The organism is Crocinitomix algicola (genome assembly GCF_001661595.2).
In the GTDB taxonomy this organism is placed as follows: domain Bacteria; phylum Bacteroidota; class Bacteroidia; order Flavobacteriales_D; family Crocinitomicaceae; genus Crocinitomix; species Crocinitomix algicola.
Window position 1 is genome coordinate 115,343 of the sequence record NZ_LYPF02000002.1, and the last position, 57,671, is coordinate 173,013.

Annotated in this window: 44 protein-coding genes (2 of these 44 running past the window's edge); 22 read left to right on the forward strand and 22 right to left on the reverse strand. The window is 35.5% G+C overall.

What is annotated here, in order from left to right:
- The 3 genes from A8143_RS02170 to A8143_RS02180 all read right to left on the reverse strand — a co-directional run.
- A protein-coding gene (locus tag A8143_RS02170; RefSeq protein ID WP_066755590.1) for a DUF1566 domain-containing protein crosses the window boundary here: on the reverse strand, positions 1 to 226 show its beginning. 857 nt of this gene lie to the left of the window's left edge; 226 of the gene's 1,083 nt are visible here — the first part of the coding sequence; its start codon is at positions 224 to 226; its stop codon lies beyond the left edge, outside the window.
- 4 nt (positions 227 to 230) lie between these two features.
- Positions 231 to 707: a T9SS type A sorting domain-containing protein gene (locus A8143_RS02175; RefSeq protein ID WP_066755592.1), complete on the reverse strand. Its 477-nt coding sequence runs from the start codon at positions 705 to 707 to the stop codon at positions 231 to 233.
- An 81-nt stretch (positions 708 to 788) separates the two neighbouring features.
- Positions 789 to 1,658 (reverse strand): pirin family protein, encoded by an 870-nt coding sequence (locus A8143_RS02180; RefSeq protein ID WP_066755595.1) that lies wholly within the window; start codon positions 1,656 to 1,658, stop codon positions 789 to 791.
- 99 nt (positions 1,659 to 1,757) lie between these two features.
- Here A8143_RS02180 and A8143_RS02185 point away from each other — a divergent pair, with 99 nt between their 5' ends.
- The gene (locus A8143_RS02185; RefSeq protein ID WP_217494776.1) at positions 1,758 to 2,492 is read left to right on the forward strand and encodes a zinc metalloprotease; all 735 of its coding nucleotides are present in this window, start codon (positions 1,758 to 1,760) and stop codon (positions 2,490 to 2,492) included.
- Between the two features lie 48 nt (positions 2,493 to 2,540).
- Here A8143_RS02185 and A8143_RS02190 read toward each other — a convergent pair whose 3' ends face one another.
- From A8143_RS02190 to A8143_RS02200, 3 genes are all read right to left on the reverse strand, one after another.
- Positions 2,541 to 3,374, reverse strand: a complete 834-nt coding sequence (locus tag A8143_RS02190; RefSeq protein WP_066755605.1) for a DUF2911 domain-containing protein — start codon at positions 3,372 to 3,374, stop codon at positions 2,541 to 2,543.
- 11 nt (positions 3,375 to 3,385) lie between these two features.
- Positions 3,386 to 5,065, reverse strand: coding sequence for a sodium:solute symporter (locus tag A8143_RS02195; RefSeq protein ID WP_066755608.1), 1,680 nt, complete (start codon positions 5,063 to 5,065; stop codon positions 3,386 to 3,388).
- Positions 5,066 to 5,173: 108 nt separating this feature from the next.
- Complete coding sequence (locus A8143_RS02200) at positions 5,174 to 7,609, reverse strand: PIG-L family deacetylase (protein WP_066755611.1); 2,436 nt, start codon at positions 7,607 to 7,609, stop codon at positions 5,174 to 5,176.
- A gap of 716 nt (positions 7,610 to 8,325) precedes the next feature.
- Here A8143_RS02200 and A8143_RS02205 point away from each other — a divergent pair.
- From A8143_RS02205 to A8143_RS02230, 6 genes are all read left to right on the forward strand, one after another.
- Positions 8,326 to 9,198 (forward strand): Cbp1 family collagen-binding glycoprotein adhesin, encoded by an 873-nt coding sequence (locus A8143_RS02205; RefSeq protein ID WP_066755617.1) that lies wholly within the window; start codon positions 8,326 to 8,328, stop codon positions 9,196 to 9,198.
- A 225-nt stretch (positions 9,199 to 9,423) separates the two neighbouring features.
- Positions 9,424 to 12,570 carry a cytochrome c biogenesis protein gene (ccsA, locus tag A8143_RS02210; RefSeq protein ID WP_066755620.1) on the forward strand — a complete coding sequence of 1,049 codons (3,147 nt, stop codon included), beginning with the start codon at positions 9,424 to 9,426 and terminating at the stop codon, positions 12,568 to 12,570.
- A 68-nt stretch (positions 12,571 to 12,638) separates the two neighbouring features.
- Entirely contained in the window at positions 12,639 to 14,165 is a 1,527-nt protein-coding gene (locus tag A8143_RS02215) for an aldehyde dehydrogenase (NADP(+)) (protein WP_066755622.1), read from the forward strand.
- Between the two features lie 19 nt (positions 14,166 to 14,184).
- A complete protein-coding gene (locus A8143_RS02220; protein ID WP_066755624.1) occupies positions 14,185 to 14,943 on the forward strand; it encodes a hypothetical protein in 759 nt (252 codons plus the stop codon).
- Positions 14,944 to 15,002: 59 nt separating this feature from the next.
- Positions 15,003 to 16,274, forward strand: a complete 1,272-nt coding sequence (locus A8143_RS02225; protein ID WP_083261179.1) for a TCR/Tet family MFS transporter — start codon at positions 15,003 to 15,005, stop codon at positions 16,272 to 16,274.
- Positions 16,252 to 16,716 carry a DUF3465 domain-containing protein gene (locus A8143_RS02230; RefSeq protein ID WP_066755630.1) on the forward strand — a complete coding sequence of 155 codons (465 nt, stop codon included), beginning with the start codon at positions 16,252 to 16,254 and terminating at the stop codon, positions 16,714 to 16,716. Before A8143_RS02225 ends, A8143_RS02230 begins: the two co-directional genes overlap by 23 nt.
- A gap of 23 nt (positions 16,717 to 16,739) precedes the next feature.
- On the opposite strand, the gene A8143_RS02235 is transcribed toward A8143_RS02230, so the two are convergent.
- The 3 genes from A8143_RS02235 to A8143_RS02245 all read right to left on the reverse strand — a co-directional run bounded on the left by A8143_RS02235 (position 16,740) and on the right by A8143_RS02245 (position 21,305).
- Positions 16,740 to 18,878, reverse strand: coding sequence for an SPOR domain-containing protein (locus A8143_RS02235; RefSeq protein ID WP_139134243.1), 2,139 nt, complete (start codon positions 18,876 to 18,878; stop codon positions 16,740 to 16,742).
- 98 nt (positions 18,879 to 18,976) lie between these two features.
- The gene (locus A8143_RS02240) at positions 18,977 to 20,338 is read right to left on the reverse strand and encodes a tetratricopeptide repeat protein (protein WP_066755635.1); all 1,362 of its coding nucleotides are present in this window, start codon (positions 20,336 to 20,338) and stop codon (positions 18,977 to 18,979) included.
- Between the two features lie 49 nt (positions 20,339 to 20,387).
- Entirely contained in the window at positions 20,388 to 21,305 is a 918-nt protein-coding gene (locus tag A8143_RS02245) for an EI24 domain-containing protein (protein WP_066755636.1), read from the reverse strand.
- 111 nt (positions 21,306 to 21,416) lie between these two features.
- On the opposite strand from A8143_RS02245, the gene A8143_RS02250 reads away from it, so the two are divergent.
- Both A8143_RS02250 and A8143_RS02255 read left to right on the forward strand, forming a co-directional pair.
- Positions 21,417 to 23,486 carry a hypothetical protein gene (locus A8143_RS02250; protein ID WP_066755638.1) on the forward strand — a complete coding sequence of 690 codons (2,070 nt, stop codon included), beginning with the start codon at positions 21,417 to 21,419 and terminating at the stop codon, positions 23,484 to 23,486.
- 119 nt (positions 23,487 to 23,605) lie between these two features.
- Positions 23,606 to 26,878, forward strand: a complete 3,273-nt coding sequence (locus A8143_RS02255) for a WD40/YVTN/BNR-like repeat-containing protein (protein ID WP_066755641.1) — start codon at positions 23,606 to 23,608, stop codon at positions 26,876 to 26,878.
- On the opposite strand, the gene A8143_RS02260 is transcribed toward A8143_RS02255, so the two are convergent.
- The 3 genes from A8143_RS02260 to dapB are packed head-to-tail and all read right to left on the reverse strand — an operon-like array spanning position 26,875 to position 30,325.
- A complete protein-coding gene (locus tag A8143_RS02260) occupies positions 26,875 to 27,753 on the reverse strand; it encodes a WbqC family protein (RefSeq protein WP_083261180.1) in 879 nt (292 codons plus the stop codon). The two genes, A8143_RS02255 and A8143_RS02260, sit on opposite strands and share 4 nt — an antisense overlap.
- Positions 27,754 to 27,756: 3 nt before the next feature.
- On the reverse strand, positions 27,757 to 29,604 hold the full coding sequence (gene lepB, locus A8143_RS02265; protein WP_066755647.1) for a signal peptidase I: 1,848 nt from the start codon (positions 29,602 to 29,604) through the stop codon (positions 27,757 to 27,759).
- Position 29,605: 1 nt separating this feature from the next.
- Positions 29,606 to 30,325: a 4-hydroxy-tetrahydrodipicolinate reductase gene (gene dapB, locus A8143_RS02270; RefSeq protein ID WP_066755651.1), complete on the reverse strand. Its 720-nt coding sequence runs from the start codon at positions 30,323 to 30,325 to the stop codon at positions 29,606 to 29,608.
- Positions 30,326 to 30,497: 172 nt separating this feature from the next.
- Between dapB and A8143_RS02275 the strand changes: the two genes are divergently transcribed.
- From A8143_RS02275 to A8143_RS02305, 7 genes are all read left to right on the forward strand, one after another.
- Positions 30,498 to 31,151 (forward strand): hypothetical protein, encoded by a 654-nt coding sequence (locus A8143_RS02275; protein WP_066755653.1) that lies wholly within the window; start codon positions 30,498 to 30,500, stop codon positions 31,149 to 31,151.
- Positions 31,152 to 31,336: 185 nt separating this feature from the next.
- On the forward strand, positions 31,337 to 31,873 hold the full coding sequence (locus tag A8143_RS02280) for a hypothetical protein (RefSeq protein ID WP_066755655.1): 537 nt from the start codon (positions 31,337 to 31,339) through the stop codon (positions 31,871 to 31,873).
- Between the two features lie 3 nt (positions 31,874 to 31,876).
- A complete protein-coding gene (gene ettA / locus A8143_RS02285) occupies positions 31,877 to 33,565 on the forward strand; it encodes an energy-dependent translational throttle protein EttA (protein WP_066755656.1) in 1,689 nt (562 codons plus the stop codon).
- Positions 33,566 to 33,639: 74 nt separating this feature from the next.
- A complete protein-coding gene (locus A8143_RS02290) occupies positions 33,640 to 34,152 on the forward strand; it encodes a hypothetical protein (protein ID WP_066755659.1) in 513 nt (170 codons plus the stop codon).
- A 34-nt stretch (positions 34,153 to 34,186) separates the two neighbouring features.
- Positions 34,187 to 35,068, forward strand: coding sequence for a hypothetical protein (locus A8143_RS02295; protein ID WP_066755662.1), 882 nt, complete (start codon positions 34,187 to 34,189; stop codon positions 35,066 to 35,068).
- A gap of 126 nt (positions 35,069 to 35,194) precedes the next feature.
- Positions 35,195 to 36,556, forward strand: a complete 1,362-nt coding sequence (locus A8143_RS02300) for a pyridoxal-phosphate dependent enzyme (protein WP_066755665.1) — start codon at positions 35,195 to 35,197, stop codon at positions 36,554 to 36,556.
- 21 nt (positions 36,557 to 36,577) lie between these two features.
- Positions 36,578 to 37,339, forward strand: a complete 762-nt coding sequence (locus tag A8143_RS02305) for an ABC transporter substrate-binding protein (protein ID WP_245676453.1) — start codon at positions 36,578 to 36,580, stop codon at positions 37,337 to 37,339.
- Here the strand turns inward: A8143_RS02305 and A8143_RS02310 are convergent.
- Together A8143_RS02310 and A8143_RS02315 are read right to left on the reverse strand one after the other, a co-directional pair.
- Positions 37,323 to 38,723 (reverse strand): hypothetical protein, encoded by a 1,401-nt coding sequence (locus A8143_RS02310; RefSeq protein WP_066755670.1) that lies wholly within the window; start codon positions 38,721 to 38,723, stop codon positions 37,323 to 37,325. The two genes, A8143_RS02305 and A8143_RS02310, sit on opposite strands and share 17 nt — an antisense overlap.
- A 58-nt stretch (positions 38,724 to 38,781) precedes the next feature.
- Positions 38,782 to 40,623: an AAA domain-containing protein gene (locus A8143_RS02315; RefSeq protein ID WP_066755674.1), complete on the reverse strand. Its 1,842-nt coding sequence runs from the start codon at positions 40,621 to 40,623 to the stop codon at positions 38,782 to 38,784.
- Between the two features lie 84 nt (positions 40,624 to 40,707).
- Here A8143_RS02315 and A8143_RS02320 point away from each other — a divergent pair, with 84 nt between their 5' ends.
- The 4 genes from A8143_RS02320 (at position 40,708) to A8143_RS02335 (ending at position 45,026) form a co-directional block, all read left to right on the forward strand.
- On the forward strand, positions 40,708 to 41,199 hold the full coding sequence (locus tag A8143_RS02320; protein ID WP_096348977.1) for a methionine-R-sulfoxide reductase: 492 nt from the start codon (positions 40,708 to 40,710) through the stop codon (positions 41,197 to 41,199).
- Between the two features lie 46 nt (positions 41,200 to 41,245).
- Complete coding sequence (yaaA, locus tag A8143_RS02325; RefSeq protein ID WP_066755677.1) at positions 41,246 to 42,022, forward strand: peroxide stress protein YaaA; 777 nt, start codon at positions 41,246 to 41,248, stop codon at positions 42,020 to 42,022.
- Between the two features lie 156 nt (positions 42,023 to 42,178).
- Positions 42,179 to 43,159, forward strand: a complete 981-nt coding sequence (locus tag A8143_RS02330) for a glycoside hydrolase family 73 protein (protein WP_066755681.1) — start codon at positions 42,179 to 42,181, stop codon at positions 43,157 to 43,159.
- Between the two features lie 328 nt (positions 43,160 to 43,487).
- Entirely contained in the window at positions 43,488 to 45,026 is a 1,539-nt protein-coding gene (locus A8143_RS02335; RefSeq protein WP_066755684.1) for a hypothetical protein, read from the forward strand.
- Here the strand turns inward: A8143_RS02335 and ribB are convergent.
- The 7 genes from ribB to A8143_RS02370 all read right to left on the reverse strand — a co-directional run bounded on the left by ribB (position 45,023) and on the right by A8143_RS02370 (position 54,556).
- Positions 45,023 to 46,141 carry a 3,4-dihydroxy-2-butanone-4-phosphate synthase gene (gene ribB, locus A8143_RS02340; protein ID WP_066755687.1) on the reverse strand — a complete coding sequence of 373 codons (1,119 nt, stop codon included), beginning with the start codon at positions 46,139 to 46,141 and terminating at the stop codon, positions 45,023 to 45,025. The genes A8143_RS02335 and ribB overlap by 4 nt on opposite strands.
- Positions 46,142 to 46,207: 66 nt before the next feature.
- Positions 46,208 to 47,380: a glycosyltransferase gene (locus tag A8143_RS02345; RefSeq protein WP_066755690.1), complete on the reverse strand. Its 1,173-nt coding sequence runs from the start codon at positions 47,378 to 47,380 to the stop codon at positions 46,208 to 46,210.
- 13 nt (positions 47,381 to 47,393) lie between these two features.
- Positions 47,394 to 48,584: a glycosyltransferase family 4 protein gene (locus tag A8143_RS02350; RefSeq protein WP_066755693.1), complete on the reverse strand. Its 1,191-nt coding sequence runs from the start codon at positions 48,582 to 48,584 to the stop codon at positions 47,394 to 47,396.
- Between the two features lie 91 nt (positions 48,585 to 48,675).
- Positions 48,676 to 50,133, reverse strand: a complete 1,458-nt coding sequence (locus A8143_RS02355; protein ID WP_066755696.1) for an LptF/LptG family permease — start codon at positions 50,131 to 50,133, stop codon at positions 48,676 to 48,678.
- 113 nt (positions 50,134 to 50,246) lie between these two features.
- Positions 50,247 to 50,636 (reverse strand): START-like domain-containing protein, encoded by a 390-nt coding sequence (locus A8143_RS02360; RefSeq protein WP_066755698.1) that lies wholly within the window; start codon positions 50,634 to 50,636, stop codon positions 50,247 to 50,249.
- A 123-nt stretch (positions 50,637 to 50,759) separates the two neighbouring features.
- Positions 50,760 to 52,667, reverse strand: coding sequence for a cytochrome-c peroxidase (locus A8143_RS02365; RefSeq protein WP_066755706.1), 1,908 nt, complete (start codon positions 52,665 to 52,667; stop codon positions 50,760 to 50,762).
- A 74-nt stretch (positions 52,668 to 52,741) separates the two neighbouring features.
- Positions 52,742 to 54,556 carry an alkaline phosphatase PhoX gene (locus A8143_RS02370; RefSeq protein ID WP_066755708.1) on the reverse strand — a complete coding sequence of 605 codons (1,815 nt, stop codon included), beginning with the start codon at positions 54,554 to 54,556 and terminating at the stop codon, positions 52,742 to 52,744.
- A gap of 255 nt (positions 54,557 to 54,811) precedes the next feature.
- Between A8143_RS02370 and A8143_RS02375 the strand changes: the two genes are divergently transcribed.
- Positions 54,812 to 56,116, forward strand: a complete 1,305-nt coding sequence (locus tag A8143_RS02375; RefSeq protein WP_066755709.1) for a DEAD/DEAH box helicase — start codon at positions 54,812 to 54,814, stop codon at positions 56,114 to 56,116.
- Between the two features lie 221 nt (positions 56,117 to 56,337).
- The gene (locus A8143_RS02380; protein WP_066755710.1) at positions 56,338 to 56,730 is read left to right on the forward strand and encodes a DUF1987 domain-containing protein; all 393 of its coding nucleotides are present in this window, start codon (positions 56,338 to 56,340) and stop codon (positions 56,728 to 56,730) included.
- Here A8143_RS02380 and A8143_RS02385 read toward each other — a convergent pair.
- Positions 56,727 to 57,671, reverse strand: the 3' portion of a protein-coding gene (locus tag A8143_RS02385) for a lipid A-modifier LpxR family protein (protein WP_139134244.1). The gene runs 78 nt beyond the window's last position; only the last 945 of its 1,023 coding nucleotides appear in the window; its start codon lies off the right edge, out of view; its stop codon occupies positions 56,727 to 56,729. The two genes, A8143_RS02380 and A8143_RS02385, sit on opposite strands and share 4 nt — an antisense overlap.

The window sequence follows — 57,671 nt, forward strand, 5'->3', positions numbered from 1 at the left end:
TTAAACCATTAGGGTTTGTGGTTGGAGAATGCGTTTCTTGGTAAATTATTGTCCCATCTGGTGAACCTTGTATAATACTGATTTGTGTGCCAACAGTCTCATTATTAACCAAGTTGTTGTCTGCGTTACGAATAACCGCTTGATAACTTAACTTGTTTGGACTTTGAGCAAATAACAGTTGCGAAAATGATAGAATAGTTAGTAGTGTATAAAGTATTTTTTTCATTTTTTTAGTTTTTTAAGATTTTGATGGATTCAATGATTTGTTTTTGATTTAAAATGTTGATAAAGTATGGGGCTGGAGGAAATTCGACAAAATTTAATTCTGTAGTAGAGTTTTGAATTTCCTGCTCCACCAAAATTTGCCCTGAGAGCGTTGTGATTTGGTAACTTAAACCCGTTAAGTCGGTATCACCGATTTTGAGCACTACATTTTTCACAGCAGGGTTTGGGTAAACCTCTAGTTTTGCAATTTTAGAAGGTGTGATAGCTAAATCGGAAATGATATAAGCTTGTTGTACACCTTCGGAGCTATTTCCATTGTCACCTGAAAAATAGGAGTAAGCACATTGTCCAATTGTGTAACTAAAAGAACCTGATACACTCTCGACATTTTTACCCGAAGCACTAAAGGCGTCTTGCGCCATTAATGACCCGGCACTGAATAAAAGTCCAGTTGTTAATAAGTAGAAGCGTTTTTTCCGCATAAGTAGTATTTAAAGTTTTGTTTATGTAATTGTTAGGAAACGAATTAAATACGACTAAGGTTGCTTATACGCTACAAATTTTTAACTCGGGTATGGAATATAGGTCGAATCATTTGTCATCATTGGGAATGTTTTGGCCTTCCATGCTTCTTTTGCCCGATTTAGAATATTTTGATCACTCGCAACAAAATTCCAATCGATTATTCGAGGTTCGTTAAAGGGTTGCCCACCTAAAATGAATATTCTACTCCCCGCGTTTATTTGAATAGCACACTGATCGGTTGATTTAGCATACATTAAGTTTCCTGCTTCAATTTTTTCATCACACGCTTCAACGCTGCCTCGACTAACCAAAATTCCAATTTCCCCATGAAGTGCTTCAGCAAGATTAATTTGTTGTTTTGCTTCTGCCACAATTTCTACTAAAAACAATGGAGAATAAACTTTCAAAGGAGATGTTCTGCCAAAAGCTTGGCCAGCCAGGAGACGAAAAGTACTTTTCTCATCGGTCCAAGTAGGAATTTCATTTGATTTAAGGTGGTGAAATTCGGGTTCCATTTGTTCTTTCTCTTTAGGTAATGCAACCCAAATTTGATAACCATTCATTGTGTATGTCTGATTATGTAGATGTTCAGGTGTTCGCTCTGTATGCGTAACTCCACGACCGGCAACCATCCAATTGATGGCTCCTGGTTTAATAATTTGTGATGTTCCAATGCTATCTTCATGATGAACTTCGCCTTCTAATAAATAGGTTAGTGTTGCCAGTCCAATATGAGGGTGTTGATTTACTGACATTTCCTTATCACCTGACAAAGTTGTCGGTCCCATATGGTCTAAGAAGATGAATGGTCCTATCATTCGCTGTTTTCTAAAGGGTAGTAGTCTTCCCACTAAAAAATCTCCAATATCTCTCGTTCTTTCAGGAATTATTAAGGATTCATTTGACATCTTCGCTCATATTATATTCAAGTTAAAGTTATGAATTTCTTGGCTAAATTATCAAACCAAAACTTGTTGAACGACGTTAATCTTGAAAGAACAATTATTATGAGCAATATGCGAATCGTTGGAATTCTAGTCTTAACACTGGTTTTAATTTCTTGTAAAAAGAAGAATATCAAGGAGAACGAAACAATCGTGCCTTTCGACTTTTTATCAGGACAAACCTATAAGTCATTGACCATAGATTTGGTTTTTGTAGAAGGATTTGAACCAAATTCAACCGCTATTGCAAATCTTGAAGTTTTTTTAGAACAACGATTAAATAAGCCGGAGGGAATTTCTATTATTCAACGAGGAATCACATCCCCTGAAGAAGAAACTTATTCAGTTCAGGAAATAGAAGCTATTGAGAAAGACAAGCGAAAAAACTATACGAAAAAAGAAGAGTTGGCTGCGTTTATATTTTATGCTGATGCTGATTATGTGGAGAGTGGGGAGGATAGCAAAGTATTGGGGATAAAGTATGGACCAAGTTCTGTCGCATTATTTAAGTCATCAATTGATCAATTTTCGGGTGGGATAGGTCAGGTTTCTGAGGTTAAATTGGAAACAACCGTTTTAAAACATGAATTTGGACATTTAATGGGGTTAGTCAATATTGGAACGGATTTGGTAAATACTCACGAAGATTCAGATCATTCGGGCCATTGTGATAATCCTGACTGTTTGATGTACTACGCTACGGAAAATAGTAGTTTTGCAGAACTTTTATTGGGAGAGGACATTCCTGATTTGGATGAACAATGTATTCAAGATCTTCAAGCAAATGGTGGGAAATAAAAAACGCCTCTGATTTCTCAAAGGCGCTTCCTATCAACTGTTAACGGCTTATTTTGACCATTTATCTAATGAACCTTGGATATAAGGAATCCATCCACTTTCTTCTTTTTTAGCTAATTCTAAAGCTTTTTCAGCATCTTTAATTGCTTTTGCTTTATCTTCCATTGCCATGTGAATTTGAGCTCTAAGGAATAATAATTTATAACCTTCGCTTACTTTTAATCCTTTATTTACATGAACCATTGCCTGTTTGTTATCTCCCACAGACTTTAAATAATAGTTAGCTGCCTTGTAATAAACTTCATCTAACTTTTCACCTTTTTTAATCGCTTCTTTGATGTTCTTTTCAGCGATTTCAGAGGTAGCAACACTAAAAGGTATATCAACTCTTACATTTTCCCACGCAATTGTAATGGTTGCACCATTAGCACCAACATTAGAGAATCCCATTGTAAACGTTTCTGTTGTTGGGTTTTCTACAGCTTTTGCATCCACAGTAGCCACGTTTTTTGAAGCGTCATAATTACCTGTTCCCCATTGTTCAAGTACAGAGTTAAAAACAACTTTCCAAGCACCAGAAGCTGATGGAGTAGCAAATACAGCATAAGAACCAGCAGGTAAGTTTTGACCACCAATTTTAATGTCAGTTGATACTGTAAATTTTGTTGCAGCATTTGCTCCTAAACGCCATACTTCGTCATAGGCTACTAAATCACCAAAAATGGTTCTTCCTTTCATGCTTGGTCTAGAGTATTCAATACTTGCATTGGTTAATCCAACCACTTGTTCCACTTTAGAAGAAGGACTAGGAGCAGGTAGATCTTGCGCTTGACTCGCACTCACCATAAATCCTGCAGTTAAAAAAAGCAATAATTTTTTCATTTGATTTGTTTTTAATTGTTATTTGATTTTTGAATTGATTGAATCAGGTATGCACTCAGAATGACTAGCGCAGAACCAATCAAGTTGTAGAGTAAATAGCTGATTTCAATGACTTCATATACATTTAGTAAATGTACGATTAATACGACGATTTCGGCAATAATTGCACCGTAAAAAGTGGGTTTTCCTCCAATTTTTTTAAAGAAAAAAGCAATGAGAAAAACGCCCAAAATTGTTCCATAGAAAAGACTTCCTAAAATATTGACCAGTTCAATTAGGTTATCAAAAAGTCCCGCCGTTAGCGCAACGATAATAGCTAATACACCCCATCCAACTGTTAGCAGTTTACTCACCTTAAGATCTTTCTTTTCATCCTCGTCACCTTTGGACCAGAATTTTTTATAATAATCAATGGTTGTCGTTGAGGCAAGAGCATTTAATTCCCCAGCCGTAGAAGACATAGCTGCTGAAAATATCATCGCTAATAATAAACCAATTAGTCCTTTCGGTAAATAATTGAGCACAAAGTTTAGGAAGATATAATCGTGATCGGTTTTTTCGTAAGTTGGTTCAAGGTTTTGAAGTTTTGTTTTATACTCTTTTCTGAGACTGTCTTGCTCTGCCTGTAAGTGTTGCGCTTGCGTATAATCCGACTTTTCACCTTTGGTGATTGCTTGCAATTCAATCTGTTTTAGTTTATGAATAGCATCGTAGTTCGTCTCAATGGCTATCAAGTCTTCATGCTGCACCGCTTTTTCAATCGTTACGGATTCATTGAAAATGATTGGCGGTTTATTAAATTGGTAAGAAACGAAGACCATTATCCCTACAAACAAAATAAAGAACTGCATCGGAATTTTGAGAATCCCATTCATCATTAATCCCATTCGTGAGGCTTTTAAAGATTTGCCCCCCAAGTACCGTTGTACCTGCGATTGGTCTGTTCCAAAATAAGATAAAGAAAGAAAAAGTCCACCAAGTAAACCGTACCAAAGTGTATAATTCTCAGATGATTGTACGGATAAGTCAACGATTTCCATTTTGCCCATCTTTCCTGCAATTTCAACACCTTCTGCAATACCAACTTCATTTGGTAAAGTGTCTAAAACATAATAAAACGCGACGAACATGCCGAGCATAATTACTGCCATTTGCCATTTCTGGGTGATGGAAACAGCTCTTGAACCTCCAGAAACTGTGTAAACAATCACAAGCACCCCAATTACTAAGCAGGTTAACTGTAAATTCCAATCCAAAAGAGTTGACAAAATAATTGCAGGAGCAAAAATTGTAATTCCAGCAGATAATCCTCTTGAAAGTAAAAATAAGAGGGCTGTTAGTGATCGAACTTTAACGTCGAATCGTTGTTCTAAATATTGGTAGGCTGTGTAAACTTTTAATCGGTAGTAGATGGGGAGAAAAAAAACGGAAATTATAATCATTGCAAGAGGTAGTCCAAAATAAATTTGAATGAATCCCATTCCATCTTCATATGCTTGACCTGGTGTAGACAAAAAGGTAATGGCGCTTGCCTGTGTCGCCATTATGGATAAACCTATAGTTGCCCAATTTTCACTATTGTTCCCCTTTAAATATCCTTCAAGGTTACTATTTTTTCTCGTTTTCCAAGTTCCGTATAGTACAATACTAAGGAGAGTTAAAACTAAGATAGCCCAATCTATTCCACTCATATACTATAGGTATTAGAAATTATGATGAAAATGATGATTTGAATGGCAAGAAACATGATTAGTCCCCAATACCAATTTTTCCATTTTGTCGAATCTTGCTCTTCCATCTTAATAACTTAAAAGGTTAGCAAATAAACGATACGCACCTTCAACACCATTTGGTAATTCCCTAAAGAACGAAATTCCAGTGTAGATAAATCGCCCTTTTCCATGCGCAGTAACAATCAACCCTCCTTCTTGTGGTGTCTCACCCTTGTCGTGCCAAGAAATAAGGGGAGTATAATTTTCTTCGTAGTTTGAGGCAAAGTATAAACCTCTTTCTTGAACCCAATTCTTAAAATCTTCTGTGGTAATTTTATTCGGTTGATTAAAAATTGGATGTTCTGGAGCTAAAATATGAACGGCAGCATCTTCCTCTGTAACACGATTACGAGACAATTCAAATGGGGTTGGGCCAAATTTTTCTCCTGTAGGTCGGCGGGAAGCAGTATTGTATTGCATCACAACATTTCCTCCATTCTCAACATACTCAAATAGTTTTTGATCAAAATTGCGCAGTTCAGGATGCACATTATAAATACGAATACCTAAAACAACAGACTGATATTGACTTAAATTTACAGTTGATAAATCGTTGACTTCAAATTGGTCTACTTTAAACCCCAGCTGCTCTATTGCTTGTGCGACACCATCACCGGCGCCATTTATATAGGCTATTTTACCATCTTTAATTTTCGCATTTATAGGCACGCAAGTCAATTCCGCAGGTTTAAAAATAACTTGGGTTGGAATGTGGTCGTATGTAATTTCATTAAAAGTTGACAAAGATTTTCCGTCACTTCCTTTTAATATAAGTTGCCCTTTTTGACTGTTTTGTGTTGGAGTAAGCTTTATTTCTTGCCAAATTTCAGCATGTTTTGATGTTGCGTTAAATGAAAAACTCTGCGGCGAGACATTCCAGCCAGCCGGCGCTTCAAGTTTAATTTCATCGTTTATGCTTTCTTTGAAACTGTGGATCTTAAGTTTTATGGTTTTTGACTGATCTGGCTTTAGAATTATTGATTTTTGATCAAAGTTTACAGTATAATCCGGACTTGAGATTACTGGACGTTTTCGTTCTCCAAATGATGGATCACGCCATTTATAGATGACAGGAATATTCAATTTAAGTTCTTCACCATTTACAAAAATGGAAAGTTCTTCGCAAAAACTTGGGTCATTCTCTGCCTTACCTAAATCTTCTTTATTATCAACCGTAAACAAAGTGTTAAACTCATGTTTTAACCAATATGGTGTTGAAGCGGGTATGGTGTTTTTGATGGTGACTTGTTTTGTGATGACTTGATTCTCTGGCAGGTCAATAAGGATTTCTTGATTTCGAATTCCATTCAGTTTTACATCTAAACTACTGCGATTTAAAAGGTTGTAATTTAACACAATCTCTTCTCCATTTGGGTAAGCATAATCTTCTGTTGTTATGTCAATATACAATCCTAGACAATCGATGATTATTTGATTTAATTCCGCAATTTTACTTTGCTTATGCGCTTCAACTTTAGATGAAGGCAGGTTCAGTAACTCTTTCCTTAGTGCTAATAATTGCGGCACATTATTTTCGGGTTTTACAAAGTCAAAATTTGCCAATAACGCATTGAACCTATTCGCAAAATCATTAGAAACTAGATCTGACCAATTCGCTGTATTATTTTCAAAAAATGATTTTTTTAATTTTTTTCCGCCAAGATGCTCAAAGTACTCAATTAATGAGCCTCTTTCAACAATAGCTCCAAATCCTTGACATTTATGTTGACTTCTCGCTATTGTACCTATTTCATTATAAGATTGTCCTAATAAAGGATTGTATCCTCCTATTTCCTGCACTAAATAATTCGGATTATTCTTCGCCTTCTCACTCAAATCTTGATCCCACCATGTAGAAGAATTCCAGTAAATTGAACCTGTTTTCCAAGCGCCTAATTCAGCAACTTGATTGGGTATAAAATTAGGGTCTGCAGCTTTGTCAAAGGCCTCAATAGCTAACATTGCTGATGCTGTATGGTGCCCGTGTCCACCTCGCTTATCCGGTGGGAATCTTGTGATAATTACATCCGGTTTAAACTGGCGAATGACTAAAACTACATCTGATAAAATTTCATCTTTCCCCCATTTTTCAAAAGATTCTTCCGCCGATTTAGAATAGCCAAAGTCAACTGCACGGGTAAAGTATTGTCTGGCTCCATCCACGGAACGCGCAGCAAGTAGTTCTTGCGTGCGAAGTACTCCAAGGTCTTCGCTTAATTCATCTCCAATAAGGTTTTGACCTCCATCACCGCGAGTTAACGATAAATAGGCTGTTTCGGCCAATTCTCCATTAGACAAATAGGCTAATGCCCTTGTGTTTTCGTCATCTGGATGCGCAGCTATATATAATACCCGTTTTAAAGCGTGTACTTTTTGCAAATGATGATAAATCTCCGCAGTTGTTTTTTGAGCGAATAATGATCCAGTCAGTAAAAGAAAAAAAATAGCTAAACGATAGTTCATAGTTGTGTGTTGGAACACACAAAAATAGGTAGAATAAAATTTTAAAATGTTAAATATTTCTTAATAAGTAGTATGTCCTTAAAATGGTAAGTAGACGATAATAATTCGTTCAAAATGAAATTGAATTTTTCAAAATGAAAATATCATGTAGGTTTGGGAAGGAGCATGTGTTGATTGCAGTAGGTGTTTATGTTGTTGTTTTATAAGGGTTTGAAAGGTTGGTTTTCATCTGTTTCCTAATTGTGGCACAAGATTCGTCATACCCCAATCAGATTATAGTTTAGTAGGTTAGGTTTACAACTTTATAAACAAATAGGCTGAGTAAAGTAAAACTTAAGATGATTATAGTAGTGATTCATCATATAGTAGGTAATAGTTTTACTCCGAAAGCATAGAGTTTATAAAGTGGCAGATGATAGAGCAACTCACTGGTAATTTATCAGGCGATTAATACCGAAGGAAAGCAAACCAATAAATTGCTGGCTGGGTTCCTCTCATCTTCTGCTGAATTAAAAACAAAAATGAATTTTAGTTCTCAGAACGGTAAAAAGATAATTCGATTATTAATTGCCTTTGGACTGGTAATAGCGATACTCGCTTTTTATTGGAAAAAAGAACTGATACTGAATTGGAGCTTGTTGATTTTTGTTTTTCTCTTAACACTAAACTTTATAATTGAATTGAATAAAAACAATAAAAATTAAAATCGTAGAAAAATGAAAAAATTAGGAATAATCGGCGTGTTTGGAATAGCTTTATTCACTTTTAGTTGTGCTGAATCTAATGACGATTTAGCGCAAGAATTAACATCCCTTGAACCACAAGAAGAGTTTGATAAAATGGCTTATCAAGATTCTATTCAACAGTCTTTTTTGGCAGTACTTGATGAAATTGAAACAGATTTGAGTAAAATTCGGTCTAAAGAAGGTGTGATTACAATTGACCCTGATAATCCAGACGAATTAAACGTGACTCAGAAAGATCGGATTGTGAGAGAAATTCAAATGATTAACACCTTATTGGAGAATAACCGAGATAAGGTGGGAGAGCTCGAATCACGATTGAGAAGGTATAAAATTAAGAACAAAGACTTTGAAAAGATGCTCGCTGAAACAAACGAAAAACTGGAGGAGCAATATATGAGCATCGAGTCGCTAAAGGAAGATCTTGCAGCAAAAGAAATCGATATTATGGACTTAAATGTGCGTTTAACAGAATTACAACTTGATACTGCGATGATGACCGATAAAATTATTCAATTGACCGAAGAAAATCATACTGCTTACTATGCGATGGGGTCTTACAAAGAGTTAAAAGAAAATAAAGTGGCTGAACGTGAAGGTGGAATTTTAGGAATTGGTGGAACAAAAAATTTGTCAGATGATGTAAATGAGGATTATTTTACAGCCATCAATATTTTTGAACAAACAACAATCCCTTTACATTCTGATAAAGCAACTATCCTTACGGAGCATGCATCAAATTCGTATCAAATAATTGAAGGTGATGATGAAAATAAATTGCTGTCCATTACAAATCCAGATGAATTTTGGAAAACAAATAAATACCTTGTAGTAGAAACTAGATAGACGCGTTTCATTACAATTTTCAAAGTAATTCGCCCGAATTGATTTTATCAGTTCGGGTGTTTTATTTGCTGTAGTTGGATGCTATTTAATGGTGTTTTTAGTCGATTTTCGTTGAAGTTTCTTCCTTTGTTCATAGAAAAAAAGGGATTCGAACAGTAGAATAGAGAGAAATCATAAAAAAGGGGTTAAATTTGCAGCACAGTATAAATCGCTTAAGAAAACCGCATGTATAAAGTGTTGAATAAAGTATTTTCAATGGCCTTAATGGGGCTATTTTTACTCCTTTTTTTTGGGGCTATAGGTTGGGCAACTTTTGTTGAGAACGATTATGGAACCCCGGTTGCTCAAAAGCTCATCTATAAAGCATGGTGGTTCGAAGGTATTCTATGGTATTTATCACTTTCCTTGATTTTTAATATTTATCGCTATAAACTTTTGCAAAAAGCTAAAATAGGATCGTTAATCTTTCATGTTTCATTTTTGGTAATAATTCTTGGTGCATGGGTAACACGAACGACTGGATTTGAAGGTGCAATGATTATACGAGAGGGTGGTTCTTCAAATGTATTAATTAGTACTGATACTTATTTGCAGATCAAAGTTCATGACCTGGAAAAGCAATACGTTTATGATGCTCCAGTAATTTTAGATGGATATACAAAAAATGAGTTCCATCATGAATTCGAATTCCCCGGTCAAAATGAGGAGGTCTCGCTTGAATTGATTGATTTAAAAGAGTCAATTGTAGATACCCTAGTGCGTGTTGGAAAATCGAAAGGTTCACCATTTTTAGATGTCGTAACTGTTGGGCAAGGTGGGAGACAAGAAAATTACATAAAAGGTGGTGAGTTTATTATCGATAATGGTACTAAAATCGCCTTCAATACAGACGAATACTCAGATGCCGTTTCTATTTTCTCAACAGACTCTGGAATGTACGTAAAAACGCCATTTGAGTTAAACTGGTTTCAAATGAGGGATTCTACAACCGGTATTATTGCCCGAGATTCGGTACAACCGTTTCAGTCAATGCGTCTTTATTCAGTAGGCGCTTCACAGTTTATGTACCGAAGTTTTTATCCGTCTGCCGCTTTTGAGTACGTTGAAAGTCCTTCAGCTTCAAGGGATATGAAGGCAGTAACCATGAAAGTGAAACAAGGCAATAAAGAAAAAGAAGTTGTTTTAGTAGGTAGCAAAGGCATGCGACCAGAACATGTTAAGTTTCAATTGGGTGATTTACATTACGAATTAGCTTATGGCTCTAAATTAATTCAATTGCCATTTTCTGTTTATCTTGAAGATTTTGTGATGGAAAGATACGTAGGAACTGAGAGTCCGTCTTCTTTTTCAAGTCACGTTGTAGTTGTAGATCTCGAGAACAATGTTGAGATGCCCTATCATATCTACATGAATCATGTACTAGATTATGGAGGTTATCGATTCTTCCAATCGAATTATGAAGAAGATGAAAAAGGAACAATTCTTTCTGTCAATCATGATGCTCCTGGAACCTATATTACTTATTTAGGTTATCTACTATTGACAATTGGTTTTATTGTCAACTTATTACAACCTGGTGCTCGATACCGTTTTTTATTAAGAAAAACCGCCGAAGTTAGGCGTAAAAGAGAGGCAATGACTGCCGTGGCGCTTTTGATTGGCTTTTTATTTTCGTCCTCTAGTTTTGCGCAAGAACCTGCCGAGAATATTATGGACAAATCTGTTCTTGCCGATGGGGGAGAAATGCAAGTGATTGATCCAAATCATGCAGAAAAATTTGGAAGATTAGTCGTGCAAGGTGCGAATGGACGATTCCAACCTGTTCACACAATGGCAAATGATTTTTTGAAGAAAATTCATCGTGGTACGAATTATGAAGGTCAGAATGCGCTGCAAGTTTTCTTAGGTTTCCATACTAATCCTTTCTTATGGAATTTTGAACCGATTATTTATGTTTCTGGTCAACCTGTGCGAGATAAGTTAAACTTAAAAGGTAAATATGCTTCGTTTTACGATTGTTTAAGCCTCGATTTTAAGTACTTATTAGCGGATGACGTCTCAATTGCACAGCGAAAAAAGCCGGCCGAAAGAAACCAATACGATAAAGATATTCTTAAAACCGATGAGCGGTTTAATGTATTGTACGGAATGACCTCTGGTCTTTATCTAAAGATTATTCCCCTACCGAATGATGAAGCAGGAAATTGGTATTCGCCTTATGATCAAAGCCATCCTTTTTTAGGAGAGGATAAAGAGTTTATCGAAATGATTGTGCCTCTTTACGCGGCAGCTGTGCGACATGCACATGAAAATAACGATTGGTCAAAAGCTGATGATGTCGTGAGGTTAATTGATACTTTTCAACGTAGAGTTGTTGCTCCGGATGATATTCCTTCAAAAGACCTTATTGATATCGAGATAACCTACAATAAAATGGATGTATTCAAAAATTTAAATTATATCTATTTGATTCTTGGCATTCTTTTGTTGATATTTAATTTTATCGAATTATTTAATCCAAAATTCAAAGTCAATAAAATTATCAGAGTTGGTTTTTATTTGATGCTTTTTTTCGCTATAATTCATGGAATAGGACTGGGTATGCGCTGGTATATTTCAGGTCATGCACCTTGGAGTAACGGATACGAGGCTGTTGTATTTATAGGCTTTGTTACGGTGTTGGCGGGATTAATTTTTTCTAAAAATTCAAAAATTGTTCTAGGTGCAACTGGAATTTTAGCTTGGTTAATGTTGTTTGTCGCGCATATGAATGCTATGGATCCTCAAATTTCGAATCTTGTTCCTGTATTAAAATCTTACTGGTTAATGATTCATGTTGCGATTATAACAGGAAGCTATGCTTTCCTTGGTTTGGGAGCAATATTAGGATTAATTAGTCTTTGTATAAATTTAGGGCTTACAAATCAAAATAAAAAGCGCTTAACCCTTGTGACTAAAGAACTAACTTATGTGACTGAGTTGACGCTAATGATTGGTTTATTCATGCTGACAATAGGTACTTTTTTAGGTGGCGTTTGGGCCAATGAGAGTTGGGGCCGTTATTGGGGATGGGATGCAAAAGAAACTTGGGCCCTTGCTTCAATTTTATTATACGCGATTGTAATGCATTTCCGTTTCATTCCAGGATTAAAAGGACAATTTGTTTTTAACGCAGCATCATTGTGGGCTTATTCGAGTATTATCATGACTTTCTTTGGTGTAAATTATTATTTAGATGGTTTACATTCGTACGCACAAGGAGACCCTGTTCCAATTCCTAATTGGGTTCCTGTTACTATTGGTTTGTTGGCGGTTTTAACGGTGGTTTCAGGGTTGAGGTGGAAACAAATGAGGAGAAATAAAAGCGTCTAAAGAATCGTAAATAATTGGTTTCAGAAGGCTTTTCATTAAATTAGGGCTTGAAAAGAGAAACCAATTAAATGAAGACTTATCAAAGTGTCGATGCGAAGTCTGGTGAAAAATTACCAGGTCATTTTGAATTATTTCAACTTGAAGATGTCAATCAATTAGTGGATGATGCTTATACTGCTTATGAGCAGTTTAAACAGATTGCAGCCATCCAAAGAGCAAAATTTTTAAGGTGCATTGCAGTTGAAATTATGGCGCTCGGAGATGAATTATTGATAAGAGCTTCTCAGGAGACGGCACTCAGTATTTCACGCTTGAAATCAGAAAGAAGCAGAACAATTAATCAATTGAATATGTTTGCGGATTTGGTTGAAAAGGGGGAGTGGGTTGATGCCACCTTGGACGTAAAGAACAACTCTTCACAAGGTTCAATCAATATTCGTAAACAACTAGAACCAATAGGACCTATTGCGGTTTTTGGTGCAAGTAATTTTCCATTTGCTTATTCAGCAGCAGGAGGGGATACGGCTTCGGCACTTGCAGCTGGATGTTCTGTGATTGTAAAAGCGCATCCTGCTCATGCGGGGGCAAGTCAACTTGTGGCAAATGCAATCCAAAAATCAATAGCTCAATGTGAATTGCCTAACAAAGTTTATCAACATGTTCATGATATCGGTCACGAAATTGGGCAGGCTTTAGTTCTAAACTCTAAAATTGCTGCAGTTGGTTTTACAGGATCTTTTAAAGGAGGCAAAGCATTGTTTGATCTTGCTAATCAAAGGAATATTCCAATTCCTGTATTTGCGGAAATGGGTAGTGTTAATCCTGTATTATTGCTCCCGCAAGCGCTGTCTGAAAAAAAAGATTATTGGGCTGAAAAGTATGCCGATTCCATTACTTTGGGTATGGGGCAGTTTTGCACTAACCCCGGAATTCTTTTGGGAATTGAAGGGGAAGACTTAGTGGATTTTACTGGCTTGTTGGTAGCGAAAATCAAAGATGTCCAACCGGACTTCATGCTACATGAAGGGATTTCTAAAGCTTTTCACGAAGGACTTGAGATGAGAAAAAGGATGAGTCGAACAACAGTTTATGAAGGGGATAATACAAACTTAAAATGTGCAACACCAAGTGTGACGGTGGTTTCAGGAGATTCGTTCTTGAAACATTCATCATTGTCTGAAGAACTTTTTGGGCCTACAACGGTGGTTGTCCAGTGTGCGGATAAGTCTGAACTCCGAAAATGTATTGAAGTTGTCCAAGGTCAATTGACAGGAACTATTATTGCTTCAGGCGAAGATTTTAAAAATTTTAAACAAGAATATTTATTGTTGAAACAAGGAGTAGGCCGTATTATTTTTAATGGCGTTTCAACCGGAGTGGAAGTTATTAGTGCCATGCATCACGGTGGTCCGTTTCCAGCCACCACTGACGCTCGATATTCTGCAGTGGGACCTGATGCGATCAAACGATTTGCCAGACCAGTTGCGTATCAAAATTTTCCAAATGAACATTTACCAATAGCACTAAAAGATACAAACCAACTAAACATCTATCGTAAAATAAACGGAAGTATAACGAAAGCTGATTTAAATTAATAAAGTAAATAAATTCGATATGAAATGGTTGACTTTATACATCGCTTCTTTGCCATTTTTAATTTGGTCACAATTTAATGATATGAAACAATTTTACAAATTAGGAGATTCAACAATAGAATTTTACATACATCATTCTCAAGTTGAACAGGATTTTATATTTTTAAATCTTCATGAAGATGAATCTACAAGTATTGAAGCGCTGCACCACGTAATAGGATTACATGATTTCTCTTTTTTTTATCTTCAGCACGCTAAAACAAGAAGGATAAACTTTAGTCTTGAAGGGAAACAATTTGATATTGATCCTAACAGAATTTTCACAAAAAAGGGGGTGAAAAAAACATTAAAGGAAGGAGCAGGTAAATCGCGTAAAGCTGTAAAAGAGGTGCAAGGATTAACCAATTCAATTCTTAATTTCTTACCTCCTGGGAAAACGGTAATTGCTGTGCATAATAATACTGATGTCAATTACTCCATCAAGAGTTATTTACCCGAAGGTGATGAAGCTCAAAATACAGCTCAAATATTTATAAATGAAGAAATGGATCCAGATGATTTCATTTATACGACCCATTTGCCCTTTTATGAAGCGTTCAAAAAACGTAAAATTAATGTCATCTTACAAGATAATACAGGCTTTGTTAATGATGGTTCACTGTCCGTATATTGCGGAATGAATAATGTGCCATATATTAACATCGAAACACAAAAAGGTCACTTTAAAGAGCAAGTTGCATTAATTAATATTGTTTTGGAGGTCTTAAAGGAAAAATAAATCAATAATAAATCGCAAGCCGAATTTTAAGTTAGTTTTGTTTCGCAAATTTTAGTAAGGTGAAAAAGAGCTCTGCAATATTATTTATTTTTATAACTGTTTTGGTAGATATGATTGGGATTGGTCTAATCATTCCTATCATACCTTCGCTACTTAAAGACATTACCGGAGAAACTACGGCACATGTTGCAGTAATTGGGGGCTACTTGATGACGGCTTATGCAGGAGTTCAATTTCTTTTTGCTCCAGTTTTAGGACAATTAAGTGATCGTTTTGGAAGAAAACCAGTTTTATTATTCTCACTATTCGGTTTGGGGTTGGACTATGTCATTCATGCATTCGCTCCAACCTTAGCTTGGCTTTTTTTAGGCAGAATAATAGGAGGCATGTTTGGAGCTAGTCATACAGTGGCTTTCGCTTATATAGCGGACATCAGTACGAAGGAAAATAAAGCTAAAAACTTTGGATTAATCGGAGCTGCGTTTGGATTAGGATTTGTAATCGGTCCTGGTATCGGAGGAGTTTTGGGAGAAGCCTTTGGTCCACGTTCTCCTTTTATTCTGGCGGCTATTTTTTCCTTGCTAAATCTACTGTTTGGGTTGTTTTTCGTGAAAGAATCATTACCAAAAGAAAAAAGAAGGAAAATAGATTACTCTAAAATGATTCCATTTGTTGCCTTTGCAAAACTGTCACGTTATAAGGCCGTTCTTGGTTTTATTTTAGCCTTTGCTATGGTGCAATTTGCTGGACAAGTAATGCCATCAACATGGACTTATTTTACGGAAGCTACTTTTGGTTGGGATGAATCGGACAATGGATGGAGTTTGATGCTGGTCGGATTATTGGTAAGCCTTGTTCAAGCGGTTTTAACTGGACGCTTGGTTAAAAAATATGGGAATAAAAAAGTTATTATTTTGGGATTTATGGGGTGGATCATTGGTTTGATAAGCATTGCTTTTGCCAACTCTACTCTTATTTTGTTGTTGGCATTGTTCCCATATATTATTGGAGGAATTGCTGGGCCAACAATACAAGGAGTGGTATCAAATCATGTTGATGATTCTGAACAAGGTAATCTTCAAGGTGTTTTAGCTAGTTTTGGAAGTCTTGCAGCTGTTATTATGCCGTTGATTTTTACACGACTTTTTGAGTTCGGAGCAAAAGGGAATTCCGCTTATTATTTTCCGGGTGCACCTTATTTTCTGGGAGGGCTTCTAGTAATTGGAGGGCTTTTTATAGTGTTGAAAGCTTTAGCGAATAAAACACCTAAAGATGAAGAAATGCTAAACGTAAATGAAACAATTATAGATGATGGACTTATACAGGGCTAGTTATATAACGTTTTTAACATTAGGGTTGTTGGTCGGATGTGCGAACAATAACGAAGGGCATGATTCAGATGTACTGGTCGAGAACGAAATACAGGGTTATGAATTCACTTCAGACGATGAATTAGGGTATTATTTTCGGGAACAAGTCAGTGAACAGCAAGTTATAATAGAAGCTGAAGTATTCAAAATATTGCCTGATGATAATAAGGGGTCTCGGCATCAAAAATTTTTGGTTGAATTAAATTCTGGTCAGACTTTACTTGTTGCACATAATATTGATTTAGCTCCACGCGTTTCTAAATTGAGAGTAGGAGAATTTTTAATCATTCATGGACAATACGAATGGAATGAAAATGGGGGAGTTATTCACTGGACACATCACGATCCCGATGGAGACCATGTTGGTGGCTGGATTGAACGTGATGGAATTCGATTTGAATAATCAAATTAATTAAGTTAGCTTTTTTAACGGTTGAATTTCTCTTTAAACTCTTCATCCGTATAAAACTTTCCTTCAAATTCAATTATTGGTTGTAAGTCATCTAATCCATATGCCTTAAATTCTTCTAATGCGGCATCTCGTTCTTCTTTTGTTTTATAGATAGTCGAGTAATAAGTTGTGGAGTTGTTTGCTCCTCTCACTGGTTTTAATGGACGAATGTTCATCAGTATGTTTAAAGTCTCGATTGATAACTCGCCATCTACTTGTGCCAATCGTACACGATAGATTAATTGCTCGTCTTTAGTTTCTGTATTGTCGTTTCCGTTTTCGATAGGTTCGATAAATGTCTCTAACTCCTTTTCCTCAGAATAGTTTTCCGGTAGCTCTTCTTTACCTACGCCAGCATCAACTAGTGTTACTCGTTTTTGTTGGTCATATGCAACAACAAAAGTTTCTTTGAACCCTTTTTTCGCAAGGACTTTTTGATGGTTTTCTGCTTCGCGATAAGTTTTAAATGATCCCGTATAATAACGGTTTAAATTATCCTTGTCTGAAGCTCCGTAGACAACTTCAATGCCTGGAAATATTTTATCAGCATCTACTTTTTTGCTAAAGGCGCCTAACTGAACACGATAGAGTTGCTCCGTGTTATTATAGTCTGGTCCTGATCGACCTTCTTCAATATTAATTCGTTCTACTTTTTCAATAACTTCATCTTCAATGGTAATGATGCGCTCATTATCACCTGAGTTTCGTCCGACTCTTTGTATATCTACACCTTGTTGTTCGAGTTCTGCCTTTGCAGCTACAGCCTCTTCAATAGATCCGAATTCACCGAGAGTATAGTATACGGTGTCACCTTTCATCACTGTACTATAATCGCGGTAGCCTAAAAATTTGTGTAAATCGTTTACAGTAATGTCCTTCTGTTCGCTTCCAACAATTATTACATAGTTTAAGCCAGATCGGGTTTTATCTTTTCGGTCATCGCGATCAACTTTACGTTTACCCAAAATAACTTCCGTGCGTATTTCTGCGAATTCATGTTCGTATCCTGTAGAATCATAAAATAGTCGGGTATGATTATTGAAATCTTCCTCTGTAATAGTTACTCCAAATTCATCCACATATTCATCAAGTTTCGTGTCTGGTTCATCGTCACGATAATCGGGCACACCATCTTGGTCTTTATCGTATGGACACCCATGTTCATCAACTAATGCCTCGGCTGGTGTAGCCGGGCAATCGTCTAGAGCATCGATTACCCCATCTTTGTCAAAATCGTTTGGATCCCATTCTGCGAATAATGGAATTCCTTCATCTTCCATGCCAGGACCAATCCCTTCGCTGTCATATTCTTTTAATTTTAAGTCATAACTGAGCGAAACATGAGTGTATAATAATTTGTCATTTTTAGGGTCGCCTTTCCGATTCCCTTCACCGGCATCAGATATATTATCAACTAAATCTGTAAAAGTAAAATAATAGGTTGCAGCAATTTTAAAATCCCAACGTGGAGACATGTGAAATTCAAATCCTGCACTAAGAGGAAGAGCAAAACTTTGCTCACGGTATTTCCCTAAATTATCCGCATTTAATTCCCGTAAATCGGTCTCATAATTATAATCACGGTGAAGAGGTACGGCTGTTGATGCTAAAGGGTCATTTTCCGCAAGGCTCATGATTGAACCATCAGACCAATAGTGGTAAAAATTCCCGTGCCTATCGTATAAATCACTCTTTGATAAAAATTCAAAAGAAGAAAACCCTACACCTAAGAATGGATTGTAATATCTTCTACCTGTCTTAAAAAGTGGGTGGAAATTATAATAGATCATTGCAGTTCCCATCCTAATTCGCGACTCAAAATTTAAGTTACGATTAAGGGTGCGTTCATTCGATGCTATTTTAGCGTAAGTAGCTGAAAACTCAATGTTAAAGGCCTTTGATATAGGGGCATTAACTAAAAGTGATCCTCCAAATCGATTAACGGTTGAAGCAAACGATTTTTGATAATTTTGTACTTCACCATAATAAGTCATTACGCCAGTGCCTACTCCTATTCGTGGCCGAAAAACTTGCTTTAACGTGTCTTGACTAAAGGCTTGTTGGGCGATTACCAAAAAAGCAAGAACTATACTGTATTTTATTAAACTTTGCAAACTTTGTGAATTGAGCAATAAAGATAAAATATTTTAGCCAACGGCATTCACTATCCACTTAATTTTTGGGAATAATTGACTGTTAATATCTTTATTAATTAAGGTAGCTCGTAATTAGTCATATCAATTTCAAAAAGATCGCGTGCTCCAAGCCCTCTATTTTCTTTGGTTGTGAAAGCTGAATAGTAGGCTTTCTTTTGATCTGGATAGTATACAAAATGAGTTTCATCGGCAACCGTATTAATAGGATAACCTAAATTTTGAGGTTCGCTCCAAGTGTCGCCATTATTTTTTGATACGTAAACATCATAGCCGCCCATACCTTTATGTCCTGTTGAACTAAAGAATAAGTATTCTCCGTCAGGAGTTGTGTAGACTGTGGTTTCGTCGCCCGGTGTATTGATTGTTTTACCTAAATTTTCTGGTTTCGACCAAGTATTTCCGCTTCGGTATGACACCCAAATATCTGATCGCCCTTCACCCCCTTGTCGTTCACTAACAAAATAAGCTGTAGACCCATCAGCAGTCATTGAAATTGCGGCATCAAACATAAAGGTGTTTATCGGTTTTCCAATTGATTTTGGAGAATTCCACGTGCCTTTCCTATTCAGTTTACAATAAAAAATATCAGAGTGTTTCGTTTTAGGCTTTGGCGACTCGAGTACTTCAGTGTTAATGGTCATATAAAGCTCTTTTCCATCTGGAGTAATATAACTAATAGCATCCATGCCTTTGGTGTTAACACGACTTAATAAATCGCTCGAATTTGTAGCTTCTCCCCATGATTTCGTTTCTTCATTCCAAATACTGACATAGATATCTTCAAAAAAGCGCTGATCACCAGGACTTATGCCTCCACCAATATTATCAGCTCGCCGGGAAACAAAATAAAGTGTTTTGCCATCTGGTGAAAAAACAGGAGCCGTTTCATCAGCGGCGGTATTAATCATTGGTGACATTCTTGATATTTTCACCGCTTTTGGTGAAGCAATCATCCCTTTTGCTAGTTCGCATTGGTCTATGTGGAATTGTACTTGCAATTCATTTGCTCTCGTTTTTGAAAGTACACCTAATGCTTTCGTGTAATTGTCAATTGCAGCATCTAGTTCCCCTAATCGGTGTAAACAACGACCTAGTAAATTGTGTGCGTCTTGATGAACACTAGGATCTTTTGCTAATGCTTCTTCAACATATGTTCTTGCTTTTTCATAATTTCCGAGTAAAATATGACACTCTGCCAGCCAATAAGTGGCTTCTGCATTACCTCTATTTTTGTCAAGTGCTTCTCTAAATTTAACCAAAGCAATACGCGTATTACCTTCATTGTAATTTCTTTTTCCTTCTGCAATAAGGTATTTGGCAGTACCTTTTTCAATGATCGATGCCGTTGTATCCGGGGGAGTCATACCGAAACTGAATCCAGCAGTCATCGTTAAAAGTAGCGTAAAAAATAACTTCATATTTCTTTAGTTTATCATTCCTTTTTGCTAAAAATACAATTTTCCGAAATTATTCAATGTTATCAACGTTATTTTCTTCCTCTTCGTCATTTTTTTCACCGATTGTATTCTTTGTTCGAACCGCATAGTCGTTTTTATTGAGGTCAACAATTTCGTGCATCGATAAAGTTGCTGACGTAATTGCTAGAATAGGTGCAAGGGCAGCAAGTAAAAATGTGATAACGAGAATGGTTCCCCAAAATAATTGAGTGGAGGTGTCGCTCGGTAAGGTTGCAAAGCTTCTAAAAACGTAAAAAAAAGATAAAAAGAAAATAGAGTATATACTACCAATTGAAATGGCAAGTCCCCTGTGTTTTGAGACAAAATAAACACTTTGTTGGATATTTAATCGCCTTCGCTCATTGATGTAATCGATGAATGCAAATCCGTAAAAATAAAAACCAATAGCGATTGGTAACGAGAAAATAAGAATGTCCTTAATGGTAGAATTAAAAAATGACGCTATTCCCAAAATAATTACAATAAAAAAATATTCCCAAAAAATATTTCTCATCGCAATTTGGATACCTCTTCTAATATCGTTAACCAACTGTTTAAAACTGAATTTGTATTTATTGCCTGTTAAAATTTGTTCTATACGCTCTGATAAAAGCGCAATTATTGGGGACAATATGATTACAACAATGTATAATGTGAATTTCGTAAAAATCATATTCAACGAATCGAAAAATATCATCTGAACCGTGCGCCAGGTGATTGCTCTCAACGTTTCAAGTTCTCTGGCGTTGGCAACCAAATCCCGTCCAATGCTGAGCTCAACAGCTTCAAAGTATAAACCGAGCCAATAGACTCCAACAAATAGAATTAAGGGGAATAGAATGAACCAATATAGTTTGTGGTCCAATAAGAATCTTATCCCTTTAATGTAGTTCTTATAACCAAGTCCCAATAATTGAAAAAAGTTCATTCTAAGTTAAAGTTTTGATGAAAACATGTATCGTCGATAAATATAAAAACATAAATAGCAATATTTGATATCAGATATAACAATTTCGTTAATTTTAGGCCTTTAGAATTTGTGGACTTTTTATTTACATATCATCCTATTTGGCTGCTTGCGGCATGTTTAATCGCTTTTACTTATGCGTTCTTTCTTTATCGTAAAGAGCGTTTACTTGAAGATGTTAAGCGTTCAGTTATATGGTTATTAGCCGGTTTCCGTTTTGTTTCGGTATTTATTATTGCTATGCTATTGTTAGGAATTGTGCTGGAAAAATTGAATGAACGGAAAGAAAAGCCGCTATTATTTGTAGTAAATGATAATTCCGCGTCAGTTTTGCTAACTAGTGATTCTACCTATTATAAAACAGAGTTTTTACAACAGTTAAAGAGTTTTGGGGATGAAATGCAGCATAAGTTTGACGTTCAAAATTATAACTTTAGCGATGAATTGATTCCTGGTTTTGAAGTTGATTTCAAAGGAAAAACAACTAATTTGTCCGAAGTTTTTAATACAATTTTTGATCAGTATACGAACCGAAATATTGGCGGAATTGTGCTAGCCAGTGACGGAATATATAATGCTGGAGCTAATCCTATTTATGCGATTTCGAGAAAATCTTATTTGCCAGTTTTTACGATTGGTTTAGGTGACACAAACCTGGTTAAGGATGTACGGGTGGATCAAGTTCGTCATAATGACATTGCTTTTCTGGGAAACGAATTTCCCATAGAAATAGAAATTTCTCATTCGAAATGCGATGCTGAAGAAGTAACTGTAGAAATTTTAGCCGAAGATAAAGTTTTGAAACGTGAACAGCTTACCTTGTCTGGAGAACAAGGACTAGAGAAAATTGACTTTATTCTCAAAGCGAGTAAAGTTGGTATTCAAAAATTTACAGTTCGGGTAAGCGCTGTTTCTAACGAGTATAGTACTGCAAATAATACCGCGAACTTTTATGTTGAAGTGATTGATGGAAGACAAAAAATTCTAATTATTCACCAAGCACCACACCCTGATATAGGGGCATTACGCTATGTAATTGAGAAAAATAAAAATTATGAAGTTACCGTACAAAAACTCAAAGATGTAAAAGAGCTAAAAGGTTATGATTTGGTAGTAGTGCACAATTACAATGAATCAAACCCTTTGCTTACAGAATATCTATTTAGCGGCCAAGGTCCTGTTTTGTATATTGCAGGAACCAGCTCTAATTTTGATGATTTAAGTGCTTTAAATATTGGACTCAGTGGTAGGTCGCATGCAGGAGAAGATGTTCAATTTGTAATGAATTCAAATTTTAAAGACATCCTAATGTCCCCAGAAGAAATGCGATTTTTGGCAAATGCCCCTCCGTTAAAATTACCGTTTGGTAATATTAAGTATAGTAATTCAATTCAAATTTTCGGATATCAGAAAATTGGAAATATGACCTTGGATAATCCTTTAATGTACTTTTCCGAAAAAAGAAATAGCAAGTATGGAGTTATCATGGGTGATGGATTTTGGCGATGGCGACTTTATGATCAGCTGCAGCACGAAAACACGACAAACTTTGAGTCATTTTTTAATAAAATTATTACCTACCTCGCGGTAAAAGAAAATAAAGATCCCTTTAGAATTCAAATTGCAAAAGAATTTACTGAAAATGAAGATGTTTTTGTGAAGGCAGAATTATATAATCAGTCTTTTGATCGTGTAAACGAACCTGAGGTTTCATTTAACTATAAACAGGTGAATGGAGATTTGTTTGAATCGTATTTTGTAAAAACCTCTGAGGCCTATCAATTAAATTTAGGTAGATTAAATCAAGGTGTTTACGAGTGGACCGCCAAGACTTCATTTCTAGGCGAGGTTTATGAGAAAAAAGGGACGTTTGTGGTTAAAGAAGTAAAACTCGAGTTTTTAAATACAGTTGCTAATCATCGGTTGTTAAGAAATATTGCGAAGAATTCAGGAGGCGAGTTTTACTTTACTAATCAGTTGGCTCAGTTAAAATCGGACATTGAAAAGCGCGAAGATATGGTAACAGTGGTTTATCAAGAGAAGGAGTTTGATGACCTAATCGACTATAAGTGGATTTTCTTCTTAATCGTATTTCTTTTTAGTTTCGAATGGTTTGTTCGAAAGTATCAAGGGGCTTATTAGGAAATTCGACTCACCACTTACCACGTTTTACGAACATTCATCCTATTTTTTTTAAGAAGAATTAAAAAGCACTTATTTTAGCATTTGAGCAATTTAGCTACACGTAAATGTTTGTCACTATGAAGAAAATTAAATTAATTACCCTCAGTTTGTTAATTTCTACAATTGGATTCACACAATCCGATAAAAAGAAAAATGAAGAAACAAATCAAGTCAATTCAGGTTTGGTTGCAGGATTGAAATTCAGAAATATTGGACCTGCATTAACTGCGGGTAGAATTTCAGATTTAGCAGTTAACCCGAACAATTCAAATGAGTATTATTTGGCCATTGCCTCTGGAGGTGTTTTTAAAACTCAAAATCATGGTGTCACATTTGAACCTATTTTTGACAATGAAAACGCTTATTCAATTGGGTGCATAACAATCGATCCTAATCATACTTCAACAATTTGGGTTGGCACAGGGGAAAATAATAACCAAAGATCAGTTGCATACGGTGATGGTGTATATAAATCAACAGATGGTGGCAAATCATGGAAAAACATGGGGTTGAAAAACTCCGAGCACATTTCGAAAATTATAGTGGATCCCAGAAACTCGGATGTTGTCTATGTTGCAGCATACGGACCTCTTTGGTCTTCAGGTGGAGAACGAGGAATCTATAAGTCGATAGATGGTGGAGAATCCTGGGAGCGAGTTCATTTTATTTCAGAAAATTCGGGTAGTGCTGATTTAGTAATGGATCCTTCCAATCCTGATGTATTATACGAAGCGGTTCATCAGAGAAGAAGGCATGTATTTACTTATGTAGGGGGAGGAAAAGAAAGCGCAATTTATAAATCTGTAAATGGCGGAAAAACGTGGACCGAACTAAAAAGTGGCTTGCCAACAGGTAAAATGGGAAGGGTAGGCTTAGCTATTTCACCTGCAGATCCAAATTATGTTTATGCCATCATAGAAGCGGAAGATGATAATGGAGGATTTTACCGCTCAATTGATAAAGGAGCAAGCTGGCAGAAAAGATCAAATCACAAGACAAGTGGGAATTACTACCAAGAAATTATTTGTGATCCAATTGATAAAAATAAAGTTTTTAGCATGGATACGTGGCTACATCACACCGAGGATGGTGGTAAAAGTTTTATTGCAACTGGAGAAAAAGGCAAACATGTAGATAATCATTGTATTTGGGTGAACCCAGAAAATACGAACCATTGGCTCGTTGGTTGTGACGGTGGTTTATATGAAACATACGATCATGCTGAAAATTGGCATTATAAACCAAATCTTCCCATTACACAATTTTATAAAGTGACTGTAGATAATGACGAGCCTTTTTATAATGTTTATGGTGGAACACAAGACAATAATTCTTTAGGAGGTCCTTCTCGAACAATTAATAATGCAGGAATTTTAAATTCTGATTGGTACATTACGAATGGTGGAGATGGCTTTGAATCGCAAGTGGACCCTGAAGACCCAAATATTGTGTATGCACAAGCGCAATATGGCTGGTTGGTGAGATATGATCGTAAAAGTGGGGAAAAAATCGGAATTCAACCTATGCCAAGTAAAGGAGAAGATGCTTATCGTTGGAATTGGGATGCCCCGCTTGTGATTTCAAACCATGACCACAAAACCTTGTATTTTGCGGCAAACAAAGTCTTTAAAAGCACCGATAGAGGTAATTCATGGGAAACAATTTCACCTGATTTAACTCGTCAAATTGACCGGAATCAGTTGAAAGTTATGGGTGAAATTCAATCGCCTGATGTCGTAATGAAGAATAAGTCTACGACAATTTATGGGAATATTGTGGCGTTGGATGAATCACCGCTTGAAAAGGATGTGCTATACGTAGGTACAGATGATGGGTTGATTCACGTGTCAAAAAATCGGGGAGAAACATGGGATAAACACGAGAATTTTCCAGGGATTCCAAAGATGACCTATGTGAATATGCTCGTGGCATCGCAGCATAAGAAAGGAACTTTGTTTGCGGCTTTCAATAATCATAAAAATGGTGATTTTAAACCATATATACTGCGAAGTAAAGATTATGGAAAGTCATGGGAAAATATAGCAGGAAATCTTCCGGAAAGAGGTTCCGTTTATGCGCTTGCTGAAGATCATAAAAATGAAAATCTATTATTTGCCGGAACGGAGTTTGGTTTATTTTTTACAGTTGATGGAGGAATAAATTGGGTGCAGTTAAAGGCTGGGATACCAACTATTGCCATTCGTGATATTGCCATTCAAAAACGTGAAAACGACCTAGTATTGGCTTCTTTTGGGCGAGGCTTTTATGTGTTGGATGACTATTCGGCGTTGAGAGAATTAAGTGAGGATTTAATGGAGAAAGAGGCTTATGTTTTTCCGATTCGTAAGGCTCTTTTATATGTCGAGTCGAATCCACTAGGATTAAAGGGTACAGGTTCTCAAGGTGCATCAATGTATGCCGCTCCTAACCCTGAATTTGGTGCAATGTTCACATATTATTTAGATGAAAGTCCAAAGTCGCCTAAATCTCAACGCAAAGAAATGGAGAATAAAGCGAAGGAAGAGGGGCGAGAGATTGATTACCCGACTTATAATGAATTTGTGGCGGAAGATAATTACGAAGATCCTTATTTATTATTTCTAGTACGTGACGCACAGGGAAATGAAGTTCGAAAAATAAAAACTAATGCAAGCAAAGGAATAAATCGTGTGAACTGGAACTTAAGATACCCAACAACTACTCCAATTCAGTTAAATAAAGGTGCGGTTGGCCGTTATAGTTTGCCTGACGAGGGACCATTAGTGGTTCCAGGAAAGTATAATGTGTCGATGTATTTGAGCGAGAACGGTATTTTTAAAAAACTAACGGAGGCTGTTGAGTTTGAAGTTGAAGCATTAGAGAACTCATCTTTATCCCGACAATCAGAGGATATTTTGGCCTTTAAGACTGAACTTGCAGAATTAAGAAGAAGGTTGAGAGGGACAATTAGTCAGTATGCAGAATTGAATGATCGATTAAAACATATGGCAGCGGCCATTCAAGAATATCCTAATGCTGATCTAGACTGGATGAAAGAGGTTAAAGCTTTGGCAAGTCTTTTACATGATACACGAATTGCTATTTGGGGAGATTTTCACAAGTCGCAACGAGATATTGAAACTTTACCAGGAGCCGCAGGTCGAATTGAAACCATTATCTACCAATCGTGGTATTCAACTTCAAATGTAACAACTACTCAAAAAGATCAATATGCAATCGCTAAAGTAGAATATGCTCAAATTAGAAAGTCTATTGATGAGGTGTTAATGCGCGTAACCGAAATGGAAAAGAAAATGAACCTTAAAGGTGTTCCTTATACCCCAAGTAGACCGAATTGGAAGATTGATTAAAAAAGCTTGCCTTGGTTAAACAGTAAGTCAAGACAAGATAAATTTGTTTCAAAGTCCTCTATTGCCCCAAATACCTGGTGGTAAGGAGGACTTTGGTGATTTAGGCGTTCTTTAGGAGATAATAACTGCTTAAAAGTAGAAGGGCTTTTATCCGTTTCTCCTCCTTTTACAATAAGAATTTTAATCCCGAGTTGAGTGCATATAAACGAAGTAAGCGCAATGTTTAAATCAATTAAATACTTATGGTTTTGCTTAATAATATTAAACAGTTCCTCATAATAGTGTTCGAAATACGGAGCATTTCGATAGGCACTCTCAATTGCTTTAAGATGATCCTTTTGCCAATCTTCCGTATAGTTGATAAGTACATCTTTAACTAAAGTGTTTTTACCAAAGGGTCGAGTGACAGGAACGGATAAGTTTAAAAGTCCATTTGCTGAAAGAATCACACAACGATTGCGTAAGGTTTGTTTTTCATAACGATCCTCTATATCGATGATTAGCTTTTCCGAGCCTAAAATATGGTGGAGATAAGCTTGGTTAAATAAATAGCTGGTGGGAGCAACTATTTCCTTTAAATCTTTCTTTACAAACTGGTTTGCATTAATTGCTAAAGGGGTTGTTTCACGAATTTCTTCGCATCGATTTAATAGTTCTTCTTGACCTAATACCTCAAGCTCAGATTTTAATGCTATAGCCGCTTCGATATTCTGAAAAGTTTGCTTAAAAATCAATTCAAAATCAGAACAATGCTTTAAACAATTGCGTTCAACTTGGGTATTCTTGTAAAACCTAAGACGTTCTTCTAGGTTTTTGGTTATGCCAAAATGATAATCATTCGAAGATAATCGAAGGACAAAGACGTGAAACATCATCTATTACTCGATTCCTTTGAATATTCTATTCCATCTCACATCACCACCAAACATTCCTTTAGGACCAGAGGACATCCAAATAAATGCAGCCCGACCAACAATATGATCTTCAGGAACGAATCCCCAAAATCTTGAATCTGCTGAGTTGTTTCTGTTATCTCCCATTAACCAATAATAATCCATTTCAATTGTGTAGGAGTCGACTTTTTTACCGTCTATGAATATGCCTTCATCCGTTTCTTGTAAGGTGTGCTTCTCATAAGCGGTTATTATTCGTCTGTAGATTGGTAACGTTTTGTGATTCAAGGCAACCTCCATACCTTTGTAAGGAATTTCAAGTGGTCCAAAGTTATCTTCAGTCCAATCGTATTGCACATCATTTGGGAAAATTGGTAAATATCCCTGAGGGTACCCTTGTTCGAGTTTCTTACGATTATAACCTCTTTCCTTAATAAATGGCTTTATTTGTGGGAATTTTGGTAAAACTTCTTCGAGCTTTTTCTTAGATAACGGAATGGTAACAAAGCCCGAATCATCTGCGCCTAATTCATTTAGTCCAACATCAAAATGTTCTTTAAAATAACTTGCTTGACCTTGAGTCCAAGTCCAATTTGACGTTCTTCTACTCACAAAAGCAGGGTGTAAATAACCTGTAAAAGAATACTTATACTGCATATTTTCAGGTTGATGAGCTAGCTGACCGTTCAGGTAAAGTTCTTTATCTTTAATTTCTATCACATCACCAGGTATGGCGACACAACGTTTGATATAATTTTCTCGTTTATCAACTGGACGATCTAAAACACCATGTATGATGGTATAGCCTCTAGCTTCATCTTCAGGGGCTGGTAAGGCCGAATAAACTTTGCCGTTTTCAAAATTTATCCGCGCTCGTTTTTTATAATCTTCTATATTTTCCTCAAAATAGGCTAAGCTTTTTCCATCCTTTTTAAAAATGTAATACGCTTCATCTCGTAAAATTTGCTCATAAGTATGTCCAACCAAACCATATGGCATCCTAGGATCGTTTAACGCCGTATCACCAGCAGGAAAATTAAATACGGTAACATCGTTTCTTTCAACAAATCTAAATCCAGGAACTCGAGTGTAAGGTATGGTCTGAATCTCGCTGTAAGACTTGACATTTAAATAAGGAAAACTATTGTGAAATACAGGGAACGAAAAGGGAGTCATCGGAACTCGAGGTCCATAAGTCACCTTTTCAACGAACAAAAAGTCTCCAACCATTAAAGTCTTTTCCATTGAGCCAGTAGGAATGGTGTACGGTTCAAATACATATGTTCTAATCGCACTAGCAGCAATTAACGCAAAAAGAAAGGCATCTCCCCATTCTTTAAAAATTGATTTTTTACCAGGCTTTCGTTTAACGCCCAATAATGACATTGGATACACAATAGCATGACCAACTACAGGCAAAGCAAAAAATAGAGCTACATGATCACTCGGCGTTCGGGCATTTACTTGCTTAACAATGTCCCAGTTTGTTGGTGGAACTGGTTGGTATTTTTCCGTGTCCATTGCAACTCTCCAAAAAACAGGAAAAGGAAATAAAATACCAAGTATTGTTTCTTTGACACCGAATTCACCAAATTTTCGAATGAGCGTGATATTAATGCAGGCCCACATATAAATCTGAATACCAGGCATCAACAAGAAAATTGCCCAATACCAGGGTTGCTTACAAGCTCTAAGTACAACAAAATAATTGTAAAAAGGGATGAACGCAGCCCATGCAGGTTTGTCAATTCGCGGCAAGATTTTATGCCATAACCCAATAATTGGAGTCAAAATAATGATTAAATAGCCAATTATCAATCCTAAATATTCCATATTAAAATTTTAAAACGTCTTGCATCGTATAAATACCAGACTTATTTTTCATCCATTCAGCTGCGATAACGCTACCTTGAGCAAAACCTTTTCTGCTATGGGCTGTATGTTTTATTTCTATTGTGTCAATTTCAGAACTATATGTCACTTCATGCGTTCCAGGAACATTGGGTAAACGTTCAGAAGCTAGTGAAAGTGTCTTTTTGTTTTCAATTTTGTCTTGTTTTACATTTTGCCAATCAGTATAGGTCTTATGATTCTCAATGATTTGCTCGGCTATAGTAATCCCTGTTCCGCTTGGAGCATCTAATTTCTCGGTATGATGTATTTCCAGAACGCTGGCTTCATATTCTGATAAACCATTCATGATTTTGGCTAAATGGGCATTTAAAGCAAAAAAAGCATTCACCCCAACACTGAAGTTCGTGGCATGCAATAATCCGCCGTTTTTCGAATTACAATATTCAGAAACAGCTTTAAAATTGTCGTACCACCCTGTGGTTCCTACAATTATCGGAATCCCTAAGTCAATTGCAAAATGAATATTTTCTAGTGCCGAAGAAGGTTTGGAAAACTCAATAATTACATCAGTTTCACTATAATCAAAGGTTTCTTTTGGTGCTTTGCTATTAACTTTTGCAGTTATTTTATGTCCGCGTGCTATGGCAATAGATTCAATTTCTTTTCCCATTTTACCGTAACCAAAAATTGCAATATTCATTCGAGTTATTTTTGCGAAAGTAGCAATTTTAAAGTTTTCTTTCGAGATGATACTTGATTTAGGATTAAAAAATATTTTTTTTTAAACCTTTTAACGTTTTTCTTGTAGAATGATTGATTTTTGAGGTTTGATTTTCGCTAGATTTGCCACAAATTATAAAGTTTACAGATTAATGAAATTTTTTCTTTCCCTATTTATCTTTGGATTACTGATTATTACCTCATGCTCTCAAAGTGTTAACGAAGATAATGTTGATAAAAATGAAGTTCACGAAACGGAAATTGCATCCGAACTTTTAGCAGAAATTGAAGGGTATAAAGCTGGAGAAGAATGGAAAGCGTATTTCGACATTTCAATTCCCGCACCAATGCAAATTGTAGAAGGGTTAAATAGGGATGCCATTGCTCAATACGGTTATGTGGCAAAAATGCAAGGACACCAAGACACGAGTGTGTTAGAGCATTATCTTTTCGTGATCATGCAACCGAAATCTGAGATTTCAGGCTACCCAAAAGAATTGGACCTCGATCTAATGACTTATCGAAATGATGCGGTGGCTAACTTAGAATCATCCAAAGGGCTAAAAGCATTTGATGTACTGACGATGAACCCGAAAATTGATACAATAAACAATGTAATTGGTGTCAAAAATGAAATGTTGGCATCCGTTGAAAAAGAAGGGAAACCTGTACAACTTTATTATAACCTTGGCGTTTTTGAAGGGGATAAAGCCTTTTATCAAGTTATGACATGGTGTTTAAATGAACAAAAAAGTACATTTCAGCACGATATGAATCTAATCTTGGATTCATTTAAAGAAAAATAAAACCACCCATAAAAAAAATAAGTAGCAGAGCAATTCTCAAGATATGCCGTTAAATTGAGCAAATTTTGTATTTTTGGCTACCCATAACCGAGCCTCTGTTAAATAACTGAATTTTAATTCGGTTATAATAGATATTCTGTAAGGGCATTTAAAATCAATAACAACAAAATAAAAAAATCAAAAAAATGAAATTATTAAAATGGTTGTCTCCCGCAATTGTAGCATTTGGATTAGTTGCATGTAACGAATCAAATTCCTCTTTTGAAACAAAAGATGTAGAAGGACAGTTTTCAATTGAGATTCCTGACTACATGGAGAAACTAAATCTTGAAAACCCAGATGCTATTTTTCAATACGGAAACGAGTTAAAAGAGCATTATGTAATGGTGATTATGGAAACTCACGAAGAATTAAAGCAATATGATTTGGAGATGAGTATCGAAGAATATGCAGATCTATCTATCGAATTCTTAAAGTCTTCAATAAATGACCCAGTAGTTGAGGAAGTAGGGGAAGGAGTTACCACAGTAAATGGAATGGAAGCTGTAGGATATAAAATTAATGGTGTATTTCCTCAAAATAACCTAGACATCTTTTATTATGCGATGTTTTACAGAAGTGAAAAAGCATTTTACTATGTTACAACTTGGACATTAGCAGAACGTGAAGAGAAGTTCATTGATAATATGGAGAAAATAGTTCATTCAATCAAAGAAAAATAGTCAATGTCAGACGATAAGAAAATCATATTTTCCATGGTTGGGGTGTCAAAAACGACACCTCAAGGAAAACCAATTATCAAGGATATTTACCTTTCTTTCTATTATGGTGCCAAGATTGGTATCATTGGGATGAATGGCTCAGGTAAATCGACTGTTTTAAAAATTATCGCTGGTCTTGATAAAGCGTATCAAGGTGATGTCGTTTTTAATAATGATTACTCTGTTGGATATTTGGCACAAGAGCCGGTAGTTGATCCCGAGAAAACGGTAAAGGAAATTGTCGAAGAAGGTGTACAGTCTACTGTAGATTTACTCAAAGAATACGAAGAAATTAACGCCGGATTCATGGATGAAGAGATCATGAATGATGCGGATAAAATGAACAAGTTAATTGAGCGTCAAGGGGTGGTTCAAGAAAGAATTGATCAACTGGATGCTTGGGATTTAGATAGTAAATTAGAACGTGCAATGGACGCGCTGCGCTGCCCTCCAGAAGATCAGAAAATTGGGACATTATCTGGAGGAGAGAAAAGGCGTGTTGCGCTTTGTCGATTATTGCTTCAAAATCCGGATATTTTATTGTTGGATGAGCCAACAAATCACTTGGATGCTGAGTCCGTTGACTGGTTAGAGCAACACCTAAAACAATATAGCGGAACCGTTATAGCAATTACCCACGACCGATATTTCTTAGACAATGTTGCGGGTTGGATTTTAGAGTTAGATAGAGGTTCAGGAATTCCTTGGAAAGGTAATTATTCTTCTTGGTTAGATCAAAAAACTAAGCGCATGGCGCAAGAAGAAAAACAAGCGAGTAAAAGAAGGAAAGTTCTTGAACGTGAGTTAGATTGGGTAAGGATGAATCCGAAAGGAAGGCATGCTAAAAATAAGGCCCGTCTTAATAATTATGACAAATTATTGAGTGAAGAATCAAATTCTCGAGAAGAAAGACTTGAGTTGCCAATTCCTAATGGTCCTCGTTTAGGTACAAATGTTATTGAAGCTATAAAAGTAGCGAAAGGATTTGACCATAAATTATTATATGATGATTTAAACTTTAATCTCCCGCCTAATGGTATTGTTGGTATTATTGGACCAAATGGTGCGGGTAAAACCACAATCTTTAAAATGATAATGGGGGAGTTAGCTCCTGATAGTGGTGAGTTTAAAGTAGGTGATACAGTAGAAATTGGCTATGTGGACCAAGATCATAAAGACATGGATCCAGAGAAATCAATCTTTGAGGTTGTGACTGGTGGAACGGAGTTTGTCGAGATTGGTAAGCAAAAAATTAATTCACGGGCTTATTTAAGTCGATTTAATTTTAACGGAGCAGATCAAAATAAGAAGGTCGGAGTTTTATCTGGAGGAGAAAGAAATCGTTTGCACCTGGCTATGACACTTAAAACAGAAGCAAATGTGTTATTGCTGGATGAGCCTACCAATGATTTGGATGTCAATACAATTCGAGCCTTAGAAGAAGGGATAGAGAGTTTCGCTGGTTGTGCAGTCGTTATCTCGCATGATAGATGGTTCTTAGATCGAATTTGTACACATATCCTGGCTTTTGAAAATGATTCTTCAGTTTATTGGTTCGAAGGAACTTATTCAGAATATGAAGAAAATCGTAAAAAACGTTTAGGTGATTCAGAGCCAAAACGCGTTCGTTACAGAAAATTAATGGCCGATTAGTAGCGTCTTTTTAAATAAATTTTTGACACAAATAGACTAAAACGTTATATTTGCCAAAATTCAAAATCAAAAAAATGAAAAGAGTATTTTTATCAATGGTTGCAATCGCTGGGATTGCACTAGTATCTTGTAAAAAAACAGATGATCCTGTTACACCTGCTGAACCAGGAACTTGTACAATTTCAGGAACTGTTCACGCACCTTTAGATTTAAGTAACGACACAACTGCTGCTGGTACTTATATTTATAATTTAAACCCAGAAGACGTTACAAGTGGAATAATCACTTTTGTTGTAGATTCAGAAGATTTAGATCACAATCCAGATGATGATTATATTTATAAAGATTTGTCTTTCTCAGCTTCAATTTCTGGAGGAGAATATTCTGTAGAAGTTCCTGCAATTTCAACTCCTTTAACAGTTGATGTTTATGTTGATGATTTCAATGCTGATCAACGCCAGTATATCGCAGGAAACCCTGATTCTGTTGTATATGAAAATATGATGTTCTCTGCGGGATCTATGTCTTTAGGGGGAATTACAGAAGGAGCTAGCCGAGTGCTAAACATCGAGTACGGAGACATGTAAACCGTATCAATAGTCATTTAAAAAGATTAATAGTATGAAAAAGATTATAGGATTATCCTTTATTCTTGCTGCTACTTCTATGACATTTGCTCAGGGAAATGATCAAGTACAGAACAAGAATGGAGTGGATATTATGCCCGTACAAGGTGAATTTGCAATTGGAATGAATGCATTGCCTGTTTTGAATTATGTAGGTGACCTTTTCGGTTACACAGGTTCAAACGGTTCAATGGGAAGTAATAAATTCGTAAATTATTTTGGAGCAAATACACTTTTCGGTAAGTATATGTTAACTGATAATACTGCGATTCGTGGACATTTCAGAATTGGACATTCTAGCAATAAATACGAAAACGAAGTATTTAATGATGTAGAAAATGATCCAGATTTATTAGTAATGGATACGTATGAACAAGGGAATACATCATACAATATCGGTGTTGGATATGAGTGGAGAAGAGGAAAAACTCGTTTAAGAGGTATTTACGGTGGAGAAGTTATGTATCAACACAGAACAGGTGTTTGCAGAGACTTTACTTATGGTAATGCTTTTGGAAACGGAAATGCTTCACCAATTTCTACTGAATGGGCTTCTTGGGGAGGTGTTTTAAATGAAGATCCAGCTGCCGAGCGAATGGTCTCTTCAAAAAGCGGTAAATTCAATGGTATCGGTGTTCGTGCATTTGCAGGTGTTGAATACTATGTTGCTCCAAAAATGTGCATCGGAACAGAGTTCGGATGGGGAGTAATGGGTGGATGGAATGGAGCTTCTAGCTCTGTGACTGAACGTTGGGATCCAACAGCTGGAGGATCTGGTGCCGTTATCACTGACGAAATTACAGGAGGAAAAAGTACTTCTTGGAATTTAGATACAGACAATTTTGGAGGAGCATTATATTTCATGTTCTACTTCTAAAATTAAATTAAGATTATCTTTAAAAAAGAGGTTGGCAATTGCCAACCTCTTTTTTTGTGCCTCAATTTATTATGGCTAAATTTGCGGAGGCTTTTGCCATACAAAGAGAATTAATTAGAATAAATAATGAAGTATTACAATAATATTTTAGAGACGATCGGTAATACACCGCTGGTTCGTTTAAATAAAATCACCAAAGAGATTAAAGCTACAGTTTTAGCTAAAATTGAGACGACAAACCCTGGAAACTCTGTTAAAGATAGAATGGCTTTAAAAATGGTGGAAGAAGCCGAAGCTCAAGGGCTAATCAAACCAGGTGGAACGGTTATCGAAGGGACTTCTGGAAATACAGGAATGGGATTAGCACTAGCTTGTATTGCTAAAGGTTATAAACTGATTTGTGTTTTGAGTGATAAGCAAAGTAAAGAGAAAATGGATATTCTGAGAGCTGTAGGTGCCGAAGTAGTAGTTTGTCCAACGGCAGTTGAACCAGATGATCCTCGTTCGTATTATTCAGTATCCAAACGTTTGGCAGAAGAAACGCCAAATTCTTGGTACGTGAACCAATATGATAATCCTGCTAATTCATTAGCGCACTATGAGCAAACTGGACCAGAAATCTGGGAGCAAACTGAAGGGAAAATCACTCATTTTGTCGTGGGGGTAGGAACAGGAGGAACGATTTCTGGAACAGGTAAGTTTTTAAAAGAACAAAATCCAACTATTCAGAACTTAGGAATTGATACCTATGGATCCGTGTTCAAAAAATACCATGAAACTGGAATTTTTGATGAAAATGAAATTTATCCTTATATCACCGAAGGGATAGGCGAAGATATTCTACCGAAGAACGTTGATTTTTCAGTAATCGATTACTTTGAGAAAGTAACAGACAAAGATGCTGCTGTAATGACTAGAAGATTGGCAAGGGAAGAAGGGATTTTTGTTGGTAATAGTGCTGGTTCAGCGATCGCAGGGCTACTTCAGATGAAAGATCGTTTTAAAGAAGATGATGTTATTGTTGTGTTATTCCATGATCATGGTTCACGATATGTAGGAAAAATGTTCAATGATGATTGGATGAGAGAAAGAGGCTTTTTAGATGAAGGTTTTAAAAATGCTGCAGATTTAGTTGCTCAACACGGTGAACATAAGTTGGTTACTTGTGGATCGGAAGAATTAGTCTCTCATGCCGTGGCTAAAATGAAAGCCTACAATATTTCTCAAATTCCAATCACCAAGGATGGTAAATTTGTTGGTGTAGTTGATGATGCAAAACTTTATCAAGATATTATAGAAGATTCGACTATAGTAGATAAACCGCTCGTTCAAGTAATGCAAGAAGCGTTACCTGTTTTAAATGCTAATGCAACTGTTGAAGAAATTTCTAAGCACATCGATAGACAAACTCCTGCTGTATTAATTGATCTAGGAAACGAAACCTTTCATATTGTCACACGACACGATTTAATTAATGCTATTGCATAGATGATTATTTTAAAAGATCAAATGAATCGTACAATCCGTTTGGAAAATTACCCCAAACGGATTGTTTCGTTAGTTCCTTCTCAATCCGAATTACTGTTCGACTTAGGATTGGAGAACGAGGTTGTTGGAATAACAAAATTTTGTATCCATCCAAAGAAATGGCACAGCAATAAGACACGTGTAGGCGGAACAAAGACGATCAACTTTGAAACAATTAAGTCGCTTAACCCTGATTTAATTATTGCGAATAAAGAAGAAAATACGCAAGAAGAAATTGAGGCGCTAACTTTGCTTTATAATGTGTACATCAGTGACATAAATAATGTAGAACAAGCTTGTGATATGATTCTAGCTATAGGGGAATTAACAAATACATCTGATAAAGCAATTTCCATTTCTGAGCTAATTAAAGAGGATTTTCTAAACATTCCTAGTCTAAACGGTACTGTACTCTATTTTATTTGGGCAAACCCCTACATGGTAGCAGGTAACAATACTTTTATTGGTTATTTGTTGAATAAGCTAGGGTTAATAAATGGAGTTGAAGATGTAGACGGAAGGTATATAGAGATCGAAGAAGAAGAAATTAGAGCAATTGAACCTAAATACATTTTCTTAAGTTCAGAACCTTACCCGTTTAAAGAAAAGCATGTGACTGAATTGAAAAAAATAATTCCAGAGGGCGAAGTACATTTAGTAGATGGTGAGATGTTTTCTTGGTACGGATCAAGAATGTTAAAAATGACAAATTATTTTATACAATTATTTAATACGATCCGATAAAATTAAAAAGTAGACTTGCAAAGGATATAAGTTCTACTGTCGAATGACCGCCCTTTTCTTTCATAATTACCTCTCCATGTACGTCGATTGTTTCTTTTTCTCCAGCAGCGATCTGAAAAATAATTGATTCCATACTGGAAATTGACTTTATTTCAGCCATTAGGTTGCTGGCTACAACCATACCCATGGTTTGTTCTAAGTCGCTTGGTGGAAATTGAGGATGAATAGTAAATTTAGTACCATCTATTATTTTGTCGAGGTTCATGTATAAATCAAAAAACAGATTTTTATCCGTAGTTAAAGGGGAAAAGTTAACGCTGTCTTGCATTAGCTCAAACACTTGGCTATTCTGTCGATAACCAAAGCTTGCACCTTCGTGAGTCGTTAAACGTTGCTTGGTGGTGTCAACATCAACCGCTGGACTTGCAATGAGACTGTCCATGAAACTATTCCAAACTTGGGGTTTTAAAATGTTAAATCGTACTTGTGCTTTTGGTAAGGTGTAAAAAGGTGTGGCGTACCCCTGATTTCTATGAATCATTTGACATTCAACTCCGTTGTAATCTAGTGCTAATTGCGTAAATTCAGGAACATTCTTAATCGAATGATCATCAAACCAATAAATACTGTTAAACAAATTTAACGAGCTTCTTACACTAATCGCAGCTTCTTGATTTAGTTCGTATGCAATTGGTTTAAATTCAGACAACCCAGAAATAGGCGTAAACTCACCATCAATTTCAATCTTATCTTTTTTGAAATCAAATGAAAAATACCCTTCTAATAAATTGTTGTATTCTGATTGTTTTGGAATTACAAAGCAATTAATTTCTTTCTTCGAGTCGAATAATTGCGGTAAATTTTTACGCTCTCTAAAACTTTTAACTTCTTTATTGCTGATTTTTTTGAGATGTTCTACTCGCTGAGGGCTTTTTTCACCGGGCGTTAATTGTAAAATAGCATATTCATTGTTAACCTCAAACAACGCTTCGGGGTTTGCGCCAAGGATAAACGATTTTATTTGCTCGACATTATTGTGTTTTAAGATCGCATACCACACAGCTTCATTTGCCCATTGCTCACGAAAACACACGATTTTATTAAAAATATCTATTCCACTTTCAACCCACTTTTCTTGCGGTGTTTCGTCGTCGTCTTCGGGATAAACTTTTTCATTAAAGTATTTTTCGGCATAAACCCGCTGGTACAAAATTTCTTGAATAAAATTCCGGGTATTTATCTCAATAATAAAATCACTTTCCTGTGGAACATAGGCATATATTTCATTACTCGGTGAAAGAATGAAATGATTCGCAATGAACCTGAAAAAAGGGAAAGCGAGTATAAGAAAGAGTATTGTAAGGTATTTTTTTAGCGCCTTCATTTAGATGAATAAAATTAAATAAAATTCGGAACATCCATCACGATTCTAATTTGTTTTTTTAAGATTCAAAATATTCCCATGCAGTTCGGTAAACCCCATTTTCTTCAACGTATTTTAAAAGAGCCTGATAGAAGCTGTCTTGGCCGAAGGTTGCTGAGTCGCCAATGATCACTAATTTTTTTCTTGCTCGTGTTAACGCAACATTTAAACGACGATAATCAGTTAAGAACCCGAGGTTGTTGTTTTCGTTTGATCGTACTAAGGAAATTACAATTATATCTCTTTCTTGACCTTGAAAACTGTCGATTGTTTGGCAATCTTCTGCTAAATCGAAAAGTAAATGTTTTAAGCGTTGAACTTGTTTTCTGTACGGTGAAATAATACCAATGCTTTTAAAATGAGAAAATTCTTCAACTCTTTTCTTAACCAAATTCGCTTCTTCTTGATTGTATATGCCTCCGGACTCATCAAGTTCTTCGTCAAATGAACAACCCGCAGTATCGATAAACTCTATAGGTGCAAAATTTTCATTCTTGATGCACTGATTCGCATTTAAATCTCCGGATGCAAGTTTATTATCGTAAAAATATCCATTCGAAAACCCCATAATTGTATTATTCATTCGGTATTGAACATCTAAAAAATGGGTTGGGATATCCAATTCTTTTGCCATTTCTAATAGTGATATGTTCAAACCAAATTTAATTGCTTTGGTACTAAAAACACTAGGTGGTAATTGTAAAGGGTCTCCTGCAAGGATTAACTTGTTTGATAAATGACTGATTGACCATATTAAAGTTTCAATCGCTTGCCCTGCTTCATCAATGATTAAGGCGTCCCATTCATCTGATTGCAAGTCTTCGTTGTAAATCCCCATAAATGTTCCAGTAATGACAGGTGCATTGGTCAAAATTTGCTTGCGTATGTCGCGTTCAATATGACGAATATCTTGTCTAATTTCTTTAAGTTCTTTTTTTAAGCGTTTACGTTCTTCAAATGCTGTTTTGTCAAAATTTCTTTTGTACTTAAATGCCTTTTTTCGGATGGATTCTGCATCCCTTTTTAAACGTTCAACCACGTTCATTAATGTATCATTGTTAATTTTTTCTTTAAGGGTGAAAGGGGTAACAACCGGTGCGATTTTTATGGAACGTCCAACGCGAACAACCTCAGGAACCAATTCTCCAATTTTACTTGTAATATGATCAACTGCGGCATTTGATGGGGCAGCAACAAGAACGCGTTTACCTTGATTAACTAATGCTATGACGCTTTGAGTCAGTATTTTTGTTTTACCAGTTCCTGGAGGACCATGCACAATATGAAAAGGTTGTTCTCCTAATAGTTCTCCAACAGCAATATTTTGAGACTTATTGAGCTCTTCACTTGAGAAGTGTTTAGCGGAGACTATATTTTTTTGTTGATGCTGATAAAATTGATGTGGAATAATGAGTTCTTCCTTTTCAATTTTCTCTATAGTTTTTAGTTGAATGTCAATGGTTTGAGTGTCTGGCAAAAGATGAATTCCTATTTTACCTTTGTTTAGCCATTCAGGGGAATCACTTGAAAACAATTCAAGGGTAATTTGATCTTCTTTTATATGAACGATTAGGGCTTCAAGTTTTTCTTCTGTATGTTGCGAGAAAAGGGAAACACGTCCATTTGTGTTAAACTTTTGTGGTTCTTGATTTTCGTTAAATTGAAATGTTAATTCAATATTGTCAAATCGGTTATAGGATTCCTCAATAAATGCTAAAGGGTAAAGCGTGATCTGCGCCACAATTTGATCTTGAATACTTTGTTGTTGAATTAAAGACTCGAAATGTTTTAGCTCTTCATCTCGCTCAAGTAGAAGTCCTTCCTTTAAATTAGCTAACCTTTGTTTTAATAGGGATGTCATAAACCTTTTTACAAATCAGTTGTTTTTATGTTACAGTGTAAACAAATAACAATTAAAACGTCTAAAGTAAAAACGAATTTTGATATGAAGACGATAATATTAGTTTCAATAGGATTTATTCTGTTCTTTTTAAGTTGCAGTCACACAAATCCTGAAAGCGTAGCTGCGGATGAAGAGTTTTATTCTTTGGGGCACCATGGAGACCCTGAAGACTCAACATGGAATAAACTAACAAAAGAAGAGGAATACGTAATAGTGCATAAAGGCACAGAACGTCCTTGGACAGGTAAGTATGTTGATAATAAAAAAGATGGAGTCTATACGTGTAAAAGGTGTGATCAAGCGCTTTTTAATGCCGATAGTAAGTTTGATTCAGGAACGGGATGGCCATCATTTGATGATTTCATCGGTAGTTCTGTTTCTATTGTTGAAGATGCTGACGGATTTAGAGAAGAAATTATATGTTCAAATTGTGGCGGACACCTTGGGCATGTATTCTATAATGAAGGGTTTACAAGAAAAAATACCAGACACTGTGTGAACTCAATTTCTTTAAGTTTTGAACCTAAAAAATAAACTAATTCGGTCTAGAATTTGGGGAATTATTAATTAAATTTGGGCTATGAAAATATTACTTTCTCCTGCAAAATCGTTAAATGAAAATGTTGAATTTAACGGATTGGAAACAACTTCAATCGAGTTTCCAACAGAAACCGCACGCTTAGCTAAAAAATTAAGTAAACTTAGTCAGAAAGGCATCGAAAAACTAATGAATGTGAGTAAAGACATTGCTGCGTTGAACTATGATCGGTTTCAGAATTTTTCAGAAGAATTCACCGTAGAGAATAGTTATCCAGCGGCTTATCTTTTTAGCGGTGCTGCATATCAAGGATTAGATTTTCAAACTTTATCCGATCAAGAACAACAGGAAGGACAAAATCGGTTGCGAATATTATCTGGATTGTACGGCCTTTTAAAGCCATTCGATTTAATTCAACCTTATCGTTTGGAAATGGGAACAAAGTTTAAAGTAACACCTAAAATGACCAATTTGTACAAGTTTTGGGATTCGAAAATTCAAAAGCAATTAGAGAAAGAACTGAAAAATGAAAACAGCAACTTGATTGTTAACTTGGCCTCATCAGAGTACTTTAAAGCTGCAAACCTTGGTAAAATGCATGGAATGGAAGTGGTGACTCCGGTATTTAAGGATAGAAATAAAAATGGCGACTATAAAATGAATATGCAGTTCGCTAAAATGTCACGTGGTAGAATGACGAGGTTTATTATTCAAAATAAAATTGATGACATTGAAGCACTAAAATCATTTGATGCTGAAGGCTATTATTTTGTTCCTCAGGAAAGCTCTGACCAACAGTTAGTATTTCATAGAGATTAAATTGATTGGTTAATAGCTATTTAGTCAGTCCTTTACGTTTGATTTTTTAGATTTATTCCCCGGAAGATATTCTAAATTGTTAATTTCTTGTTGAAAACGTAACCTCTGCATTAACCTTGCGTAATAGTAGAGCACAACAAACAATTAACAAGCAACATGAAAAAATTAACCACCTTTTCTACGCTTTTATTATTTTCCCTTTTAGGGTTCGCTAATGAGCGTATTTCAAGCGAAGATTATATAGATCAATGGAAGATAACGGCGATTGAACAAATGAACTCTCATGCCATTCCTGCGAGTATTACACTGGCGCAGGGAATTTTAGAAAGTGGAAGTGGGAATAGTCAATTGGCAAAAAACGCAAACAATCACTTTGGCATTAAATGTCACAAAGTGTGGACTGGAAAAACGTTTTATCAAGATGATGATGAAAAAGATGAGTGCTTCAGGAGTTATGAGCATGCAGCACAGTCGTATGAAGATCATTCTGATTTTTTGACTTCTCGCCAACGTTATTCAGATCTATTCAAATTAAAGATCACAGATTATGTTGGATGGGCGAAAGGACTTAAAAGGGCTGGCTATGCAACAAATCCAAAATATGCTGATTTATTGATTCAAATTATCAAGCGTTATAACCTAGATCAGTATGATAAAATGCCACTTTTGCCAATTGAAATTGAAAGAGAAAAGGAGCAAAAAGAATTAACTGCAAGTCGTCAAAAGGACACGCCACATACCGTTTTTACCGCCACTGAAAAAAGTGCCGAATCTTTGGACGAAACCGCAAATATCCATAAAGTACAACTCAATAGAAACCGTACAAGGTATATTTTGGTCGAAGATGGGGATACATTCTATCGCATATCTAAAGAATTTAATATGGGACTATGGCAATTGTATAAATACAACGAATTAGGTAAAAGAGATGTGCTAACCAAAGGTGAAATTATTTATTTAGACCCTAAACGATCAAGAGCTAGCAAAGGAAATAATGTTCACCTATGTTCAGAAGATATGTCATTGCGAGAGGTCTCTCAGTATGAAGGGATTAAATTGAAAAAGATCATGCAATATAATGTTTCCACTGATCCTGATAAAATATTGCCGAAAGGCACAAAGGTTATTCTCCGTTAATATCCACGCAAGTGGAACGTGAATTGATAATCCACTGGAGAATTTTGGTTTGTTGTTAGAAAAAGGGCTGTGGTGGCCCTTTTTCGTTATTTTATTATTGAAATTTTATCAGTGCAAATTCATATTAGATTGCTTCGATGAACTTTAGAATTTCTTCGATAATTTTAAAATTTCAAAACCCTTGTTTATAACAATCAGTTACAATAACCATTTAATCAATAAAAGATACAGCTTAAAAGTGGATTCGTTTTTATCGTAAAAAAATAATATCTTTAAAACCACCTTAAATTGAATTCCTAAGTTCAATTTTTAACAAAAAACGAATCAAATGAAACCATCTACAGAGCTGCATAGTCTGATAAAATCACTAACCAAATCTGAGAAAAGATTTTTCAAATTGAACTCTTCTTTGCAATCAGGAGACAAGAATTATTTAAAGATTTTTGATTTTATTGAGAAACAGAAAAGATATAATGAGGACGAACTGAAAGAATATTTCAAAGGTGAAATTTTTATCAAACATCTGCCTTCAGAAAAGAATCATTTATATCGCCTAATATTAAAAAGTTTAAGGGCGTATTACTCTGATCAATCTGTAAGTGCGCAACTCAAACAGGAGATAAAAAATATTGATATCCTCAATAGAAAAGCACTTTATAAAGAATGTAATAAGTTTGTAAAACGAGCTAAGAAAATCGCTACCACCTATGAAAAATTCTATTATTGGTTTGAGTTGATTAATTGGGAAAGACGCTTACTTGAGGAAGCATACGAAGCAGGGATTTTCACCTATAACTTGGACGAACTAATTGAAGAAGAGCAAGGCGTTGTCGATAAGTTGAGAAATTTAGCAGAGTATCATGTTTTATATTCTCGAATTAACTATATTTTTAGAAGTGGTGGATTTACCAGAAACGAGCAAGAAAGAGAAATTGTAAATGAAATTGAGAATCATCACCTCATTAAAGGAAAAAATACGGCAATATCTACTCGGGCCACTACTATTTGTTACTACATTAAAGGGGTTTGCAGTGCCAGTAAAAGGGATTATGAAAATGCCTTGATTTTTTTTAGAAAGTCAAAGTCCATTATGGACCGTAATTCAAAAATTAGAAACGATCTTCAACAACGATATATTGCTACTTTGAATTTTTTAATGCTGTGTTATATTGACACTTATGATTTTAAAAATGCAGAGTCAATTGTTGAGGAAATTAAGGCACTTAGAGGCAAAAAGGCTTTTGGAGCACTAGGTTTTAAAGTACGAATTTTTACCGCGACTTATATTGGCGAACTTCAATTGAATAACCGTAAGGGGCAGTTTGCAAAATCAATACAGCTTATCCCAGAAATTCAGGAAGGTTTAGAGCTGTATGAGGATAAAATAAATAAAGAAAAACAACTTCTATTCACTTATAATATGGCTTATGCTTATTTTGGTGTAGAAGAATACAGACAAGCATTAAAGTACATAAATGATGTGCTAAATGATAATGAAAAACAACTAAGACAGGATATTTATTCTTTTTCTCGAATTTTTAATTTAATTATTCATTTTGAACTCAACAATATTGATTTTTTAGAATATGATTTGAAATCGGCAGCTCGTTACTTGAATAAACATCCTAAAGATTATCAAATGGAAAAGCTATTCATTACGCACATTAAGCAATTGGCTCGTGTTGAAGGAGCAGAAGAGGAAAAATCCATTTTCATTAAATTTAATGAGGAGTTAAATGAATTGCTCAAAATTGAGAAAGAAAATGTAATACTTGAATATTTTGATATTCTAGCTTGGACAAATTCTAAGATAAATGACATTAGTTTCGCTGAAGCTGTTCAGAACAGAATTCATGCGAAGTCTTAAAATTCGCTTGTGAAAGGTACAATTGAATTAACTTCTAGACCATAGGCATTAATGACAGAAGTATTCATTTGGCTTTGGTTGGTTATTAAATCCAAATGATTAATGTTGAGGTCTCTTAGAATTTGTGCACCAATACCGTAATCTTTGTTGTCTGATTTTGGTCGTTTAAATCCGCCGTTATTATAGGCTTGTAATTTTTCAACTAATCCTATTTGTTTCTCTTCTTGTTGGATGAAAACTAAAGCACCTTTTCCTCTTTCTTCAATCATTTTTAATGCTGCAGATATATGAGATTGTTTATCAGATCGAATGGCATCCAATAGGTTGTGAGTAAACGATGATGATTCCACACGAACAAGAACATTTTCTTCTTCAGACCACTCTCCTTTATAAATGGCTAAATGTTCGTCATCTGTTGTGGTTTGTTTGTATCCAACCATTTTAAACGAACCCCAAACCGTGTTAAAATCAACTTCCACCTTACGTTCAATTAATGATTCGTGTTTAAGGCGATAGGCAATTAAATCTGCAATTGAAATAATCTTTAAATCAAACTTTTCACTTACCTCCATTAATTGAGGTAAACGCGCCATCGTTCCGTCTTCATTTAAAATCTCAACTAAAATTCCAGCTGGTTTTAAACCTGCTAACCTGGCAATGTCAATTGCAGCCTCTGTATGACCAGCTCTTCTTAAAACACCTCCATTTTTTGCACGTAAAGGAAATATATGCCCTGGGCGACCGAGATCACTACCTTTAGTATCTTCTTTAGTTAAAAATTTAATGGTTTGCGAGCGATCGTAGGTCGAAATTCCGGTAGTGCAACCATGCCCAATTAAGTCTACTGAAACGGTAAACTGGGTGTTGTGTAAAACGGTATTGTCGTTCACCATCATGTTTAATTCTAATTCTTTACAGCGATCTTCCGTTAGAGGAGCACAAATTAAACCTCTTCCGTTGGTTGCCATAAAATTAATCATGTCTGGTGTGACCATTTCAGCGGCAGCGATAAAGTCACCTTCATTTTCACGATCTTCATCATCGACAACAATGATGATTTTTCCAGCTTTCACATCCGCAATTGCGTCCTCAATTTTGTCCAGTTTAAAACTCATATTTTCAAATTTCGGTACAAAGCTAACCTTAAAATTAATGAGAACAAAATTATACTTAAAGATTGCTTAAGAAGTCAATAGTTTTTCTAATTTTTCGACAGAATTTTTCCAGTTGTAGCGTTCTTCAACATAACGGAACCCGTTGTTGGCTATTTCTTGATAATGTGTTTTATTCTTCAGAAGGTTTAAGATTTCTTCCGAAAACTCCTTAGCCGTTTTGGCAATTATCACCTCTTTTTGAGGCTTTGCTTTTAACGCATTGTTGGCTAAAGATGTCGTAACAACCGGTAATCCCATTGCCATCGCTTCTAGTAGCTTGTTTTGCAGCCCTGTTCCTATGAATAATGGGGCGACAAAGAGCTTTCCTTTCGCATAGCTATCCCTAATGTCTTCAACCCAACCTGTTACTGTAACGTTTTTATTTTTGTTTAACTCCTGTATTTTGGGATGAGGATTTGCGCCTGAAAGTAATAATTTTATTTGCGGTTTTTCTCGAATTAATAGGGGCAGAATTTCATTGACAATAAATAATGAACATTCAATATTCGGGGGGTAGTTCATATTGCCTGTGAATACAAGTTCGTGACTTTTCACTTGATTTTTTTTCAAACAACTGGTAAAGTCAGATGAAATTCCATTTTCAATAATGTTAATTTGATTTTTGGACGGGTGATTAATCAAGTTGCGATCTTGTTCAGAGATAATAGTGTGATGATTGAAATAATCGTAAATCCGATGTTCATATTCCGCTAAGCGCTTTCCTTCTTTTAAGAAGGCCACCTTTTTTATACCTCTTGCAATTTCCCCTCTGCGATACATTCCCTTGCTTAAGGCATCCATATAGTCCAGAGTTTTTGGAATTGTATGGATGTTTTTCACATATTCTGTTACGCGTATGAGCTGACAATATATATGATCAGGTTTTGTGGATTTGATAATACCACGAATTTTTTTGTCAATTGCTCTTTGAAAAAAATAACCAACTTGGAACGGTTTATCGGTAAAAATTTGTTTAACTGTATTCCAATAAATTAGGGGTTTACTCAATTCAAAAACATGCAATTCTGAACAAATTTTATTGACTTCGTTTTTCCATTCTTTTTTAATCTTTTTATCCGATATACAACATAGTATAATCTCATGGTTTTCGGACAACGTTTTAATTTGATGATATGCACGTAATTTATCACCTTTTTCTAAAGGGTACGGAAATCGAGAAAGTAAAACAAAAATTTTCATATTAAACAAGCGCTCAAATCTCCTTGTAAAAATTTAGAAGGTTGTTAATAATTAGATTATTGTCATATTTTTTTTCAATTAAATGACGAGCGTTTTTGCCGATACGTTTTATTTCTTGAGGATTTTCGATGAGCCTATTTATAGCGTGTATAATGGTACCCGATGTATTGGCAATTATGATGTTTTCACCGTCCTGATAATCTATGCCTTCAGCACCAACACGCGTTGTGATTACGGTCTTGCCAAGTCCCATCGCTTCAATTATTTTTACACGCATACCACTGCCTGATAATAAAGGCGCAATCATGACATCATATTTTGACATGAACTCAACAGCTGAATCAACTTCGCCATGAACAATTAAGCGATCTGTTGCTTCTTGATGAATGTAGCCTGGCATATGTCTTCCTGCTAAGTTTAAGTTGACTTTTTTCTTTTTTAATTTTGGCCAAATATCATCTAAAATCCAATTGACAGCTTCCTTATTTGGCTCCCAATCCATAGCGCCTATATGAAAAAGTTCCAACTCATTATTAGGCTCCAATTCAGGTAACGGGTAATTTTTTAGCGTAATACCAAATGGAATGGTTAATAATGGACAATCTTCTTTTAAACTTTTGTATTTTTTTGTGTCATCGAAACTGATAGCAGCAATTCCATCCAACTCTTTTATTACATCGTACTCATATTTTTTTAGTTTCGACGCAAGGTGTTTTAAATAGAATTTCTTTGCCGTGTTTTCGGTTGAATTGGCTAAACGCTCCCAAATGAGATGCTCTAGATTATGACTTCTCAAAACTATTTTTGCACTGCTGTTTTTACGAATTGTATCGATGTAAGGCGTCATGAACAAGCTTTCGAGGTGTACAACGTCAAAAGCATCTTCGTTTAAAATTTCTTTTAAACGTTTATTAAAGTCTGGAGAGAAGAATCTACTGATATTGTATGAGTCCGATGTGACCAAAGCAGAAAAAGCGTCAATCACATTGATTCGTGTATCAACAAAAACACTTTCAATTTTTGTTTTTTTTGCAAATTCACTTTCTATTTTTTCTGGAATAAATGGATGTTTTTGAGTTGCAATGGTTAATATTTTCAAATCAATATTTTCATGCAACAGTCCATTCGCAATATTGTTTATTGCAATACAACCACCATCAATAAGTGGTTGAGGGGGCTTGTTACACAATTGCAAGACTTTCATGACTCTTTTCTCAGTGACTATTATTCTTGGTAAACAAGGTAGTTGTTTGGCGGAAAGTTAAGATTATTTTTGACTAAAACACATAAAATCATTATGCTTTTCTTAAAAGCTTGTTCAATAACTTTTTATAAGCGTCACGGTCAAAAATGGCAGAATCATTAGCCGCTTTATAGGTTAGGAATATACCTATCGGAGTAAGACATACAACACTTAACCACATGCCTTGCCAAACTTCAATGATTTGTGATTCAGCCATATTTTCACCAGAAATCATTAAAATATAATACATTAAAAAAAACAAGGTGGCAAAAACTAATGGTGCTCCTAGGCCTCCTTTTTTTATAATTGCGCCTAAAGGTGCTCCAATAAAAAAGAGGATGAGTATTGAAAAAGATAAGGTGAATTTTTGATGCCACGAAGCAAGGTATTCATTAAAAGACAAGGTTCTAAACTCTTTTATGGTTTGTTGGCTGTGAACAAGGTCTTTGGTTGCTCTCATTTTTCCTTGGGCGGCTACGAGTGCTGCTTTATATTCCATTTCTTTTAAATCCTCTAAAGTGAGAAGTGTATCAATAGGTTCTTGAGGTAGAATTCCTTTGTCTTTTGTTGTATCGGTAAGATTAAGTTTTTTATAGTCGGGGTTAATGACTAAAACTTGGCGTTTTATTGTTACTTGAAAACTATTTTTAAGCGAGTCGTTCACGGTTGCTAAGGAGTCAATAGCATCACCAAGTTGAACGAAATTCATCATTTCATAATCCCGCTTAAACAAGTCTTCACTTTCTTCTTTCATATCAAACCCACTTAAGTCGAATTTAATAATTGCTTCTTCAAAAAATGACTTTTGATAGGGTGCTCCTTTTTTATTTTTAAAGGATTGCTCCATTTGTTGGTAAATTGAACCATTAACGAGTTTTAATAATAGAAATGAACTCTTTTCTCCGTTTTCATCGGTAGATTTCAGCATCTCACCTCGTTCGGCAATTATCGTTTTACCTTTTCCTCTGGATTCATTCTGATAAATGAGCACGTTAAAAAGCTCTCCGGTATTATCATTTTTATCCTCAACCTTTATACTGTAGCCTTCAAAATCATTATAAAAAACCCCTTCCTTTATACCAAAAGAAGGCTTCTTTTGTTGAATATTGTAAATGATCGTTCTACATTTCAAATTTGCGATCGGCATTATATAATTCGAAAAATAAAAGGCTGAAGCACTTAAAATCACAATAAAAATGAGCATTGGTCGCATAATTCGAAACAACGATAGACCGGAAGATTTGAGCGCCGTGAGTTCATTTTTTTCGGATAAATTTCCGAAAGTCATTATTGAGGAAAAAAGAACAGCTAGGGGTAGTGCGAGCGGGATAAGAATTGCAGATACATAGAATAGTAATTCTAGTAAAACGCTAACTTCGAGTCCTTTCCCCATTAAATCGTCAACATATTTCCAAAAGAATTGCATGACCAAAAAGAACATGGCAATAAAAAAGGATACCAAAAATGGTCCTGTAAAAGATTTAATGATGAAAATGTTCAACTTCTTCATCCACGAACTAAATTAGATTGTCAATATTCTTAGCATCTCTTTTCAAAACGCTTTTACCGTAATTTCATTATTGAATAACGGATGGGAGATTAAAATCGTATGAAAAAATGAAATTAAGAACCAATAACCTTTTTTAGATCATCTATTTGATTGGTCCAAAGTAGCTTTGCTTCATCCATTTCGTCTTCCTCGGCAAAATCAGTTACCATCAATGCAACATCGTTGGTTAATTCATCAACCTTTATTGCCAGTTCGAAATATGTTTTTTCTCCATCTTCAAAATCTTCTAACCACTGAAACTTAATGGCCTCACCTTTTCGTTTTGTAATTAATTTCGCCTCCTCCGAACTTCCGTCCCAGAAAAAAGTGAAAACATCATTTTTAATGTTTACATCATCCGCAAACCACTCACTTAAACCGCTTGGTGTACTGATCATATTGTACAATACTTTCGTTGAAGATTTTACCTCAATTTCCAATTGGTATTTTATTTTATCTGACATACTTTTTCTCTACTTTACAAGGTCGCCAATATAGTAAAAAAAGCTGACTATTAATGCTAAAAGCTAATAATGTTAGCAGGTTTTGTTTTAAGTGTATCTTTTTGGTGATAAATGGTTCTCAGACTAGTAGCGTCCACCAATTGTTCGTCCTTCTAATTCTAGTTGGTTCGAATTAGGGAGTTTGGCCGGTCGACTAGTTAATCCAATCGTATCGGTTAAGGCCTCCATGAATAGAATTAAGTCATCAATTTCTTTTTCAGATAAATGAAGTGAGTCTGGAGGCAAGGTTGCATTTTCAGGAGCAATTCCCCATCCATGACCTCCACCTACATTATAAAAATCTACAACTTCGCGAAGTGTTGGGAATACGCCATTATGCATGTATGGAGCGGTTAAAGCAATGTTTCTTAAAGTCACTGTTTTAAATCCAAATTTATGATGTTCAGCGTGTTCGGCCCTTCTTCCATTTCCATAACGTCCTTTGTCATCATCTAATTTTGCAATGGATTGTACATTGGTGTCAGGAATACCAAGAACTTCTGTTTCTGTATCTACAAATAAAGGAGGAACATTTCCGGCAAAAGTGGGGATAAAGTGACATGTCGCACATTTAGCCTTTCCAGCGAATAAATTAAAACCGTTTACCAACGCCTTATTTGAGGTTTCTTGATCAGCTTTAATAGCTTGGTCAAACTCACTATTGTACGACCGTAATGATTGAAGGTAGGCCCCAATGCTTGCAACAATTGTGTAACGATTGATTAATGGTTGTTCGTTTTTAATATTTTCTGGGTATGATGATTTAAACTTATCGATGTATGTGTCACAAGATTTTATTTTTTCCACGATTTCATCATAATTGGTATTAAATTCTTTTGGATTAAATAAAACGTGCTCAATCTGGTCTTCTGGTGCACCTGCGCGTACATCCCAAAAGAAACGTGTTGTGAATACTGAGTTAATCAATCCAGGAGAATTACGTTTTAGGTTCCCTTCTTCATTGAATGCTATGGATGTTTTTAACCCATCTGAAAATGCCTTGTCAGGATGGTGGCAAGAAGCGCAAGCTCTTTGATTGTTTTTGGATAAAATAGGGTCAAAGAAAAGTAGCTTACCCAATTCCTTTCGCTCATCTTCAATTCCTGCAGCACTATACTTCGAGAAGTATTTATAGTTCAAAAAATCAGTGTCAAAAATTGAAGTTGTGGCATAATTGACACTGTATTCTCTTTTTCGACCTAAATCTCGGGTATGAATGTTCAGCTTGATTTGAACTTTTAATAAGAGTTCGTATAATGGATTTACAAATGTTCGAATGAATTCAAAACGGTTCAATGTATTAAAGTCTACACTTTTTAAGTAGGAGTTTCCTCTTACAAAAATTGAATCAATAATTAGTATTAAATCTGGGTCGAGATAGGTTTCATACGCTTCTATGGTTCGATGGAGACCTCTTAAAACAGCTTTGTTTTCATGAACAGTGTTTTCTGTTGAAGGTGTGTCAAACCCTGTGATTCCAAGAGCAGTTAAGCGAATTAATTCTTCGCGCATAGCTTCAAATACCATTCGTTCTGAAACCCTCATTTTTGGAATGCGGTCGCCATATATTTTAAGTTTTTTTTCTAGGTTGAATGCAAGATTTTTAAACTCTTCTAGATTTTCTTCCAAAAGAACTTCTTCCATAATTTGGAAACCTGATGGTTCCAATATTACTAAATCAGGTGCTTTACGTTCAATGGCTAATAACGGTGCACCATTTATATGATCTTTAACAAATTCTTGATCAAAATATTCAATAAAGAGTTCCAGTTCCTTATAAACAATTCGCGTATTAAAAAATTGTTGTTTGATGTTTGGCCAGTTTATAGTTGGTTGGTTGATGATTTTATTCAATTCACTCGTTTCAATTAACAATGAATCGAATGAAGATTGAAAATGTTTTTTAAGTTGCTGTGCAGGTTTCTCTGAGGCAACTACAGAACAGGATAGTACTAATGTAAGTATGAAAAAAGTGTTTTTAAGGAAATTCATAAAGTATAATCTTATGTACTTAAAAACCCATCCCGATATTTCGGGATGGGTAAATAATTATTGATTTTGTCTATTTATTGAACAATCAATTTTTTAGCATCACCTTCGGTAGTTTGGATATAATAGATTCCAGCAGGTAAGTTTGAAGTGTTTATTTTATTAACGTAAGTAAGTACATTAATCAATTCACCATTAGCATTATATATTGCAACATCAGTTGTTCTGTTCATATATACTAAACCTGATGAAGGATTTGGATAAAGTTCTAATGTTTCAGCATCTTCGTTAACCTCAGGAATTGAAGCAAATCCTTTGTCAAATCCTGTTAAAGCAATTGTACAAGAGTTGTTGTATGGATAAGGGTTTGATCCACTCGGGTGTTGGCTGTTAAATAAGATTGTTTTACCATCAGGCAATCCTCTAACACCAGTGATTTCTGCTCCGAAAGGAACTTCAGCGATACGGATTAAATCATCTAATGTAGGTTCATCAATTCTCATATCCAACATGAATAATTCACAAGTTCTATTTGAGTATCCAGCAGGCATTCTACCGTTTGAAGTTCCGTTAAGGTCTTCGCAAATTAACATATAAGAAACATCACCAATTGTGATAAACCCTAAACCATCAGGATTTGATAAGTGAGTGTTAGGATAATCACCTTCCGCAACATCACCGTCAAAATCAGGTCCACCTTCCATGTAAACTGAAATTTCGTCTGTATCTACGTCAAGTTTTAAAACACGACCATAATAATCAACGTAATCTGAATCGTCAGGACCAGTTACACCTTGTTCAGTTGCTCTGTCAATATGATGTTGAGCATATTGTCCACCTTCATCATGCGCTGAATTCCAACGTGAAGCTGGGTTGTCTCTTCCTGTTTCAGTGATGTAAACATGTCCACCAACTTCGTCATAAGCTACCCACTCTAGACGGTTGAACATAGTTGCACCACCTTCAATAGCAACATCTTGGAAGTTTAACATTACGTCTAAATCTGTATTGTCAATTTCAACCCATTTTCCAGGTGCGTCAGCTTTATAAAAATAAGTTGTTCCTTCAGTGAAGTCTCCAGCAACATCAGCAACGAACTTAGTTAAAACGCCAGGAGTATTATCTGCTCCTAAATATACTGTTTTGTTATCTGGCATTACTTGACCACCCTCAAATGGCTGACGACCCCAGTTGTATTGCTTGCGCACAGCAGTTGCTTCTCTCGGATCAATTTCTACCATGTAGTTCATATTTTGAACCTTTTTTATTGTAGCTCCGTCTGCCATAGCTATACCTGAACCAGTAATTGTGAAATCACTTGTGTCTCGTATCCCAGCACCATCTGAGTAAATAGCGGCATTCGATCCTTGAAACCATTCCTCAGCAGTCCAAATTCTTCCGTCTGCAGCTGACTGAATTCCGCCACAGTTCATTCCAGTTTCACCTACTGTGTTGGCAAAATCAATGTTGAAAAACTCACCAGATCGACCATCACTTAAAGTTTGAGATACAATCTCGATAGAATCAGTTGCAGCGTTTCTTTTTATTTTGAACACGGTCATTCCACCACCATCTCCGATGTTATTATCAGAAACAATCATTTCGTGGTTGACAGAGATCCATCCTAAGTCATCACTATCTTCGTCCGCAGTGAAACCAATGAAATCATGCCATTGTTTTGCTGGAAATGATCCTGCTGGATTTCCATAAGTATCCGTTGTTTGTACTTCATCAACCCCTCCAATAAATAAAACTTGTTTTTGAATAAGTGATTCCGGCACAAGAACCGTTTCAGATTCGATCGTGAAATCGAAGTGCGGGTTAAACCCTAGTTGCGCGTGGCTTGCTGTAGCAGCGAACAATAGCGACGCAGAAAATAAAAATTGCTTCATTGTTTCGTTTTTGATTATGAGAACAAAATTAGAGTTGAGTTGTAAGTTTCTATTTACCTCATGTTTAAGTGTCGTTTAACACTCTGTTAACTGATGTTAAGAATTTCATTTACATTAACCTCTTTAAGTTACGTTCTTAATTATTTAGAATCGTTTTAGATTGTAAAGCCTTGTTTTTAAAGATAAAATGCCCTTAACGTTCATTAATATTGATTTTTCAATTGAAAGTTCGGTGTTCTGGTTTAAATTTGAGACATGAATAAAATAAAGTCAGAGGTTGAAATTTTAGAAAAATTAGGGATTGCGCAACTCAATGAAATGCAGCAGGCAACAAAGGAAGCATTTAAACATTCGAACAACTTGCTATTACTGTCTCCAACTGGTTCAGGTAAAACTTTAGCTTTCTTATTGCCGATATTAAACGCTATTGATCCTGACTTAAAAGAAGTTCAAGCATTAATTATTGTTCCAGCTCGAGAGCTAGCTCTTCAAATAGAACAGGTTATTCGAAGTATGGGAAGTGGTGTTAAAGTGAATGCTTTTTATGGAGGAAGAGCAGGAGCAAAAGATAAGATTGATTTAAATCACCCACCGGCAATTTTGGTAGGAACGCCAGGTAGGTTAGCGGCACACTTTGAGAGAGGTTCTGTTAATCCGCATTTTATTCATAACTTGGTGTTGGACGAATTTGATAAGTCATTAGAAATTGGATTTGATGATGACATGATTTTTATATTGGATCAGTTGACGATGATTAAAAAAACAATTTTAACATCAGCAACATTTGGAGTCGAAATACCTGACTTTGTAGAGTTTGACAATCCAATAGAACTGAATTTTCTTTCTGAATCAAAAAATAATTTAACACTCGAACTGGTTTATTCTGATGATAAAGGATTTGAAGATACTTTAATAAACCTTTTACACTATATAGGTAATAAACCGGGTATCATTTTCTGTAATTATAAAGATTCTGTTGAAGGCGTTGGTGAATTGCTAAAGCAGAACAATATAGATTACGGTATTTTTCACGGTGGAATGGAGCAACGAGATCGCGAAAGAACATTAATTAAATTTCGAAATGGATCACACCAGTTACTTGTTGCAACTGATTTGGCGGCAAGAGGTATTGACATCAGTGACTTAAATTTCATCATTCACTTTCAATTACCACATAGGGAGGAAGATTTTATACATCGTAATGGACGCACAGCAAGGATGCATGCATCTGGTACGGCTTATATTATGCTCACCAAATCGAGCAAGATTGATTATCTACCAGAAAAAAAGCCGTTAACATTACAGCCAATTAATGAGTTAAGTCCTTCTGCTTGGGCAACTCTATTTGTGTCAGGCGGTAGGAAAGATAAAATTTCAAAAGGGGATTTAGTGGGACTTTTGATGAAGCAAGGAGGGTTAAGCAAAGATGAAATAGGTGTGATTGAGCTAAATAGAGACTGTGCTTTTATAGGGATTAAAAAGGAAAAGTCAGATGAAATTGTTAATCAACTCAACAACACTCGATTAAAGAAAAAGAAAGTCCGTTTGAGACTTGTTTAGTTTCATAAAGGTTTTATTCGGGGATTCAGAATGCCTATATGCAAATATCTTGGGTAAAGTTTTATTCATTTTTGAAAGATTTGTTCTTCTTATCTAGATGGAGATTCGATTGGTCTTATTATTTCGGCTTTAGGTCTAAAAAGTGTTGATTTTACTGGGGGGAAATTATGATTTGAAACTATTCTGTCATAATTTGGTATACTAGACTAATTCTTAACACTATGGAAAATTTAGTTCTTAATGCCTCAGAAAAAACACCGTACTGTAATTTAGAATGTAACGGTAATTTTAAATTCGAAGGAGTCTCCATGCCAGAAGATGCAGCTACCTTTTATTTTAAAATTATCGACTGGATTAGTGATTATTATCGGACGCCAAGTGAAAATACTTTAATCACGGTAAATTTCGCTTATCTTAATTCAACCAGTTCAAGTATGATATTAAAGATATTTCATTCGTTAAACCGTTTACAAGATTCAGGTAAAACATGTATTAAATGCAAATGGTATTATGAGCCTGAAGATATAGATATGAAAGAGTATATTGAACAAGTGTCTGATTGCGCAAAAAATATTGAATTTGATGTTTGCCCGTTAGAATTGGCTGAGGATTAAATTTTTCGACCGATAGAAATACTTGCCCAGCTATGCCAAGTTTTGGAATATTTAATAAATTCTTTCGACCTGGCCTTAATGTGATAATTTAAATAAAGTTGTTTATAATTGAGATTGATACCAAGTTCAATCGTCCAAACGTGTCGAATAATTTCGTCGCGATTAATTGTGTAGGGGCTATCCATCCAAGGAAGACCTTGTAAGCTTGTGTTTCTTCCTACTAATTCTAGCAATCCTTGTCCGTATAATTCCCACCTTGCTTTTGACGATTTTTTAATTGGCTTTTTCAGTTGAATGGTATGTTTTGCTTCAGAAGAATCGAAATGACTTCTTAAACTGGATCTCAAACCAATCCCTAAATTGCTTGTGTAGTAGCCTAAATTTAGAAAATGTATTTTTTTTAGGCCAAAACTATTAAATAGTGTTGGTTTTATATGGTTTACAATAAGAATGTTACGCTGATATATTAACCTGAAATTGGGGAGTATAGTTTCAGTGTTCATTAATTTATTATTCCACCCATTGGCAGGAGGACTGTCGCCAATGGTATGTATTTTATCCTGAATCTTACCCGGTAAATCAGAGCCCATCACCCCGAAATAAAAGTCAAATATAATTTTCCGAGATGAAGTTTTACTCTGAGCGATTAATCCAAAGCTGGTATAAATGAATGAACTGAAAGGCCGATCATTTAGTATGATTAAAGAGTCTGATACATTGTATGGAGTGTAGAGTTCTGATCCAAAATTAACACTGAAATAACGCCTTCCCCCTGAAAACGGGTTAAATAAATTTCGCTTTACTTTAGTTTTTATTTGATGTAAAAAATCAATCTCTAAGCCACCTGTATATTGTTCATCTCTGTTTCCTAGAAAGAGAAAATCATCATCAAACCGAAAACCGATGTAACTTTTCGTAGAAGAAGGAAAGTCATTTAGTCT

Coding starts and splice junctions, on each gene's coding strand:
- A8143_RS02175 (WP_066755592.1), bottom strand. CDS start 707: ATGCGGAAAAAACGCTTCTACTTATTAACAACTGGACTTTTATTCAGT.
- A8143_RS02180 (WP_066755595.1), bottom strand. CDS start 1,658: ATGTCAAATGAATCCTTAATAATTCCTGAAAGAACGAGAGATATTGGA.
- A8143_RS02185 (WP_217494776.1), top strand. CDS start 1,758: ATGAGCAATATGCGAATCGTTGGAATTCTAGTCTTAACACTGGTTTTA.
- A8143_RS02190 (WP_066755605.1), bottom strand. CDS start 3,374: ATGAAAAAATTATTGCTTTTTTTAACTGCAGGATTTATGGTGAGTGCG.
- A8143_RS02195 (WP_066755608.1), bottom strand. CDS start 5,065: ATGAGTGGAATAGATTGGGCTATCTTAGTTTTAACTCTCCTTAGTATT.
- A8143_RS02200 (WP_066755611.1), bottom strand. CDS start 7,609: ATGAACTATCGTTTAGCTATTTTTTTTCTTTTACTGACTGGATCATTA.
- A8143_RS02205 (WP_066755617.1), top strand. CDS start 8,326: ATGAAAAAATTAGGAATAATCGGCGTGTTTGGAATAGCTTTATTCACT.
- ccsA (WP_066755620.1), top strand. CDS start 9,424: ATGTATAAAGTGTTGAATAAAGTATTTTCAATGGCCTTAATGGGGCTA.
- A8143_RS02215 (WP_066755622.1), top strand. CDS start 12,639: ATGAAGACTTATCAAAGTGTCGATGCGAAGTCTGGTGAAAAATTACCA.
- A8143_RS02220 (WP_066755624.1), top strand. CDS start 14,185: ATGAAATGGTTGACTTTATACATCGCTTCTTTGCCATTTTTAATTTGG.
- A8143_RS02230 (WP_066755630.1), top strand. CDS start 16,252: ATGATGGACTTATACAGGGCTAGTTATATAACGTTTTTAACATTAGGG.
- A8143_RS02240 (WP_066755635.1), bottom strand. CDS start 20,338: ATGAAGTTATTTTTTACGCTACTTTTAACGATGACTGCTGGATTCAGT.
- A8143_RS02245 (WP_066755636.1), bottom strand. CDS start 21,305: ATGAACTTTTTTCAATTATTGGGACTTGGTTATAAGAACTACATTAAA.
- A8143_RS02255 (WP_066755641.1), top strand. CDS start 23,606: ATGAAGAAAATTAAATTAATTACCCTCAGTTTGTTAATTTCTACAATT.
- A8143_RS02260 (WP_083261180.1), bottom strand. CDS start 27,753: ATGATGTTTCACGTCTTTGTCCTTCGATTATCTTCGAATGATTATCAT.
- lepB (WP_066755647.1), bottom strand. CDS start 29,604: ATGGAATATTTAGGATTGATAATTGGCTATTTAATCATTATTTTGACT.
- dapB (WP_066755651.1), bottom strand. CDS start 30,325: ATGAATATTGCAATTTTTGGTTACGGTAAAATGGGAAAAGAAATTGAA.
- A8143_RS02275 (WP_066755653.1), top strand. CDS start 30,498: ATGAAATTTTTTCTTTCCCTATTTATCTTTGGATTACTGATTATTACC.
- A8143_RS02280 (WP_066755655.1), top strand. CDS start 31,337: ATGAAATTATTAAAATGGTTGTCTCCCGCAATTGTAGCATTTGGATTA.
- ettA (WP_066755656.1), top strand. CDS start 31,877: ATGTCAGACGATAAGAAAATCATATTTTCCATGGTTGGGGTGTCAAAA.
- A8143_RS02290 (WP_066755659.1), top strand. CDS start 33,640: ATGAAAAGAGTATTTTTATCAATGGTTGCAATCGCTGGGATTGCACTA.
- A8143_RS02295 (WP_066755662.1), top strand. CDS start 34,187: ATGAAAAAGATTATAGGATTATCCTTTATTCTTGCTGCTACTTCTATG.
- A8143_RS02300 (WP_066755665.1), top strand. CDS start 35,195: ATGAAGTATTACAATAATATTTTAGAGACGATCGGTAATACACCGCTG.
- A8143_RS02305 (WP_245676453.1), top strand. CDS start 36,578: ATGAATCGTACAATCCGTTTGGAAAATTACCCCAAACGGATTGTTTCG.
- A8143_RS02310 (WP_066755670.1), bottom strand. CDS start 38,723: ATGAAGGCGCTAAAAAAATACCTTACAATACTCTTTCTTATACTCGCT.
- A8143_RS02315 (WP_066755674.1), bottom strand. CDS start 40,623: ATGACATCCCTATTAAAACAAAGGTTAGCTAATTTAAAGGAAGGACTT.
- A8143_RS02320 (WP_096348977.1), top strand. CDS start 40,708: ATGAAGACGATAATATTAGTTTCAATAGGATTTATTCTGTTCTTTTTA.
- yaaA (WP_066755677.1), top strand. CDS start 41,246: ATGAAAATATTACTTTCTCCTGCAAAATCGTTAAATGAAAATGTTGAA.
- A8143_RS02330 (WP_066755681.1), top strand. CDS start 42,179: ATGAAAAAATTAACCACCTTTTCTACGCTTTTATTATTTTCCCTTTTA.
- A8143_RS02335 (WP_066755684.1), top strand. CDS start 43,488: ATGAAACCATCTACAGAGCTGCATAGTCTGATAAAATCACTAACCAAA.
- ribB (WP_066755687.1), bottom strand. CDS start 46,141: ATGAGTTTTAAACTGGACAAAATTGAGGACGCAATTGCGGATGTGAAA.
- A8143_RS02345 (WP_066755690.1), bottom strand. CDS start 47,380: ATGAAAATTTTTGTTTTACTTTCTCGATTTCCGTACCCTTTAGAAAAA.
- A8143_RS02350 (WP_066755693.1), bottom strand. CDS start 48,584: ATGAAAGTCTTGCAATTGTGTAACAAGCCCCCTCAACCACTTATTGAT.
- A8143_RS02355 (WP_066755696.1), bottom strand. CDS start 50,133: ATGAAGAAGTTGAACATTTTCATCATTAAATCTTTTACAGGACCATTT.
- A8143_RS02360 (WP_066755698.1), bottom strand. CDS start 50,636: ATGTCAGATAAAATAAAATACCAATTGGAAATTGAGGTAAAATCTTCA.
- A8143_RS02365 (WP_066755706.1), bottom strand. CDS start 52,667: ATGAATTTCCTTAAAAACACTTTTTTCATACTTACATTAGTACTATCC.
- A8143_RS02370 (WP_066755708.1), bottom strand. CDS start 54,556: ATGAAGCAATTTTTATTTTCTGCGTCGCTATTGTTCGCTGCTACAGCA.
- A8143_RS02375 (WP_066755709.1), top strand. CDS start 54,812: ATGAATAAAATAAAGTCAGAGGTTGAAATTTTAGAAAAATTAGGGATT.
- A8143_RS02380 (WP_066755710.1), top strand. CDS start 56,338: ATGGAAAATTTAGTTCTTAATGCCTCAGAAAAAACACCGTACTGTAAT.